Raw genomic sequence first — 57,192 nt, 5'->3', positions numbered from 1 at the left:
TGTGCATCACCTGCGACACGTTCGCACGCGGGCGACGTTTGTCGATGATGGCCATGTCGGTGTCGTTGAGCAGTTTGGCGATAGCGCGAGCGCGCACTACGCCACCGATGTCCGGCGAAACCACAATCGGGTTTTCCAGACCAATCTGCAGCATATCTTCCAGCAGAATCGGGCTACCGAACACGTTATCCACCGGGACATCAAAGAAGCCCTGGATCTGTTCAGCGTGCAGGTCAACCGTCAGTACACGGTCCACGCCGACGCTGGAGAGGAAATCAGCCACAACTTTGGCGGTAATTGGCACGCGGGCAGAACGCACGCGGCGGTCCTGACGGGCATAGCCAAAGTAAGGGATTACAGCAGTAATACGACCAGCAGAAGCCCGACGCAGTGCGTCGACCATCACAACCAGCTCCATCAAGTTATCATTGGTGGGGGCACAGGTGGACTGGATGATGAAAATATCACCACCGCGTACATTTTCATTAATCTGTACACTTACTTCGCCATCGCTGAAACGGCCGACAGCGGCGTCTCCGAGGCTGGTGTAAAGGCGGTTGGCAATACGTTGTGCTAGTTCCGGGGTGGCGTTACCAGCAAATAGCTTCATATCAGGCACGAGAAGAACCTCAGGCTTGGCGTCCAGAGAATGAACCGCTCAAAAATAACCGGCGAATACGTTTGAGCCTGTTCATACGGGTGTGTTAATGCGTCACGTGCAGTGTCTGGAACAGGGTGACACTGTCACGTTTACGCTTAGAGCCAGGAAAGGGTACGCTGTAACGGCGAGAGATTAAGCCCACGCGCCACAAATCCGCACATCCATTTCGGGGCAAGCTCCAGCACCTGACGAGCAGCGGACTCGGTGTCAAATTCAGCAAACACGCAAGCGCCGGTCCCAGTCAGGCGCGACGGCGCGTATTCTAGCAGCCAGGAAAGCAGCGCATCAACCTCACGAAAACGTTTTCTTGCTACCGCTTCACAATCATTGTGAAAAGGACGCTGCAACAGTTCATCTAATGTGCGTATTGGTGAATCGCGCGTCAGTTCAGGATCGCGAAACAGATCCGGGGTGGCGATGCTGACGCTAGGATGGGCCACCAGATACCATTTTTCCGCCGGAAACGCGGGTTGCAATTGCTCGCCGACCCCTTCGGCAAATGCCGCGTGGCCGCGCACAAATACCGGCACATCGGCACCGAGGCGCACGCCAAGATTAGCCAGCTCATCCACGCTAAGCTGGGTGCGCCACAGATGGTTCAGCGCCACCAGAACCGTCGCCGCATCAGACGATCCACCGCCCAGACCACCGCCCATCGGCAGGCGCTTCTCCAGCTCGATCCGGGCACCGGCTTGCGGCGGCAGCGTGCCTTTGTCCGCCGCTGCGGCGCGCAGCGCCAGCGCCGCCCGCACGATCAGGTTGTCTTCATCGGCCACGCCGTCGAGCGGCGTCAGCAGGGTGATACTGCCGCTGTTATCCGGGGTAATCTCCAGGGTGTCGCCAACATCGAGAAACTGAAACAGCGTCTGCAAATTGTGGTAGCCGTCTGCACGACGGCCGGTAATGTAGAGAAACAGGTTGAGCTTTGCCGGCGCGGGCCAGGTGGTGATCATTGTGTGGTCCAGCTATCCATGCGCAGTTTGATGCGCTGACCGCCTTCGGTCAGTTCGAGGTTGGCCGGCAGCGGCGGGTTCACCTTGTTGTCGTAATCGCTGATATTCACCTTCCACTGCTGGCCGTTGCGGCTGTAGGTCAGGCTTTGCAGCTGATAGTTATTGTTCAGCTGGTAGTCGCTGGCGTCGCCTGGCAGACCCATCATCCACTGACGCAGGTTCGCCAGCGGAATATCCATGCCGGTGAGCGGGGAAATCATCCTCTCCGCATCGTTGCTGACGTAGCGTTTGCCTTTGTTATCGACAATCTGCACCACGGAACCCTGCGCGTCGAGCTGCAGTTCTGTGCTGCCGAGCGGGTTAGTCAGCAGCAGACGGTAGCGGTCTGCAGCAGTTTGCTGCCAGTTGAAGCGGGCATAAACTTTTTGCTTATCCGACAGATAGGCAAAAGCACCGCGCGTCTGGTACTGGGTAATTTTTGCTACCGCCTGCTGATGTTGCTGCCACTGCGGCGATGTCGTGCTGGGACCGGGACCTTGCTGGGGTTTATTGATGCTACAGGCAGCCAGCAACACGCTGGCAAGGGGCAAAAGGCGCAACAGCTGGCGCGGGGGCAAATGCATCACGTGGTCGTCTCCTCAGACACGTTTTTACGTCGTAACCGGTAACGCTAACCATCCGTCTCTGTGCCGTCAATGGCGATGTCAGGATAATTGCGCACGATCAGTTTAATCTTATTACAGTCATAGGCTTTGTATGGCTTTTCTTGATCTGTTGCATCTTGTAGAATACGCAACATAAAACCTGACAATTATTGGGACTTCCCAACTCGAATCACCATGACGCTGCTTGCTCTCGGAATCAACCACAAAACCGCTCCTGTTGCGCTGCGCGAACGCGTTTCGTTCACGCCAGACACGCTGGACCAGGCGCTGAACAGCTTGCTGTCTCAGCCGATGGTGCAGAGCGGGGTGGTGCTTTCTACCTGTAACCGGACGGAACTCTACCTCAGCGTAGAGCAGCAGACCGATCTGCAGGAGCGGCTGGTGCGCTGGTTGTGCGAGTATCACGACTTACGTGAAGAGGACGTGCGCAACAGCCTGTACTGGCATCAGGACAACGCGGCGGTCAGCCACCTGATGCGCGTGGCCAGCGGACTCGATTCGCTGGTGCTGGGCGAGCCACAGATTCTCGGTCAGGTCAAAAAAGCCCATGCTGACTCCTCGCGCGACCATGCGCTGAGCAGCGAGCTGGAACGCATGTTCCAGAAAACCTTCTCGGTGGCCAAGCGCGTGCGCACGGAAACCGAAATCGGCGCCAGCGCGGTCTCGGTCGCCTTTGCTGCCTGCTCCTTAGCCCGTCAGATCTTCGAATCACTCAGCAGCGTTAACGTGCTGCTGGTCGGTGCCGGTGAAACCATCGAACTGGTGGCGCGTCACCTGCGCGAACACAGCGTGCGCAAACTGATGATCGCCAACCGCACGCGCGAACGCGCACAGCTGCTGGCAGACGAAGTGGGCGCCGAAGTGATTGGTCTCGCCGATATTGAAACCCGTCTGGCCGATGCCGATATCATTATCTCCTCAACCGCCAGTCCGCTGCCGATTATTGGCAAAGGCATGGTGGAACGGGCGCTGAAGGCGCGCCGCAATCAGCCCATGCTGCTGGTCGATATCGCCGTGCCGCACGATGTTGAGCCGGAAGTGGGCAAGCTGGCTAACGCCTATCTGTACAGCGTGGATGATCTGCAGGCGATCATCGAGCAGAACATGGCGCAGCGCAAAGCGGCGGCGGTGCAGGCGGAAAGCATTGTGGTGCAGGAGAGCGGCGAATTCATGGCTTGGCTGCGCGCGCAAAGCGCCGGTGAGACCATCCGCGAATACCGCGCGCAGGCCGACGACGTGCGTGCCGAGCTGCAGGATCGCGCGCTGGCTGCGTTGCGTCAGGGTGCTGATGCCGAAAAAGTCTTGCAGGAGCTGGCACACAAGCTCACCAACCGTTTAATTCATGCACCAACCAAATCACTGCAGCAGGCCGCGCGCGACGGCGACAGCGAACGCCTGCAGATCTTACGTGACAGCCTCGATTTAGAGTAATCTGGTCTGTCACGACCTATCATTGGGATACCCTCTATTAGATGAAGAGCTCGATTGTTGCCAAGCTGGAAGCGCTGCAGGAACGCCATGAAGAAGTTGAAGCGTTACTGGGCGATGCCGGCGTGATTGGCGATCAGGACCGTTTCCGCGCGTTATCACGTGAATATGCCCAGCTGAGCGACGTCACCCGTTGTTTCCGCGAATGGCAGCAGGTGCAGGAAGATGTCGAAACGGCTGAAATGCTGCTCGACGATGCGGAAATGCGCGACATGGCGCAGGAAGAGTTGAAACTGTCGCGCGACAAGCGCGAGGTGCTGGAACAGCAGCTTCAGGTGCTGCTGTTACCGAAAGATCCCGATGATGAACGTCCGTGCTTTATCGAAGTGCGCGCCGGCACCGGTGGCGACGAAGCGGCGATTTTCGCCGGCGATCTGTTCCGTATGTACAGCCGCTATGCCGAAGCGCGTCGCTGGCAGGTGGAAATCATGAGCGCCAACGATGGCGAGCATGGCGGCTACAAAGAAGTGATTGCGCGTATCACCGGTGACGGTGCCTACGGTCGCATGAAGTTTGAATCCGGCGGCCATCGCGTGCAGCGCGTGCCGGAAACCGAATCGCAGGGGCGCATTCACACCTCTGCCTGTACCGTGGCGGTGATGCCGAAACTGCCGGAAGCCGAACTGCCGGATATCAATCCGGGCGATCTGAAAATCGATACCTTCCGCTCTTCCGGCGCGGGCGGTCAGCACGTTAACACCACCGATTCGGCGATCCGTATCACCCACCTGCCAACCGGCATCGTGGTGGAGTGTCAGGATGAGCGCTCGCAGCACAAAAACAAAGCCAAAGCGCTGGCGGTGCTGGGTGCACGCATTCACGCGGCGGAAATGGCGAAGCGCCAGGCGGCGGAAGCCTCGACGCGGCGTAACCTGCTGGGCAGCGGCGACAGTTCCGACCGAATCCGTACCTATAACTTCCCGCAGGGACGCGTGACCGATCACCGCATCAACCTGACACTCTACCGCCTCGACGAAACCATGGAAGGCAAGCTGGATACGCTGATCGAGCCGATTGTGCAGGAGTATCAGGCTGACCAGCTGGCCGCACTGGCCGGGCAGGAGTGATGAACTTCTGGCGCTGGCTGCAGCAGGCGCAGGCTGCGTTGTGCGGAGGCGATAGCCCGAAGCGCGACGCGGAGATTCTGCTGGGTTTTGTCACCGGCAAGTCGCGCAGCGGGCTGATAGCGTTTGACGACAGCCCTCTCAATGATGCTCAACTGGCACAGCTGGAGACGTTACTGGCACGCCGCGTGCGCGGTGAGCCGATTGCGCATCTGGTGGGCGAACGCGAGTTCTGGTCGCTGCCGCTGCGCGTCAGTGATGCCACGCTGATTCCGCGTCCGGATACCGAAGTGCTGGTGGAGCAGGCGCTGCTGCGGCTGCCCGCGACGCCGTCCGCGGTGCTCGATCTCGGTACCGGCACCGGCGCCATTGCGCTGGCGCTGGCCAGCGAGCGGCCCGATTGTCAGATTACCGGCTGCGATCGCATCGCAGCTGCGGTTGCGCTGGCGCAGGACAACGCCCAGCGTCTGCACCTCACCAATGCCGGATTTGTGCTCAGCCACTGGTTCGACGATCTGCCCGCCCAACGTTTCGATCTGATTGTCAGCAATCCGCCTTACATTGATGCCGCCGATGAACATCTGCAGCAGGGCGACGTGCGTTTTGAGCCGCTCAGCGCGCTGGTGGCGGAGGAGGCCGGGCTGGCCGATTTACGATTAATCATTGAACGCGCGCCGCACTGGTTGCAGCCGCAGGGTTGGCTGCTGCTGGAACACGGCTGGCAGCAGGGCGAAGCCGTACGCACGCTGCTGACCCGTAACGGTTTCCTGGCGGTCACCACCGTTGAGGATTACGGCGGCAATCCGCGCGTCACGCTTGGACAACTTACTTAAGGAAGCACTATGGCCAGCTGGTATCCGCTGATTAAAAATTTACATCTGCTGACAGTCGCGATCACCATCACGCTGTTTCTGCTGCGTTTTTACTGGCTGACCACCGGATCTGCACTGCTGCAGCGCCGCTGGGTGCGCATTGCGCCGCACATCAACGATACATTCCTGCTGCTCAGCGGTGCACTGCTGGTGCTGATTACCCACTTTTATCCGTTTACCCCACAAGGAAGCTGGCTGACGGAGAAGCTGTTAGCGGTTATCATCTACATCGCCTTAGGTTCCGTGGCATTGAGTCGTCGCCCGCGCAGCATGGCGACCCGCTGGGTCGCCTGTTTAGTCGCCGTGGTCGCATTATTGCTGGTGATTAAACTGGCGATGACCAAAATGCCGTTATTGGGGATAGTATGACCTCGCCAGTGCAACTTGATTACAGTGAAACACAGTTAAGTGAAGCGGTGATTGGCGCGACCTGCGCCATACGCAATGATTTTTCCGCGCCTTCCGTCCAGCAGCAGCTGGCTGACTTGGTTGAAGAGGCGCTGCGCTATGTCAGTAGCGAACAGAATGCGGATCTGCAGCTGGAGAAGCTGCTCGATCTGTTTTACCAGCAGTGGGGCTTTGGCGGTGCCAGCGGCGTCTACAATCTGTTAGACGCGCTGTGGATCGATAAAGTGCTGAAGAGCCGGCAGGGTACGGCGGTATCGCTCGGCGTGATTCTGCTGCACATTGCGGATGAGCTTGAACTGCCGCTGATGCCGGTGATTTTCCCGACGCAGCTTATTCTGCGTGCCGACTGGCTCGACGGTGAAATGTGGCTGATCAATCCGTTTAACGGTGAGACGCTCGACACCCATACGCTGGAAGTGTGGCTGAAGGGCAACATCAGCCCGACGGCAAAGCTCTACTCTGACGACCTCGACGAAGCGAAAACCGTCAGCGTGATGCGCAAAATGCTCGACACGCTGAAAGCGGCGCTGATGGATGAGAAGCAGATGGAGCTGGCGCTCAACGTCAGCCAGGTGCTGTTGCAAATCGACCCGGACGATCCCTATGAGATTCGCGACCGCGGTTTGATTTACGCCCGGCTGGAGTGCGAGCATATCGCACTGACCGATTTGACCTATTTCGTTGAACAGTGTCCTGAAGACCCGGTCAACGAGATGATCAAAGTGCAGATCCACGCAATTGAACAGAACAGGTGACGCTGCACTAAGCGTCCCTCGACATTTAAGGAAAGGGCATGACACAGAAAGTAGTGAGTATCGGCGATATCAAGGTCGCAAACGATCTGCCATTTGTTCTCTTCGGCGGCATGAACGTGCTGGAATCCCAGGATCTCGCCATGCGCATCTGCGAACATTACGTGAAGGTAACCGACAAGCTCGGCATTCCGTATGTGTTCAAAGCCTCTTTTGACAAAGCTAACCGCTCTTCCATCAAGTCTTACCGTGGTCCCGGCCTCGACGAAGGCATGAAAATTTTCCAGGCGCTGAAGCAGGCGTTCGGCGTGAAAATTATCACTGACGTACATGAAAGCTGGCAGGCGCAGCCGGTTGCCGACGTGGTGGATGTGATTCAGCTGCCGGCCTTCCTGGCGCGTCAGACCGACCTAGTGGAAGCGATGGCGAAAACCGGTGCCGTGATCAACGTAAAGAAGCCGCAGTTCGTTAGCCCGGGCCAGATGGGCAATATCGTCGATAAGTTTGCCGAAGGCGGCAACGACAAGGTGATTCTGTGCGATCGCGGCAGCAACTTCGGGTATGACAACCTGGTGGTTGATATGCTCGGTTTCAACGTGATGAAGAAAGTCACTAACAACAGCCCGGTGATTTTTGACGTCACCCATGCGCTGCAGACGCGCGATCCGTTTGGCGCGGCTTCGGGTGGTCGTCGTGCGCAGGTTGCAGAACTGGCGCGTGCGGGCATGACGGTAGGCATCGCCGGTCTGTTCATCGAAGCGCACCCGGAGCCGAACAGCGCCAAATGCGACGGCCCGTCCGCGCTGCCGCTCGATAAGCTGGAACCGTTCCTGGCGCAGATGAAAGCCATCGACGATCTGGTTAAAAGTTTCCCGGAGCTGGACACCAGTAACTGATTGTTATCAATCAGCAAAATGACGTTGCAACCCTCCCCGTCATTAAGCCGTTAAGATATCTTTATCCAGGTGCGCATGAATGCGCACCCTACATTGCAGGGTCGCCATTTATGACGACCGATTCACCTGGTGAGCATGAATGCGCACCCTGCGTTGTAGGGTCGCCATTTATGGCGACCGTATCAGCCTTATACTCACTTCAACGTCACAGCATAATCGTCAGCAGATAACCGGCAAACAGGGCCAGATGTGCTGCGCCGTTGAGCACGTTGGTGCGGCCAGTGGAGAACGAGATGTGGCACAGAATCAGCACCGCGCTCATCACCACCATATGCGGCGGCTCAAGGCCGAAAATCAATTGCTGACCGGTCAGAGTGGCGATAATGGTCACCGTCGGCACCGTCAATGAAATGGTGGCCAGCACCGAACCGAAAAACAGGTTCATCGCGCGCTGCACCTGATTCATCAGCACCGCCTTGATTGCGCCCAGACCTTCCGGCGACAGAATCAGCAGCGCGACGAGGAAGCCGGTGAACTGCTCCGGCGCGTTCATTTCAGTGAGCAGCATTTCCAGCGAGTTGGCGTTCATCTTGGTCACGCTAATCACCGCAATCAGATGCACAATCAGCCACGCGGTGTGCCACAGCGAGCTGTGCGCGGAAGGTTTGCCGTGGTGCGGCGGGTCGCCATCATCGCTCTCGTCTTCATGCTCGTAAACAAACAAGCTCTGGTGGGTTTTGGTCTGAATCAGCAGGAACACGCCGTACATCGCCGCAGAGATCGCCGCAATGATCAGCGCCTGCGCGATGGTGAAATTGCCGCCGGGCAGGGCATTAGGAAACACCAGCACCAGAATCGCCAGCGGGAAAATGGCGATCATGTACTGCTTCACGCCGGCTAGGTTAACGTACTGGGTGGCAAATTTACGCCCGCCAAGCAGCAGGGCACAGCCCACCAGTCCGGCGGTAACAATCATGATGATGGAGTAGAGCGTATCGCGCATCAGTGCGGGCGCCGCATCGCCGGTCGCCATCAGCGCCGAAATCAGGCTCACTTCCAGAATTACTACTGACAGGCTGAGGATCTGCGAGCCGTAAGGTTCACCTAACCGGTGCGCCAGAACGTCGGCGTGACGTACTACGCTGAAGGCGCTGCTTAAAATCGCCACCAGCGCCAGCAGATTTATGCCGATCACCGGCAGAAGCGCTGTCTGGCCGCCAAAAAAGCTCAGCACCGCCAGCGCCAGAATCGGGAAAATCAGCGAATACTCGCTGTGTCGGGTCTTCTCATGTCCAGCCATGCGCCATCCTCTTCGGCAAAAAGAACAAAAACAGGCAATTGCTGCCTGATAAATATAGTGACTCATCTGATGAAGCGCAGTGTAACTTTTCACCACTGCTCACGCAGATTTTTTACGCGTTTTTACTTTTTGTCATTTTTATCTGAACGAAGCAAAAATAGCGTTAATCAGCAAATTAACCATTTTTATCAGCAGGTTAATGTTGCGTTTTTCTCATCTATCCTGCGCGAAAGGAGGAAGAAGAGAACTGAATCATCTGGCCTTATCCTCGCTATCAGCTTTTTTTGCTGGCAAAAGTATGAAATAGCAGGTTTGCGTTTTTGCCGTTCTCTTCCAGGCTTATAAAGGGAACCTGAAACAGGAGGAACTATGCCTTATTCATCGAACCGGGAACTGCCGGCAAGCGTGCGCCACGCTTGCCTGTCGTCCCGATCAAAGCCCGGTCTGGATCTTCGGCTACGGTTCCCTGATGTGGAACCCGGTCTTTGAAGCGGAAGAGGTGGCGACCGGACGGCTTGAGGGCTGGCACCGTGCTTTTTGCCTGCGGCTGACCGCCGGACGCGGCACCGTTGCCGCACCGGGACGGATGCTGGCGCTGAAAGAGGGCGGTTCTACCAGTGGTCTGGCGTTTCGCCTGCCGGAAGCGCGCCTGCATGAAGAGCTTGAGCTGCTGTGGAAACGGGAAATGATCACCGGCTGCTATCTGCCCACTTAGGTGTGAATTGACGCTGGAGGATGGCCGTACGGTTACGGCGCTGGTGTTTATCATGGATCCGCGTCATCCGCTGTATGAACCCGACTCCTGCCGCAGCACCATTGCTCCACTGATCGCTCAGGCCAGCGGCCCGCTCGGCAGCAACGCGCAGTATCTGTTCTCGCTGGAACAGGAGATGGGCAAACGCGGCATGCAGGAAGAGGCGTTAACGCGCCTTGCGGCCGAAGTGCGCGCGGCTAACCTCAATTACCCGGATTAATCAGCCAGGTGCCCGGCTGGTTAATCGTCAGCATCTGGCTGCGCACCTGGCTGCCTTGATGCACTTCAATACGATAGCTGCCTGCCGCTAGGTTCAGCGAGGCGAAACCGCTGCTGGTGGGTTTCACATCCTTCGCTTCACCGTTCAGCACGATATTTTCCCCTGCCTGCAACTGCAGGTAAACCGTCGCCATGGTTGGCGCGCTGTTGGCGGGCGTGCTGCCCGCTGAGGGCGTCGTCGCCGGGGCGCTGCTGGCCGCCACCGGCGGTGCGTCGCTCGGGCGATTGGCTTTCCAGACCACGACCACCACGGCAAGCAACGCCACGGCAGCCGCGGCGAGCAGGGCGGGCGACAGACGGCGCACATTGCGTGGCGTCACCGGTTCAATCGACTTAAGCGCATTTTGATAAAGCACCCATGCGGCATCGCTCACCTGGTTACCGCGATACAGTCCAGCGCGCATGGTAAGCGGTGGATTGTCGAGAGAAAAATGCGCCGACAGCGGCAGTTTCACCAGGTTATTTAAGAAGGGTAGCAGATCAAAAATATTATCGGCTGGCTGATGAATAACCTGCTGACTTTGCGCGGTAATCGGCCCGATACGCGCCGCGACCTGATCGAGATAACGCTGGTTCTGCACATAGCTGGTGAGCCACAAACCGGAGAGCAGCACCAGCGTGCCGGTGAGCGCGCCGTAACCGATCCAGTGCAGCAGCCGGTTACGATACTCCCAGTGACTGTTGCTGCCGGCGAGGTCGCTTTCGCGGAACACTAGGTCGCTCAACAGGTCGGGAATAAAGAAGCTCTGGCCTTTGGTACCCGGAATTGGATTGCTGCGGTTAACGCTATCGCACGCGGCAAGGCTCGACTCGCCGGTGTGTGGCAGCTGTAGCTTGCGGTTGAGTTCTCCCATGATGCGGTCAAACGGCAGGCCTTCCTAGGTACCGCTGGTGAAGAACAGGCCGCGCGCCGACCAGGCAATCTCATCCTGATGGCGGGAAAACACAACGTCGAGATATTCGTTGAGTAACGGGCGCAGCGAACTGAATTCCTACGGGAACAGGAAGCTGTCAGCGCGCTGGGTGAGATAGCGCTCACCGGCCATCACGTCGGCCAGCTGCTGCTGCAGACGCTGCTCCAGCTGCTGAAAGCGCTCGCTAAAGCTGCGATGCCAGTCATCTTTATGCGGCTTGCCCGGTTCCCACGGGAAGGTGAAGCCCCAGATGGCATCGCGCTGCGGCTTACTCAGGTTGCCGTAAAAGCTCATAAACCCTTTCAGCAGGTCGGTTTTGGTGACCATCACATACACCGGGAAGTGAATGCCGGTTTGCTGATGCAGCTCGACCATCCGGCTGCGCAGTGCGCTGGCCTAGGCGTGACGTGCCTCGGCGGAATCGGTCAGCAGGTCGGCCACGCTGATGGTCATGATCACGCCGTTGAGCGGCTGGCGCGTGCGGTAGCGCTTAAGCAGTTTTATGAAGTTATGCCACTCGGCGCCGTCGCGCGCGCTGGCTCTCCTGCAGTGCGTAACGGTCCGCGGTGTCGATTAAGACTGCGCTGTCGGTGAACCACTAGTCGCAGTTACGCGTGCCGCCAACGCCGCGTACCGCCTCTTTGCCGAGACTGTCAGTTAACGGAAACTCCAGACCGGCGTTCAGCAGCGCGGTGGTTTTACCGGCGCCGGGCGCGCCTATCATCACGTACCACGGCAGCTGATACAGATAGTGACTCTGAAAACGCGCCAGCCAGCTTTTCTGATGCCGGTCGACCAAACTGGGTGCGTTTCAGCCGCAGCGCCGCTTCGCTGAAGCGCTGGGTCAGCAGCGTTTCGGTCGCCTGGCGATCGGACGCTTCTTCGTGGCTCATCTCCTGCAGGCGATTGAGCAGCTTGCTGTTAAACCAGCCGCGCCAGATGGCGGGAATAAACTGGAACAGCACCCAGCAGAAATAGAGCAGACTGACCGCCAGCTGGCGCGGGAATACCGGCTCCAGTGGACGAGTATCGCCCCAGCTCCACAGCGGACCGAGCATCCACAGCACGCAGCTCAGCGCCGTGACGCCAATCAGGCCCCACAGCAGGCGATGGGTTAACAAATGTTGGAGTGATGCGCGCATCACTGGCCTCCCTGATGATTGCCGAGGGTTTCCGGTGCCGCAAACAGGGTGATCTCCACCGGGCGATTATCGGTATATACCGATACCAGCACAGTGCCTTTTACCGTCTTCATCGCGCTGGCAACGTGCGCCAGCAGCGCGCGGCCAACCTGGTTCACCACCGTACCGTCCGGCGCAAACAGCTTGTCCGCAGGAATGATCACTTTGCTGCCAAAGGCACCGTCGCTCACTTCCAGCTGGCCTGCAGCAATCACGTCGTTAGACGCTGATGCAGATCGAGCAGCGCCTGCGGTGAGGTCGGCCGGCGCCCCGGCATGATTTGCGGCAGCGGGGTTTGATAGATGGCGCGCAGCAGCGGTTCGGCCGCATTGCCCAGCCGCCAGTTGAGTCCGCTGTAGATAAGACAGGTAATCAGCGTAGCCAGCGTGACGCAGGCCCACAGCGGCACCATCGGTCGCGTCAGGGTGCTGACCAGCGGATGCACTTCCACCAGCGGCGCGCGCGGTGGTGGTGCCCGGGCGGGTTTCCGCAATCAGCTGCGACAGCCGTTTACGGATGCCTTCACACTGTGCGCGTCCGCTGTCGCTGTCGCGATAGCGCCCTTCGTAGCCCAGCAGCAGGCAGTAGTGAATCACTTCCAGCAGCCATAAATGCTGCTGCGGGCTTTGCGACACGCGCGACAGCAGCTGGAACACTTTTTCGCCGCCCCAGCTTTCGTTATGGAAGGTCACCAGCATGCCGTTGCCGGACCAGACGCCGCGCGTGCCCCATGGGGTTTGCGCCGCCGCTTCGTCCAGCACGCTACACAGGCAGTAGCGTGCGCCGATGATCATCTCAAACGGCAAACCCGCCTGCTTTCAGCGTTGCTCGAACTGGCGGATCTCTTCAATCAGCAGCTGACGCAGGCCGGCGGGATCGTCGTGCGTCGCCGCCTGCCGTATACGCACCACGGCATTCAGAATCGGGGCTGCGGCATTGAGCAAAAGGTTATCGTTGCCCGCGACAATGCCATCGCGGGCAAGGGAGTCCTGAGTCATTAAATCTCGATTATCCTGGCAATAACGGAACGGTTAGCCCGCAAAGCAGCGGTGTGCTGCGGGCAATATGCGCCGGATTGCATCATCAGTCTAAGATCCAGGTCGCGGTATCATTAGTGCGGCATGCTTTACTGGCGCCACCCACGGCCACGCAGACCTGTTTGTACTACGGGGACGCGGCCGGTCGCTGCGCAGCGTGGCCGTCATAGCGGCTGTTCTCCACGCCGGCTTTGGGGGGCACGTAGCCAATCAACTGGCCGCTGGGTTCTTCTGCAATCGCCAGCCAGTTGTGCTCGACGCGACCCAGCACCTCGAAGGTTTGAGCGTTATCCAGATAACGGACCACTTTGCCGCCGTAATCCGGCAGGGTCATCACAGAGGCGGCATACAGCGCGCGAAAACTCTCATTCACCAGGGTAAATTCACCGGGTGCTGCCACTGCATGACGATGAACCAGTTTTACGCCGTTCACTTCGCTGGTGACCAGGGTGTCATCCGTCACGGGCGGTGGAGGCGCTTTACATCCCGCCAGCGTTAAAGCCGCCAGCAGCGTTAGCAAGAGACTCTTATTCACCATGGTCCTCAAATTTTCATCAATATCGCTGCAGAGTCGTATCCGGCACGCACCCAGCGGGCGGGCAGATTATGCAGTGAGAAGACCACTAAAAAACAGTCAAATTACAGAAAGATAGTGCTGACTTCAGTCTACCTAAGACTTTTGAGAATTCAAACCATTGCACCGCGGCAAATCCCGTGCTACCGGGCGAAAAAGCGCCTTAACGGCACGCCGCGATCGTTCTGGCTGGGACGATAGATAAGCTGCATTAATTTATTTGCGTAAGCAAGCGCGGCTGGCGTGCGGCGCGACATTTGCCCCCTGAGGGTGCTAAGGGGAATTGATAAATAAGATTTATCTATTTTTCAGAGAAAAAAAATTGCGCGGCGAAACAATTTTATGATTTTCGGAATTTCCGGGCGCAGCCGCGTCTGTAGCCCAGCCAGTCCGGCACGGCTTTTGCTTGGCTCTGCCACTTAACCAGTATCGAGCAGCAAAGGTCGCGGAACCGTTCGCTGATGATTTGCCCGCGGTAGGTTAGCGCAGGTCCTGATTTCACTTATGGCTAAATAAACCCATCTTTTTCTCGCTTAATCCGCGCTTTAGACCCGAAGGGTTTTGGCATTCTATGCTCAGAATTCCTGCCAGCTGAGGTATGTCGTGGCTGAAGAGAGCAACGAGGACAAAACAGAATCGCCCACCCCCCACCGACTTGAGAAAGCACGGCAGGAGGGGCAGATTCCGCGTTCGCGCGAGCTGACTTCGGTACTGATGCTGCTGGCCGGGCTGCTGATCATCTGGCTGGGCGGCCACAATATGGCGCAACGGCTGGCCAGCATGGTGGCCACCGACTTCCGCTTTGACCACGGCATGGTCAACGACGATAAAATTATCGTCTCGCACATCGGCAACCTGGTGATGCAGGCGGTGATCGCGCTGCTGCCGCTGATGGCCGACGTGCCGAAGGCAGACGTTATCGTGACTAACCCGACGCACTACTCGGTGGCGCTGCAGTATGAGGAAGGCAAGATGAGCGCGCCGAAGTGATTGCCAAAGGCGCTGGTGACATTGCCCTGCGCATTCGGTAAATCGCTAAAGAGCACCGCGTACCGATTCTGGAAGCGCCGCCGCTGGCGCGTGCGCTCTATCGTCATACTGAAATTGGCCAGTTTATTCCCGGCGCGCTCTATGCCGCCGTGGCAGAAGTGCTGGCGTGGGTCTGGCAGCTGCGACGCTGGAAGCGCGAAGGCGGCCTGATTCCAAACAAACCAAAACATCTGCCGGTCCCGGCAGAGATGGACTTTGCAGGAGAGAACACCAACCATGGCTAATCTGGCCGAAAAGCTGCGTTTACCGGGCAATTTTAAAGACACGCAATGGCAGGTGCTGGCTGGTCCGGTGCTGATCATGCTGATCCTGTCAATGATGGTATTGCCGCTGCCGGCGTTCATCCTTGACCTGCTGTTTACCTTCAACATTGCGCTGTCCATCATGGTGCTGCTAGTGGCGATGTTCACCCAGCGCACGCTGGAATTCGCTGCCTTCCCGACCATTTTGCTGTTCTCAACGCTGCTGCGTCTGGCGCTGAACGTCGCCTCAACGCGTATCATCCTGCTGGAAGGGCATACGGGTGCTGATGCTGCCGGGCGCGTGGTTGAAGCCTTTGGTCACTTCCTCGTAGGCGGTAATTTCGCCATTGGTATTCGTGGTATTCATCATCCTCGTGATCATCAACTTTATGGTCATCACCAAAGGTGCCGGACGTATCGCCGAAGTGGGCGCGCGTTTCGTGCTGGATGGTATGCCCGGCAAGCAGATGGCGATCGATGCCGATTTGAACGCCGGCCTGATTGGTGAAGACGAAGCCAAACGCCGGCGCACCGAGGTTACCTAGGAAGCGGACTTCTACGGCTCGATGGACGGTGCCAGTAAGTTTGTGCGCGGCGACGCTATCGCCGGCATCCTGATCATGGTGATCAACGTTATCGGCGGCCTGCTGGTGGGCATGGAAGTGGGCTATTGCCTGATTCCGATGGTCGATCATCTGCAAAACGGCGAGCTGCTCGGGCGTATCCGCCGTATCCGTAAAAAGGTGGCGCAGGAGGTCGGCTTCCTGCCGCCGGTGGTGCACATTCGTGACAACATGGAGCTGCCGCCGGCGCGCTATTGCATCCTGATGAAGGGCGTGGAGATTGGCAGCGGCGATGCTTATCCGGGACGCTGGATGGCGATCAACCCGGGCACGGCGGCGGGCACGCTGCCGGGTGAAGCGACGGTTGACCCGGCGTTTGGCCTCGTGGCCATCTGGATCGATAGCGCGCTGAAAGAGCAGGCACAAATTCAGGGCTACACCGTGATGGAAGCCAGTACCGTGGTGGCTACCCACCTTAATCACCTGATCGGCCAGTACGCCAGCGAGCTGTTTGGGTGTCAGGAAGCGCAGCAGCTGCTGGACCGCGTCACCCAGGAGATGCCAAAGCTGACGGAAGATCTGGTGCCAGGCGTGATCACCCTGACCACGCTGCATAAAGTGCTGCAAAATCTGCTGACCGAGCGCGTCTCGATCCGCGACATGCGCACCATTATCGAAACGCTGGCCGAACATGCGCCGGTGCAGAACGATCCGCAGGAACTGACCAGTGTGGTGCGCGTAGCGCTGGGCCGCGCGATTACCCAGCAGTGGTTCCCGGGTAACGGCGAAGTGCAGGTGATTGGACTGGATGCCACGCTGGAGCGTCTGCTGCTGCAGGCACTGCAGGGCGGTGGCGGTCTGGAACCGGGTCTTGCCGATCGGCTGCTGATGCAGGCGCAGGCCGCGCTGCAGCAGCAAGAGATGACCGGTGCGCCGCCGGTGCTGCTGGTTAACCATCCGCAGCGGGCGCTGCTGGTGGTGCTGTCCAATATGGAGCTGACCGATAACCGGCAGATCCGCATGACTGCTACCATAGGCGCCAAATAATGCGCGGCGCGGCGCTCTCATGGCTGCTGGCGGCGCTCAAAGTGCCCTCGGCGGCTCCAGGGACCTATTTCGGTGGTGAACTGGCGCTATACGCTGAGCCGACCGGTGCCATCAGGTCTGGTGGTGCGGCTGTGCGCCAGCCAGCGCTGCGTGGAGCTGGACGGCGCCAGCGGCAGCACGCGCGGCCTCGCCAACGTGGCAGCCGATGAAACGCTGCATCTGGCTTTCGGATTTCAGGGGCAGGGCGCGTTGCTGCCCGGCCTGCGGGTGGTGAGCAGTGAAGTGATGGTCAATTATCAATAGCCAGTAAAAAACCCGCCGCAGCGGGTTTTTTTAGGCTTACATTCGCTCGACGGTTTTGATGCCCAGCGTATCCAGCCCCTGCTTCAGGGTTTTCGCCGTCAGCGCAGCCAGCTGCAGACGGCTGTTGCGTACGTTTTCCTCTTCCGCGGAGAGGATCGGGCAGTGCTCATAGAAGCCCGAGAACAGACCGGCCAGATCGTACAGATAAGCACACATCACGTGCGGCGTGCCGTCGCGCGCGACTTGGGTGATGGTCTCTTCAAACTGCAGCAGACGGGTCGCCAGCAGCGCTTCGCGCTCGTCAGTCAGGATGATATCGCCGCGCAGGCTGTCTGCCTCAATGCCCGCTTTACGGAATACCGAGAGCACACGCGTGTAGGCATACTGCATGTACGGCGCGGTGTTGCCTTCAAACGCTAGCATGTTGTCCCAGTCGAAGATGTAATCGGTGGTGCGGCTTTTCGACAGGTCGGCGTATTTCACCGCGCCGATACCGACCACTTCCACTAGCTCTTTCAGCTCTGCCGCGCTCATCTCCGGATTCTTCTCGCTCACCAGCGCATGGGCGCGCTCAACGGCTTCATCCAGCAGATCGGAGAGTTTGATGGTGCCACCGCTGCGCGTCTTGAACGGACGGCCATCTTTGCCCAGCATCATGCCGAACGCATGGTGCTCCAGCGGCACCGACTCCGGCACGTAGCCCGCTTTGCGCACGATGGTCCACGCCTGCTGCAGATGCTGATGCTGGCGGGAATCGATGTAGTACAGCACGCGATCGGCATGCAGCGTTTCATAGCGATATTTGGCGCAGGCGATATCGGTGGTGGTGTAGAGATAGCCGCCATCCTTCTTCTGGATGATCACGCCCATCGGTTCACCTTCCTTGTTTTTAAACTCATCAAGGAAGACCACGGTGGCGCCTTCGCTGGTGACCGCCAGCCCTTTTTCGCGCAGATCGGCTATGATGCCCGGCAGCATGTCGTTATACAAACTTTCACCCATCACATCCTTACGCGTCAGGGTGACGTTAAGGCGGTCATACACCTGCTGGTTCTGACTCATGGTGATATCCACCAGCTTCTTCCACATGGCGCGGCAATATTCGTCGCCACCCTGCAGTTTCACCACGTAACCCCGTGCGCGCTCGGCAAAGGCTTCGTCTTCGTCATAGGTGCGTTTCGCTTCGCGGTAGAAAGCTTCCAGGTCGGCCAGCGCGATATCTTCATGATGCTCGTTCTGCTGCTTCTCCAGATAGGCGATCAGCATGCCAAACTGTGTGCCCCAGTCACCGACGTGGTTAGCGCGGATGACGTGATGACCTAGGAACTCTTGGGTGCGCACCACGGCATCACCGATGATGGTGGATCGCACGTGACCGACATGCATCTCTTTCGCCACGTTGGGCGCCGAGTAGTCGATCACGATAGTCTGAGGTGTCACCTCGCTGACGCCCAGGCGTGGCAGCTGCAGCGCCTGCGCGGCCTGCTGTGCCAGCCACTGGCGGTCGAGGAAGATGTTGATAAAGCCGGGACCGGCGATGTCGACTTTGCTGGCGATGCCAGCCAGATCCAGATGCTGAACTACCTGTTCAGCCAGCTGGCGCGGCACCTGACCGAGCTTTTTCGCCACGGCCATGATACCGTTCGCTTGGTAATCGCCGAACTGCACTTTTGCAGACTGACGAACCTGCGGTTCGCAATCGGCCGGTGCGCCTGCCGCCACCATCGCCTGACTGACTTTATCGGAAAGAAGAGCCTGAATATTCACCGCGTTACCTTTATATGCTGAAAAGGCCCGCCAGCTGAGGGCGAGCCGATGTCGTCATCCCGCGTGCGTGTCGGGACGGAAAAAATAAGAGGGAAAGTATACGTGAAATGTTGGGGTGCGTCAGCAATCGGTTATGGCTGCCGGTGGACGCAGGCCCGCGCGCCGGTTAACGGCGGCGCGGGTGGCTACGGGGGTTTTTAACGCTTTTGTCTTCACGCACCTTCCAGTGGCGGGAAATTGCAAATCCCATCAAAGCTATCAGGACCGCGACAACAATGAGCATAGACATAGGGCCATTCCTTGTAGTTGTGAAACCCAAATTTATAAGAAAGGGTCAGCTACTGCAATTGATTGGCGGGTAAATAATAGTTATCTCATTGTGTTAATTATTATTAATAATAACAGTTTGTTAGGGCACTTTTATAAAGTAACGTGTGGACCTGATTACGCGATTAATCCGAAATAGAGGGGCGATTTATGCGGTTTTTGGCGTGAAATCGGATGAATCCGAGCATTTTGTCAATCGAAAGCTGCGGCAGCCCTGTTTTTTTATCGATTAAAAGATCTGAACTGAGTTTGAGGTATTTAACGTATGAATCTGGATTTTCCTTCAGAACTGAGTGTCTTAAAACAAGACCTGTCCCGATTTGAACCGGCTTTGCAACAATTTGCGGCACGCCTCGGCCTTGACCTCACGCAGCATGAGGCGGACAACGTGGCGGTGCGCTGTCACCAGTTCGCCACGGCAGAGCGCTGGAAAGCCGGGTTACTGCAAATCGGCGATCAGTTTTCCGAAGCAATGATCAACGGACGGCCGATCTGCCTGTTTAAGCTGCATCAGCCGTTGCGGATCGCGGGCTGGCAGGTGGATGTGATCGAGCTGCCATGGCCCGGTGAGAAGCTGTATCGCCATGAAGGCTGGGAGCATGTTGAAATTGTGTTGCGCGGCGAGCCGGAAACGCTGGGCATGCGTGCGATGGCGCTGCTGGCAGACGAGGCGCTGACGCAGCCGGGCATCGCGTTTAAAACCAGCACGCCGCAGGGCGAAAATGAACGTCTGCCCAATCCGACGTTAGCGGTGACGGACGGGCAAATTACCATTAAGTTTCATCCGTGGCGGCTGGAGGAGATCGTTGCCAGCGAACAGGCCTAGCGCCGCGCTGCCACCGCCTGCTGCAGGGTGGCGTGAGTGCAGCCAAAGTTGAAGCGCACGAAGCGATCGTCGCCGAAATCACGGCCCGGCGAGAAACCGAGACCGTGTTTTTCGAAATAAAGCGTCGGACTGGCGACATCCAGCTGGCTGGCGTCAATCCAGCCGAGATAGCTCGCCTCTGGCGCGAACATGCTGAGTTCCGGCAGCGCGTTCACCTGCTGCACCAGCCAGTCACGATTGGCGCGCAGGTAAGCCAGCTGGTCCGCCAGCCACGCATCACCGCCGCGCCATGCGGCTTCCGCCGCCACCAGCCCCAGAATATCCACACCCGGTACGATGCCTTCGCGCACCTGCTTAAAGCGTTTCCGCAGCTCGGGATGAGGGATAATGGCCATTGACGCACCCAGCCCGGCGATGTTGAAGGTTTTAGACGGCGAAATCAGGGTAATGCTGCGCTGGGCGGCGTCTTCGCTCAGCGAGGCAAACGGAATGTGCTGTACGCCGGGCGTTAACAACAGGTCACAATGGATTTAATCGGAGCACACCAGCAAATCGTGGCGTTGGGCAAAGGCCAGCTGCGCCTCCAGCTCATCACGGCGGTAGACGGTGCCGCCCGGATTCTGCGGATTGCACAGCATGAGCAGGCGCTCGTTGCCCTGCATCTGGCTCTCATCAAGCTGCATAACCCAGCGATCCTGCTGCAATTGCAATGGCAGATTGACCTGAGCGCGCTGCGCCAGCCGCGCCGCCGCGCGAAACGGCGGATAAATCGGCGTCGGTGCCACGGTGCTTTGCGACGACTCGGTAAATGCCCGGACCGATAAATTCAGTCCGCTCACCACGCCCGGCAGCAACACAATCCATTCCGGTTCAATCTGCCAGCCATAGCGCTGCGCTAAGCGGGAAATAGTGATATCAATCAAACCGTGCGGCGTAGCGCCGTAGCCGAAAACGCCGTGATCGGCACGCTGTTTAATGGCCTCAATGATGCACGGCGGCGAGCGAAAATCGGTGTCGGCAACCCACAAAGGCAGCACATCGCGATCACCATATTTGTGCCATTTCAAACTATCGCTGTGACGACGGTCTATCCCTTGATCAAAATCGAATGCCATAGTGCGCTTTCCACGTAAACTGTCTGAATGAGCAGACTAACTGATGCACTCCTCCCGAGCCAGCAGTCATGAAAAGGAGCAAGGTATGACGAAACTGGAAATTTGTTGCTATGGCATCGACTGCGCAATGACTGCGCAGGCGTCCGGTGCCGATCGCGTGGAGCTGTGCAGTGCTCCGCGTGAAGGCGGACTGACACCTTCGGCGGGTATGCTGGAAGCCGCACAACGTGAACTGACCATTCCGGTCCACCCGATCGTGCGGCCGCGCGGCGGCGATTTTTGTTACACTGCACGCGAATTTGAGGTGATGAAATCGGACGTGGCGCGCATTCGCGAGTTGGGTTTTCTTGGCCTGGTGATTGGCATGCTGGACGAAGATGCGCACGTCGACACGGTACGCATGCAGCAGATTATGGCGTTGTGCGACGGCATGGCGGTGACCTTCCATCGCGCCTTTGATTTGTGTCACAGCCCGAAGCGTTCGCTGGAGGTGCTGACTGATTTAGGGATCGCCCGCATTCTGACTTCCGGTCAGCAGCAGAGCGCTGAAACCGGAATTGCATTATTACGGGAACTAAATGAATACAGCACCGGGCCAATCATTATGGCAGGGGCAGGCGTGCGCCTCAGCAATCTGCAAAAGTTCCTCGACAGCGGATTGCAGGAAGTTCACAGCTCCGCCAGCCGCGCCGTCGCGTCACCGATGCGCTACCGTAAAGCCGGTGTCTCGATGTGTTCTGAAGCGGAAACCGATGAATTCAGCCGCTCCTGTGTCGATGGCGATGTCGTCGAAGCCATGAAGAGCATGATGCAGATGAGCGTTGACCGGGTCGCCTGACCCGTACCAATTTTGCCGCGCAGCACGCCGAAAACCTGACGTGATGTTTGCAAGCACCAAACCCCAGTTCCTTGCTGGGGTTATTTTTTATCAATTATATCTTTATATGATATAGAAAGCTTACTAAAAACTTTTAGTAATGAAATGCTCTTATGGTTTCCTGATGATTAAATATAAAATTGTCGGGTCTTTCATTTGCCAAATGAATGGCAAATATTCACTCGAGGTGTAAAATTTAACCCGTTATCTTTTAAGGCTAGATGTGGTTTGTGGTTTGTTATTTTTGGTTTTTACTGAGTCGGAAAGTTTAAATCACGTAAAAGTATTTTGTAGACAAGTTAAGCTCTTTCACTCGATGAATTGTTAATACAAGGTTTGATTTGGAGGTTGACGAACGAGTATTTCCATGTTTTGAAATCTCCTATACGCGCTCAAACTAATTAAGGCTTAGTCCGCTCAAAATTTTTTCAATAAATTTAAAGGGTTGCATTTATTTTCTGTCTGCAATAATATGACAATGGTGGCATCTGGTATTTTTTATAATGATAGCACTTGATACATTACTGTGCAGTTGGACTAACATAATGAATGGATTCAATAATTCAATATTGGAAGTAGTGTATCGTAAAAACTGATTTATTAGACCAACGGTCATGCCCGGTGCTAACTCCAGATCATCAGGTTTAACCTTTTTATTATTACTCTTACCTTTTAATTCGTTGGACATAACTTTACTAACAAAAGGTAAACTTTTTTGAAAAAAGGAAATGTCAAACAGGCGCATTTTACCCCGAACCAATACTATTCTTCCGAGTATTTGGCCTTCTACACCTGTATTGATTAAATCCAGTTCAGAAAGTTTATCTAGAAGGTTTATTGGTAAAGCCCAAGAAGCGTCGAAGGACTTTTCTTGAGTTTGGTTTATGGCATCTTCGACAGAAAGCTTACCATTCGCAATAGGGATGCCTACACTGCCAGACTTGGTAGCCTTTTCACCTTCAGAAGAAATTCTTTTTATTGAAGTTATGGCGTCTGGAGCGTAAAGCTGCGTAATGAGCGTGCTTGCTCTGTGAGCATCTACATATAGGAAGTCATACAGTATATAGGAAGTCATACAGTGAATCGGTGCTTTGTGATCTTTGCTCCACGTTCGTGTTCCTCTTTCATTTTTGCCTTTTTATCAGCAATTTCCTTATGTTTAACATCAATTTCGTCAAAAAAAGATCGCAACGCTTCGATCTTATCTGTGTGAGTTTCAGCCGCTTTTTTTGCAAAAATTTATTGAACATGATGTTCTCCTAGCATAGGAACATAAGCAGTATTATGTCACCATGTATACTACAAATCAAACAAACTTAACTTGCATAGCTCCGCTAAATGCTTGGAATCGGAGATCCTGTTCTCTTACATGAAGTTAGGTACCATAGCGCTATCACCTATAAATTAACTGTATATTTATCAGGTATTCTGACAGACAATAATCGTAAGTAACGCAACTTTCAATGACTTGAATCACATTAAAATTCAATTCAGCTCGCAGTTAACTTTTGTTCATTTCTGTTATATCTGTAAGTTATGAATATATACCTCAAGAATACTTGCTGTGGTTTTTTTGTCTGCCGCTTCGCCATGAATAGTGCATTGGTGAAAAAGATGCTTTGATTACTCTATGGCTTAACGCGCGGATAACGCTGATGAAATCCCTCCCTTATGCTGTTGTGATTCTGCTGTTCCCCGTTGCCGGCGCGGCGCTGGCCGCCAGCAGCACCTGCCCGCCGCTGAGTAAAAACATCACCAGCAGTAACAATTGGATTATGCTGGGCGGCGATGCCAAAGGCGCGGTGCGCCAGGTGGTGGCCGGGGAGTTTGGTAAAGACGTCAACTCGCAGAAGCGCGTGCTCGGGCAGTTTGACCAGTGCGGCGATCTGATGGTGGCTGACATCACCTATGACAAAAGCGGAGGCAACGTGGTGCTGAGCATGGAGCAGCATATCGCGCGCGTGCAGCGCGGCTGGGTGGCTGACTATGCTTATCTGGTTAAAGTGACCCGCGCGGGCAAAGAGGAGGTGGTGGATAACCGGCAGGGCACCATCAGCTGGCAGATGGGGCAACACGGCAACATCATCAGCGCCTCGGACAAATTTACCAGCATGGGGAAAAAGGGCTTTACCGATACCACTTACCGCTACGATAAACACTTCCGGCTGGAAAAAAGTATCGCGCGCGGCAGCGATGCGCTGACCAACGGCGAGAATACCTAGCGCTGGAATCCGCAGGGGCTGGTGGTGGCATCCACCAGCGCGCGCAGCAAAGATACCTACAGCTACGATAATCAGTGGCGCGAACTGCGGCTACACGGCACCTCGACCACGCCAGTCAGCACTTTACGATCGGTGGATGAGTGCCAGCTATGGGACGAGGTGGGCAATTGCACGCTGAGCTATTTGCATGTTGCATGAGACCGAAGTGTTTGCCAAAGGCACCATCGAGCGGCATCTGAGTTCGGCCTACAAATATCAGTACTGGGATCGTCCGGCGACGGACAATTGATGCGCCGTCGCGTATGCTGTTCTGTGCACAACCCGGGAGCCCATCATGACACTGATTATTTCATTCCTCTTCGCCATTACCCTGCTTACGCTGACGCCCGGCTTTGATACCGCGCTAGTGCTGCGATCGGCGGCTGCGCAGGGCTGGCAGCGTGCCTCGGCGACGGCGTTGGGCGTGACCCTCGGCTGTCTGGTATGGGGCGTGGCGGTCGGGCTGGACTTAGGCGCGCTGCTGCTGGCTTCGGAAATGGCTTATAATCTGCTGAAAGGCATCGGTGCCGCATACCTGCTGTATCTCGGCGTCAGACTGCTGCTCAACCCGCGCATCATGGTGGCCAGCGGGCAGGAGGGGCAAAAGCGGGAGGAGCGCTATCTGACCTGCTTCGCGCGTGGCCTGACCGGTAACCTGCTCAATCCAAAAGTCGGGGTCTTTTACGTCACTTTTCTGCCGCAGTTTATCCCGGCCGGCGGATCGGTGCCGCGGTGGTGCACGCTGATGGCGCTCACCCACATGGTGATTGGCTTAGTGTGGAACGCGGTATTGATTAGCGGCAGCCAGTACTTTGCCGGTCATCTGCGCCGTCCGGCAGTGTTAAAAGTGATGGATCGCCTGACCGGCTGCGTGTTTATTGGTTTCGCCGCGAAGCTGGCGCTGTCGCGGCGTTAAGCGTTACGGTTTGCGCGCCACCAGCACGGCACGCAGCGGGGCGGGATAGCCTTCAATCGTTTTGCTGCTGTCGTGCGGATCGAGGAACTCTGCCAGCGATTCACTGGTCATCCAGTCGGTGCGACGCTGCTCTTCCACCGAGGTGATGGCGTAATCGGCGATGCGCACATCGACAAAACCGCACTTCTCCAGCCAGTTTTTCAGCGCCGCCGCAGACGGAATGAAGTAAACGTTGCGCATCTGCGCGTAGCGTTCACCCGGCACCAGCACCGCGTTTTCATCGCCTTCAATCACCAGCGTCTCCAGCACCAGTTCACCGTCGCTGACCAGTTGATTTTTCAGCTGCAGCAGATGGTCGAGCGGCGAACGCCGGTGATAGAGCACGCCCATGGAGAACACGGTGTCGAACGCCTGCAGCGCCGGCAGCTGCTCAATGCCCAGCGGCAGCAGATGCGCACGGCGATCGTCACCCAGCAGCTTACGCACCGCTTCGAACTGGCACAGGAACAGCTGCATTGGATCGATACCGACCACCAGCTGCGCGCCGGCACCAATCATGCGCCACATGTGATAACCGCTGCCGCAGCCCACATCCAGCACGGTTCGACCGGCCAGCGAAGAGATATGCGGCAGCACGCGATCCCACTTCCAGTCGGAGCGCCATTCGGTGTCGATGTCGCAGCCGTAGAGCGAAAACGGCCCTTTGCGCCACGGCATCCGGTTACGCAGCAGCTTTTCGATGCCGGCGCGCTGGCGATCGGTTAACGCGTCATGCTGCGCGCTGACGCTGTGCAGCAGATCGAGCTGCTGCGGCACCAGCAGCGGCAGATTGTCGACCGACTTCTCCCAGTTGCGAAAATGTCCGTGCAGGTTTTCACGCTGCCAGGCGGCGACCTGCGCCGGCAACACTTCCAGCCAGCTGGCGAGCGGGCCGGTGGCGATTTGCTGATAAAAACGGCCAAAATCAATCATTTCAACGCCACCAGTGAGCCAAAGTTAAAGCACTGAAACCACAGTTCGGCGTGGGCAAATCCGGCGCTTTTCAGGCGGGCTTTATGCGTTTCCACGCTGTCCGTCAGCATCACGTTCTCCAGCATGCTGCGCTTCTGGCTGATCTCCAGCTCGCTGTAGCTGTTGGCGCGCTTAAAGTCGTGGTGCATGTTGAACAGCAGTTCGCCGACGTCGGCATCTTCAAAGCTAAACTTTTCCGACAGCACCAGCGCACCGCCCGGATTGAGGCCGGTAGCGATTTTCTGCAGCAGCGTCCGGCGCGCGTCCGGCTCGAGGAACTGCAGGGTAAAGTTGAGCACCACCAGTGAGGCGTTTTCGATGTGGATATCACGGATATCCGCTTCCAGCACCTGCACCGGCGTAGCGGCGCGAAAGGCGTCGATGTGACGGCGGCAGCGTTCCACCATCGCCGGCGAATTATCGACGGCAATAATCTGGCAACCCGGTGCCTGAATATTGCGGCGAACCGCCAGCGTGGCCGCGCCCAGCGAGCAGCCGAGATCGTAAACCTGGCTGTTGGGCTGCACAAAGCGTTCTGCCAGCATGCCAATCATCGAAATGATGTTGGAGTAACCCGGCACCGAGCGCTGAATCATATCGGGAAAGACTTCAGCCACGCGCTCGTCAAAGGTCCAGTCACCCAGTTTATCTATGGGCGCGGAGAATAGCGTATCGCGGTCAGACATAATGAATTATCCGGAGAGAAAACGGAAAGGGCGCTATTCTGGCAGAAACTGCCGCAGGCTGCACCCGTTTCCCTGCGTTTAGAACAGGCTGGATTGCTGTGGCCAGGCGGGCAGCGGGCGCAGCGTCGGCTCCAGCTGTTGCTGCTGCGGCCACAGCGCCTGTAGCAGCGGAAACACCGCTCCCATATCCGGCTGTGTGGATGAACAGCAGCGGGTCGCTGTCGTGCTGCCAGTCCGCCAGTTTTTGCTGCCAGACATCAAACAGCGGCAGGCTCTCCTCAACGCTGTCGCTGCCGATAAAGCGCACCATCGGCTGTCCGGCAGTGCGCACCGCGTGCGTCGGCACGCGCGGCTTTTGCGCGCGCGCATGCACGGCGGCCGGGCTGAGCGAGGCAGACGCGTGCACCGGACGGCTGTCGAGAATCACCCGATTAACCCCGCGCTGATGCAGACCGCGATTCAGCGCGCGCTCGGCCTCGCCTTTAGCAAAGAAGGCCGCATGGCGCACTTCAACGCCATAGTGAAAGCTGCGCGGCAGGCGATCGAGAAACGCCCATAAATCTGTCAGCTGAGTCGGTGAAAAGGCGGCGGGCAGCTGCAGCCAGTACTGGCCGATGCGCTGGTTGAGCGGATCCAGCAGGCGCAGACATTCATTCACCAGCTCATCGCAGTTCTTCAGCGCCGCTTTGTGGCTGATGGTGTCAGGAAATTTAAAGCAGAAGCGAAAGGCGTCGTCAGTCATGTCATACCAGCGCTGCACCACTTCCGGTTTGGGCAGCGCATAAAGCGTGGTGTTGCCTTCGACGCAGCCAAACAGCCGGGCGTAATCCGCCAGGGTTTCGATACCCAATACTCTCCAGTTGGCGTGCTGCCACTGCGGTAATCCAATACGAAGTGTCAAAACTGCTCCTGCCTGCTGTGGCGCGGAAAATGCGCCGTACGTTACCCGGTTTTGCCAGGGGCTGGAACCGTTCGCGCGGCAAACGCTGACGGTTTGTCCGCTTTGCGCGGGATCTGCTTATCCTGCCTGCCATTTTCCATTATAATAGCCGCCTTTTTTGCGGCACCATCTCATAAGGTTACGCGGCCTGATGCTGTCTGGCAGCAGCGGCGAAGTTAAAAGGATACGTTATGCGTACAGAATATTGCGGACAGCTCAATCTGTCTCATGTGGGTCAGCAAGTTACTCTCTGCGGCTGGGTCAATCGCCGTCGCGATCTCGGCAGCCTGATTTTTATCGATATGCGCGACCGCGAAGGCATCGCGCAGGTGTTTTTCGATGCCGATCATCAGCAGGCTTTCCAGCTGGCGTCTGAACTGCGTAATGAATTCTGTATCCAGATCACCGGTACCGTGTGTGCGCGTGAAGAGAAAAACCGCAACAGCGACATGGCCACCGGTGACATTGAAGTGTTTGCCCATGAGCTGAACATCATCAACCGCGCAGAACCGATGCCGCTGGACTCCAACCAGACCAACAGCGAAGAAGCGCGTCTGACCTATCGCTACCTCGACCTGCGTCGTCCGGAAATGGCGCAGCGTCTGAAAAACCGTGCCAGAATTACCAGCTTCGTGCGCCGCTTTATGGACGGTGAAGGCTTCCTCGACATCGAAACACCAATGCTGACCAAAGCGACGCCGGAAGGCGCGCGTGACTACCTGGTGCCGAGCCGGGTGCACAAAGGTAAATTCTACGCGCTGCCGCAGTCACCGCAGCTGTTCAAGCAGCTGCTAATGATATCTGGTTTTGACCGCTACTATCAAATCGTCAAATGCTTCCGTGATGAAGACCTGCGCGCAGACCGTCAGCCGGAGTTCACCCAGATCGACGTGGAAACCTCGTTCATGAGCGCGGAGCAGGTGCGCAGCGTGATGGAGCGGATGATCCGTGAGCTGTGGCTGGACATCAAAGGCATCGACCTCGGTGACTTCCCGCAGATGACCTTCGCCGAAGCGATGAACCGTTACGGCTCTGATAAGCCAGACCTGCGTAACCCGATGGAGTTGGTGGACGTTGCTGACCTGCTGAAAAGCGTTGAATTCCAGGTGTTCGCCGGCCCGGCAAACGACCCGAAAGGTCGCGTCGCGGCGCTGCGTGTGCCGGGCGGTGCCGCCCTGACGCGTAAGCAAATCGACGAATACGGCAGCTTTGTCGGCATTTACGGTGCTAAAGGTCTGGCGTGGATGAAGATCAATGCGCGCGCCAGCGGTTTCGACGGCGTGCAGAGCCCGGTGGTCAAATTCCTGACGCCGGACATCGTTGAGGCTATTCTGCAGCGTACCGACGCGCAGGACGGCGACCTGATCTTCTTCAGCGCCGACCGTGCCAAAGTGGTGGCGGATGCGCTGGGTGCACTGCGCCTGAAAGTGGGCCGTGATCTGCAAATCACCAATGATAAAGCCTGGGCCCCGCTGTGGGTTGTCGACTTCCCAATGTTCGAAGAGGACGACGAGGGCGGCCTGGCGGCGATGCACCATCCGTTCACCTCGCCAAAAGCGCTGACGGCGGAACAGCTGGCGGCCGATCCTACGCAGGCGGTAGCTAACGCCTACGATATGGTGATCAACGGTTATGAAGTGGGCGGCGGTTCGGTGCGTATCCACAGCGGCAATATGCAGCAGACGGTGTTTAGCATTCTGGGCATCAGCGAAGAAGAGCAGCGTGAGAAGTTTGGCTTCCTGCTGGATGCGCTGAAGTTCGGTACCCCGCCGCACGCAGGTCTGGCATTCGGTCTTGACCGTCTGACCATGCTGCTGACCGACACCGACAATATCCGCGATGTGATTGCGTTCCCGAAAACCACCGCGGCGGCCTGTCTGATGACCGAAGCGCCAAGCGAAGCCAACCCGGCGGCGTTGGCGGACCTCGGTATCCAGATCGCGCCGAAGAAAGTCAACCCAGAGACGAAATAATGGGCTATAAACACCCGGTATCGGTGCTGGTGGTGATTTTTGCGCAAGATACCGGCCGGGTGTTAATGCTGCAGCGGCGTGATGACCCCAGCTTCTGGCAGTCGGTTACCGGCAGCCTGGAGCCGGGCGAAACGCCGGCGCAAACGGCGCAGCGCGAAGTGGCTGAAGAGCTGGCGATTGATATAGCCGCAGAGGGGCTGGTGCTGGAAGATTGCCACAAACAGATTGAGTTTGAGATCTTTCCGCACTACCGCCATCGCTATGTGCCGGGCATCACGCATAACCGGGAACACTGGTTCCGGCTGGCGCTGCCCGCCGAACGCCAGCCACTGCTGAGCGAGCACCTCGCCGCACAGTGGCTGACACCGGCCGCCGCCGCTGCGCTAACCCGCTCGTGGAGTAATCGTCAGGCAATCGACGAATTTATCTGAATGCCCGCCACCGCGCGTTTTTCCGGTGGCGGCTCAGTTACATTGACAACCTTAACTCAGCACAGTGGCTTAACCATGCGCTGCATAAGCTGAACAGCCGGGCGTAATCGGCGCAGCCAGGTCGGCTGCCGCCAGCGCGCAGCAACCGCAGCGTACTGATGTACGTGAGGATTGCGAGCACTGCCGGAAGGCGAGATCGCAAGTAAGATAGCCCGTGCAATACACAAGAGAGATGAGAGATGGCAGGACATAGTAAATGGGCAAACACTAAGCACCGCAAAGCGGCTCAGGATGCCAAGCGCGGTAAAATCTTCACCAAAATTATTCGCGAGCTGGTGACAGCGGCCAAGCTGGGCGGTGGCGATGCGGGCTCCAACCCGCGTCTGCGCGCGGCGATGGACAAAGCACTGTCCAACAACATGACGCGTGACACCATGAACCGTGCCATTGCGCGTGGCGTCGGCGGTGAAGATGACAGCAACATGGAAACCATCATCTATGAAGGTTACGGTCCGGGCGGCTCTGCGGTCATGGTGGAGTGTCTGAGTGATAACCGTAACCGTACCGTGGGCGAAGTGCGTCACGCCTTCAGCAAAACCGGCGGTAACCTCGGCACCGACGGTTCGGTATCTTACCTGTTCAGCAAGAAAGGTGTGATCTCCTTCGCGCCAGGCCAGGACGAAGATGCCGTGATGGAAGCGGCGCTGGAAGCGGGTGCAGAAGACGTAGTGAGCTATGACGATGGCGCGATTGACGTCTTTACCGCGTGGGAAGAACTGGGCAGCGTGCGCGATGCACTGGAAGCCACCGGTCTGAAAGCCGACAGTGCTGAAGTATCGATGATTCCATCAACCAAAGCGGAACTGGATGCCGAGACGGCACCTAAACTGCTGCGTCTGATCGACATGCTGGAAGATTGTGATGATGTGCAGGAAGTTTACCATAACGGTGAAATTTCTGATGAGGTAGCGGAAACGTTGTAATGGCGTTACGCAAACCCCTGCAATACGGAGACGCGCTATGGCGATAATTCTCGGGATTGACCCCGGCTCGCGCGTCACCGGCTACGGTGTCATCCGCCAGACCGGCCGCCAGCTCAGCTATCTGGGCAGCGGCTGCATCCGCACTAACGTCACCGATCTGCCTTCCCGCCTCAAACTGATTTACGCTGGCGTCAGCGAAATCATCACCCAGTTCGCGCCGGATTACTTCGCCATTGAGCAGGTGTTTATGGCGAAAAACGCGGATTCGGCGCTGAAGCTGGGGCAGGCGCGTGGCGCGGCAATTGTCGCAGCAGTCAATCTTGATCTGCCGGTGTTTGAGTATGCCGCCCGTCAGGTGAAGCAGACGGTAACCGGCATCGGTAGCGCGGAAAAAAGCCAGGTGCAGCACATGGTACGCACGCTGCTCAAACTGCTGGCCAATCCACAGGCGGATGCCGCCGATGCGCTGGCCATCGCCATCACCCATTGCTACGTCAGCCAGAATGCGGCGCGCATGAGCGACAGCAAACTGGTGCTGACGCGCGGACGTTTGCGATCCGGTTAGCAAAAGCGTGGCCATTCAATAGGCTGGATATGCATCCAGCCTTTTTTATGATATACATAGCCGACATTTTACCTCCAGCAGGCGCGCAGTTTAGCGCGGTGTGGCAGGGGGCCGATGATTCAGACGCTTACACATACACTAAGGAATTGCTCAGGTGATTGGTCGTTTACGAGGCATTATTCTGGAAAAACAGCCGCCGCTGGTGCTGATTGAGGCGCACTGTGTGGGTTACGAAGTGCACCTGCCAATGACCTGCTTTTACGAGCTGCCTGACATCAATCAGGAAGCGATTATCTTCACCCAGTTTGTGGTGCGGGAAGATGCGCAGCTACTGTTCGGGTTTAACAGTAAGCAGGAGCGGGCGCTGTTCCGTGAGCTGATCAAAGTCAACGGCGTCGGGCCCAAGCTGGCGCTGGCGATTCTTTCCGGCATGTCGGCGCAGCAGTTTGTCACGGCGGTGGAGCGCGAAGAGATCGCCTCGCTGGTGAAGCTGCCGGGCGTGGGCAAGAAAACCGCTGAGCGTCTGGTGGTTGAGATGAAAGATCGCTTCAAAGGCATGCACGGCGACCTGTTTGGCGGCGACTCGGCGTTTACCCTGACCACGCCGTCGGCACAGCAGGATAACAACGACGCCGAGGCTGAAGCAGTTGCGGCGCTGGTAGCGCTGGGTTATAAACCGCAGGAAGCCAGCCGTATGGTCAGCAAGGTTGGCAAACCTGATGCGGATTGTGAAACCCTGATTCGCGAAGCACTGCGCGCTGCTATTTGAGGTAATGCATGATTGAAGCCGACCGCCTGGTCTCGGGCAGTTCTTCCACTGAGGAAGAGAGCCTCGACCGCGCTATTCGCCCCAAACTGCTGACGGAATATGTCGGGCAGCCGCAGGTGCGCGAGCAGATGGGGATTTTCATCCAGGCCGCCAAACTGCGCGGCGATGCGCTGGACCACCTCCTGATCTTTGGTCCGCCGGGGCTGGGCAAAACCACGCTGGCCAACATCGTGGCTAATGAGATGGGCGTCAATCTGCGCACCACGTCCGGTCCGGTGCTGGAAAAGGCCGGTGACCTAGCGGCGATGCTCACCAACCTTGAACCGCTCGACGTCTTGTTTATCGATGAAATTCATCGCCTGTCGCCGGTAGTGGAAGAGGTGCTGTATCCGGCGATGGAAGATTATCAGCTGGATATCATGATCGGCGACGGACCCGCGGCGCGCTCGATCAAACTGGATTTGCCGCCGTTCACTCTGATTGGCGCTACTACCCGTGCGGGCTCGCTTACCTCACCGCTGCGCGATCGCTTTGGGATTGTGCAGCGCCTGGAGTTCTACAATGTGCCGGATTTGCAGCACATTGTTGGCCGTAGCGCCGCCTGCTTGGGGCTGACGCTGAGCGAAGAGGGCGCGCTGGAAGTGGCGCGCCGTGCGCGCGGTACGCCGCGTATCGCCAACCGCCTGCTGCGCCGTGTACGTGACTTCGCCGAAGTGCGCGCCAGCGGTAATATGAGCGGCGAAGTGGCCGCCAGCGCGCTGGATATGCTCAATGTGGACAATCAGGGCTTCGACTATATGGACCGCAAGCTGCTGCTGGCGATCATCGACAAGTTCATGGGCGGTCCGGTAGGGCTGGATAACTTGGCAGCGGCGATTGGTGAGGAGCGTGAAACCATCGAGGACGTTATCGAACCGTTCCTAATCCAGCAGGGCTTAATTCAGCGCACGCCGCGCGGCCGGATGGCCACGCAGCACGCCTACAAGCATTTCGGCATCAGCCGCGAAGAGTAACCGGCGTCACGCCGCCGGTTTTTTTGCCATGCTGATAATGAACAGTACCGCAGCACACAGCACCACCGACGGACCGGCCGGGGTATCGTAGCTGGCGGAGAAGGTCAGGCCACCGGTGACGGCAATAATACCGATGAGCACCGCAAAGCCGGCCATCTGTTCTGGCGAACGCGAGAAGCGTCGCGCCGTGGCGGCCGGGATGATCAGCAGTGAAGTAATGATCAGCGCGCCAACAAATTTCATCGTCACACCAATGGTCAGCGCAGTTACCAGCATCAGGCAGGTACGCTGAATGTTTACGCCGTCAACCTGCGCCAGCTCCGGACTGATGGTCATCGACAGCAGCGAACGCCACTGCCACGCCATCACCACCAGCACGATTGCCACGCCGCCCGCCATCAGCGACAAATCATCCGGGGTGATCGCCAGCAAATCGCCAAACAGATAGACCATCAAATCAACGCGCACGCCCTGCATCAGACTGACCACCACCAGACCCAGCGACAGCGCGCTGTGCGCCATAATCCCTAACAGCGTATCGATGGCCAGATGCGGGCGTCGCTCCAGCCAGACCAGCCCGAGCGCCAGACAGACGGTGAGCAGAATCACGGCATAATAGGGGTTTACGTTGAGCAGCAGACCAAACGCCACGCCGAGCAGAGAGGCGTGGGCGAGGGTATCGCCAAAATAGGACATGCGACGCCAGACGACAAAAGAGCCGAGCGGACCGGCCGCCAGGGCTAGCAATACGCCGCCCAGCCAGCCGGGTAATAACAGTTCAATCATGACGGGCCGTTTCCTTTGCGCAGAACAATGCGTCCCTGTAAATCGTGACGGTGATTATGGTGATGGCGGTAGATCGCCAGCTGCTGTGCGCCGCGCGGGCCAAACATGGCGATAAATTCCGGATGCTGCGAGACCGCTTCCGGCGTGCCGGAACAGCAGATGTGATGGTTGAGGCACAGCACTTTGTCGGTCTTTGCCATCACCAGATGCAAGTCGTGCGACACCATCAGTACGCCGCAGTTGAGCTCGCGTCGCAGTTGATCGATCAAATCGTAGAGCGCCACCTGACCATTAACATCCACGCCCTGCGTGGGTTCGTCCAGCACCAGCAGCTGCGGCTGGTTGACCAGGGCGCGCGCCAGCAGCACGCGCTGCGTTTCGCCGCCAGAAAGTTTTTGCAGCGGTGACTGCAGCAAATGGCCGGCCTGAACCCGCTTCAGCGCCGGCAGAATATCATCACGGCGACTGCCGCGCGTCAGACGCATAAAGCGCTCAACGCTGATCGGCAGCGTCGGATCGATGTGCAGCTTTTGCGGCACATAGCCAATACGCAGCCCTGGCGCGCGGCGGACGCTGCCGCTGTCTGGCGCGAGCAGGCCGAGTACCGTGCGCACCAGCGTGGACTTGCCGGCTCCGTTGGGACCCAGCAAGGTGAGAATTTTGCCCGGCTGCAGCGACAGGCTGATGCCTGCCAGCACCGCGCGCTGGCCAAACTTCACCGAAATGTTTTCGAGTGTAACAAGTGACGACATGATATTTACGGGTTGCATTGAATTTAGAATGTTATAATATCACATTTCATCACCTAGTCACGATGGAATGACGCATTATGTTACACAATAAAAAACGCTTGGCTTTTACCCTTTCTGCGGCGGCGTTAAGCCTCGCCACCACGTTTTCCGCGCAGTCTGCGGTGGTGGCTTCAATCAAGCCTCTCGGATTTATCGCAGCCGCCATTGCCGATGGCATTACGCCGGTTGAAGTATTGCTGCCGGACGGTGCCTCAGAGCACGATTATGCCCTACGGCCATCCGATGTAAAACGTATTAAAAACGCTGACTTAGTGGTATGGACCGGTTCGGAGATGGAAGCCTTTCTGACGAAGTCCGCCGGGGAGTTACCGGCCAGTAAAAACCTCGAAATTGCCGCCTTGCCTGGCGTAAAACCACTATTGATTAGCGGCGGTGAAGATGAGGACGAACATGAGCACGGTCACGACCATGACTCAGACAATTCTGACAACCAGGACCCGTCTCATACTCATCATCACCACGGCGAGTTTAATATGCACCTGTGGATGTCGCCGGAGATTGCGAAACAATCTGCTGTTGCAATCCACGGAAAATTATTGGAACTTATGCCGCAAAGCAAAGGCAAACTTGACGCCAACCTGCAGCAGTTTGAGGCACAATTGGCGGACACAGACAAACGGATTGGCGCACAACTCGCGCCGGTACGGAACAAGGGTTATTTCGTTTTTCACGACGCTTACAGCTACTTTGAGAAACATTACGGTTTATCACCATTAGGTCATTTTACCGTCAATCCTGAGATCCAGCCGGGCGCCCAGCGTTTACATCAAATACGAACACAGTTGGTTGAGCAGAAAGCAGTCTGCGTTTTTGCTGAACCACAATTCAGGCCGGCGGTCATCGATGCCGTGTCTCGCGGAACCAGCGTGCGTAAAGGCACCCTCGACCCGTTAGGCATGGGAATCAGCTTAACCAAAGACAGCTATGTAAAATTCCTCTCACAGCTGTCAAGCCAGTATGCTAGCTGCCTGAATGGAGCATAGAGGAATAGGTAAAAGTGCAGCAGATAGCCCGCTCTGTCGCCCTCGCATTTAATAATTTGCCGCGCCCCCACCGCGTTATGCTGGGGTCACTCACCGTTGTTACACTGGCCGTCGCTGTCTGGCGGCCTTACGTCTATCATCCCCGCGATGTTGCGCCCATTGTGAAATACATCACGCTGGACAAAAACGAGCTGCGCACGCTGCTGCCGGAAGCCAGTGAACCGATCGATCAAACCACGGCGGAACCGGAAGACGAGATCCCGTCGGATGACATCGATAAAGACGTACCGGTCAATCCCGATCAGCATGACTACACCGTCTCCTCAGGCGATACGCTGAGCAGCGCGCTCAATCAGTACGGTATCGATCTCGGTGACATCAATGCGCTGGTCAGCAGCGACAAGAGTTTGCGTAATCTGCGCGTGGGGCAGCAGCTGAGCTGGACGCTGGATGCCGATGGCGCGCTGCAGGACTTTACCTGGGAGATCGATCGGCGTGAAACCCGCACCTATGCGCGTCAGCCGAACGGCAGCTTTAAGATGCAGCAGGAGATGCAGAAGGGTGAATGGCAGAACAGCGTCTTGAAAGGCGAAGTGCGCGGCAGTTTCGCCGCCAGCGCCCAGCGCGCCGGCCTGACCAGCGCCGAAACCAGCAGCGTCATTAAAGCCATGCAGTGGCAGATGGATTTCCGCAAACTGCGCGCCGGCGATGACTTCAGCGTACTGATGTCGCGCGAGATACTGGACGGCAAGAGCGCGCAGAGCCAGCTGCTTGGCGTGCGCCTGCGCACCGGCGGTAAAGATTACTACGCGTTCCGCGCGGAAGACGGCAAGTTCTACGACCGCAACGGCTCCGGTCTTGCGCGGGGTTTCATGCGCTTCCCGACCGTGAAACAGTACCGCGTCTCGTCAAACTTCAATCCGCGCCGTCTGAATCCGGTGACCGGGCGCATCGCGCCGCACAAAGGCGTCGATTTTGCGCTGCCGATTGGTACGCCTGTGCTGGCCGTCGGCGATGGCGAAGTGGTGATCGCGAAAAACGGTGGAGCCGCCGGTAACTACGTCGCGATCCGTCACGGTCGCCAGTACATGACCCGCTACATGCATCTGAGCAAAGCGCTGGTGAAACCGGGACAGAAAGTGAAGCGTGGCGATCGCATCGCGCTTTCCGGTAACACCGGCTGCTCTACCGGACCGCATCTGCATTATGAAGTGTGGATCAACAACCAGGCGGTGAACCCGCTGACGGCGAAGCTGCCGCGCATGGAAGGGCTGATCGGTAAAGATCGCAGCACCTATCTGGCGCAGGTGAAGAGTTATCTTCCACAGCTGACGCTGAAATAACGTTAATTTCCGGGCAAACACGCAAAAACCGATGGATTCTTCGTCGGTTTTTTGCTATCTGGCCGGTGAATATTGCAAAATTACCTGCCGTCACTATTATTGAGCCGTCATTGTCAGAGGCGAGTGCATGGAAACCCGAAAAAAAAATAACAGTGAGTTTATTCCCGTTTTTCAACGTTCTTTTTTAAAGCCCAAATACTGGGGCAGCTGGCTGGCGATTGGTGCGCTGGCCGGTATGGCGATGCTGCCGGCAAAGATGCGCGATCCGGTGCTGGGCGGGCTGGGTAAGTTTGCCGGCAAGCTGGCGAAAAGTGCGCGCCGCCGTGCGCTGATCAATCTCTACTATTGCCTGCCGGAGCTCAGCGAAGCGCAGCGCGAAGAGATTGCTGATAGTATGTTTGCCACCGCGCCGCAGGCGATGGTGATGATGGCCGAGCTGGGGATGCGTAATCCTGAACGCGTGCGCGAGCGCGTTGAATGGCACGGCCGCGAGATCATCACGGCGCTGCAGGAGAATCATGAGAACGTGATTTTCCTCGTGCCGCATGGCTGGGGCGTGGATATTCCGGCGATGCTGCTGGCCTCGGAAGGTCAGATGATGGCGGCAATGTTCCACAATCAAAGCGATCCGCTGATGGATTATATCTGGAACACCGTCCGTCGCCGTTTCGGTGGCCGCATGCACGCGCGCAACGACGGCATCAAACCGTTTATCGCCTCGGTGCGTCAGGGCTATTACGGCTACTATCTGCCGGACCAGGACCATGGTGCTGAGCACAGCGAGTTTGTCGATTTCTTTGCCACCTACAAAGCGACGTTGTCGGCGGTCGGGCGTCTGATGAAAGTATGCCTTGCGCGCGTAGTGCCGCTGTTCCCGGTATATAACAGCGCGACGCACAAACTGGAGATTTATGTACGCCCGCCGATGGACGATTTGCTGGATGCCGATGACACCACGCTGGCGCGGCGCATGAACGAAGAGGTGGAAATCTTCGTGCGCCCGCATCCGGAGCAGTACACGTGGATTCTCAAGCTGCTGAAGACGCGTAAAGAAGGGGATATTGAGCCTTACGCGCGTAAGGATTTGTACCCGCGCAAATAGCCGACGCGCGCTGAACCGTGCCGCCCGGCACGGTTCGTCATCACTCATTCTACGGTTGTCAGGCGACTGCGCCGCTTGCGCTCGCGCAGGAACAGCGTCACCAGGCCAAACCACAACACGCCTGCAACGAAGTTGATCGCGCTGAACCACGGCGTACCGCCGCTGAAATAACCGCTTTTCGCCACTTCAATGCCCGCCGCCAGCGTCAGAATGCTGATCATCCCCAGCATGGCGGCGATGCTGCCTTTACCTTCGCTGCTGGAATACAGCGTCAACCGGTACAGCCCGGCGTTGACCATCCCGGCACCAAACGCATACAGGCTAAGACCGGCGGTGAGCAGCTGGTAACTGTGGCTGTTGAGCAGGTTCGCCACCAGCGCGATGCTCAGGCCGAGCAGAATCGGCCAAGCGGCAAATTTTACCGGTTGCTCGATGGCCATGCGTCCCGCCAGTTTGCCCAGCGTCAGGTTACCGGCGATCATCGCCAGAAACACCGGTAATTGCAGCAACGCATACTGCAGGCGAGATAAGCCCTCTTCATGCATCAGAATCACCGGCGACAGCGCCACCTAGGTAAGAATCGGGATGAACACCAGGCCGATAGCGAAGGAGCCGTACATCACCTGCTTATCACGCGCCAGCCGTCTGTAGCCGCGCACCAGGTTCGGTAACGCAATTGAGTGGCTGCGATCGCCCGCGGTTTCCGGCATGATGCGCCACAGCACCACAAACGCCAGCAGGCTGCAAACCGCAAACAGCCAGAACATGCTGCGCCATTCGCCCACCGTTAGCCAGGCGGCGCCGGCCAGCGGACCGGCTAGAGGTGCCAGCGCCACGTTAGCCATCAAGCGCCATCATGCGCACAGCTAACGCCTCGTCAAACGCCTCCTGCACTGCGGCATAGCTCACTGCGCCAATGAAGCACAGGCTGATGCCCTGGATAAAGCGCAGCGTAACGAACTGCTCGATGTTGCTCACCCAGGTGGTGAGAACACAGGCGGCGGCAAAGAACAGAATGCCGAACAGCAACACCGGACGCCGGCCATATTTATCCGACAGCGGACCAAGCAGCCACTGCAGCACCACGCCGCCCATCAGATAGGCAGTGAGTGAGGTGGATACCCATTCCGGCCCGACGTCAAACTTGGCGGTGACCAGCAGCATGCCGGGCTGAATCATGTCATGGGCGATGTAGGTCGCGAACTCAAACAGCACCAGCGCGAGCGGAAACAGCAGCACGCGCCCGGTGAGTTGACTGATGGGTTGATAGCGGGCCATCTGGCCTCCTTGTCAGTGAAAAATAAAACGCGACTGCCAGGCAGTCGCGTTTGTCCATGTTGTTACAGCCGCTGTCAGGAGGTGCGTAAAACTCAGTCTACGCGCAGGACACGGCTGGTGTTGGTGGTGCCGGTGGTCGCCATCACGTCGCCCTGGGTGACAATCACCAGGTCGCCGGAGACGAGGAACCGTTTGTCGCGCAGCAGATTGACCGCATCGTGCGCGGCGGCGACACCATCGTTGTTGCTGTCAAAGAACACGGGCGTCACGCCACGGTACAGCGCGGTCAGGTTCAGGGTACGTTCATGACGTGACATTGCGAAGATCGGCAGACCCGAAGTGATGCGCGACGTCATCAGTGCGGTACGGCCAGATTCGGTCATGGTAATGATGGCCGACACGCCCTGCAAATGGTTAGCGGCGTACATCGCCGACATGGCAATCGCTTCTTCGATATTGTCGAACTGCACGTCCAGGCGGTGTTTGGAAACGTTCACGCTTGGAATTTTTTCCGCGCCGAGACACACTTTCGCCATCGCTGACACGGTTTCCGCCGGATACTGACCGGCCGCCGTTTCCGCCGACAGCATCACCGCATCGGTGCCGTCCAGCACTGCGTTTGCCACATCCATCACTTCCGCGCGGGTCGGCATCGGATTGGTGATCATCGACTCCATCATCTGGGTGGCAGTAATGATGGTGCGGTTCAGCTGACGCGCACGACGAATCAATGCTTTCTGAATGCCCACCAGCTCCGGATCGCCAATTTCCACGCCGAGATCGCCACGCGCCACCATCACCACGTCGGAGGCGAGGATGATGTCGTCCATCGCTTCCTGCGTTGCCACCGCTTCGGCGCGCTCCACTTTTGCCACCAGTTTAGCGTCGCAGCCGGCATCGCGTGCCAGACGGCGCGCATAGTTCATGTCTTCGCCGTTACGCGGGAACGAGACCGCCAGATAGTCGACGCCAATTTTCGCCGCGGTAATGATATCCAGCTTATCTTTTTCTGTCAGCGCTTCGGCCGACAACCCGCCGCCAAGCTTGTTGATGCCTTTATTGTTGGAGAGCGGGCCGCCGACGGTCACTTCGGTGAAGACTTTCACACCCTGAACTTCCAGAACCTTCAGCTGCACACGACCGTCGTCCAGCAGCAGAATATCGCTTGGAACCACATCTTCCGGCAGGCCTTTATAGTCGATACCGACTTTCTCTTTGTCGCCTTCGCCTTTGCTCAGGTTAGCATCCAGCAGGAAGCGGTCATCGACATTGAGGAAAACTTTGCCTTCTTTGAAGGTTGATACGCGAATTTTAGGGCCTTGCAGATCGCCAAGAATGGCGACGTGACGACCGAGTTTGGCCGCAATTTGCCGCACTTTATCGGCGCGCAGTTGATGATCTTCCGGGGTGCCATGGGAGAAATTGAGTCGCACAACGTTAGCGCCCGCCGCGATGATTTTTTCGAGGTTGTTGTCGCGATCGGTGGCGGGGCCGAGGGTTGTAACGATCTTGGTTCTTCTGAGACGTCTGGACATGAAGGACTCCGTTGACAAAGTATCGTGTCGATCACAAGTGACACGCAATGGTCACTCATTCTATATGATCGAGGGGCTGTGATTCGACTCACATTGTAAATGTGATGTTAATTATTTTGCTGTGCACGTGGTTCCGGCGCCGGCTTTTCGAGGCGCGATGCTTTCGGCGCCTCTTTTACCCGCTTCAGATTCTCACGGAAAGCCGTACCGCGCTCCAGGGGAAAACCGGTTGCCAGCACGTCAACCACGGTGAGCTGCGCCAGGCGGGAAACCATCGGCAGATAGATGTCGGTATCTTCCGGTACATCCAGCGTCAGCGCCAGCGTGGCTTCCTCTGCCAGCGGCGATCCGGGCGAGGTGATAGCCAGCACGGTGGAAGCGTTTACACGCGCCAGGCGAGCCAGTTCTATCATATTTTTGGTGCGGCCAGTATGCGATATCAGAACAAACACGTCATTTGGTCCACTATTTATGCAACTCATGCGCTGGATCACAATATCCTCGGACCAGCTGACGGGCAGATTAAAACGCAGAAATTTATTGGTGGCATCATGCGCCACCACCGCCGAGGCGCCAAGACCAAAGAAGGCCACTTTATGCGCCTGAGCCACCACCTGCATATCCAGTTGCTGACGCACGCGGCTGAGTCCCGCCAGCGCGGAATCGAAAATCTTGTGACTGTAGCGTTCTACGCTGTCATTTTCTTCGACATCGCGACTGACCCAGCTCGGTCCTTTGGCCAGACTCTATGCCAGCTGCAGCTTGAAATCGGGAAAGCCGCGCGTGCCCATGCGGTGACAGAAGCGGTTGACCGTCGGTTCGCTGACCTGCGCCGCCTGTGCCAGCGTGGCAATGCTCGAGTGCATCGCCTGCTGCGGCGCGGCGAGAATCTGTTCTGCCACTTTGCGTTCTGATTTGCTCAGCGCGGCAAGCTGCGCCTGTATCTGTTCCAGCATGTTGTTAACCCGATGACCATCAATCACTTTTTTGCGTTCACCCGTACGTGAAATCGCTGCCAATTATGCGGAATATACCGTGTAATAGCCTGACGTACGCAGCGGCGGACAAATGTAACCGCGCTTTTTTTGTCATACTTTAATCGCTGCCGGGTTTTCGCCCGACAAACATCGAAACAGAAAAAGGCGCGTTAGCGCACTTCGCAACACGTTAAATGCGACCCGGCGTGCAGGATAATCACCTGTAACCGACCGCAGCCGGGTTGTCCTGGCGCGGTGAAAAAAGTACATTGTGCTGTAAGAAAATTACAATAAGGACCCGGCAGGATGAGGACGCTCAGGACAGGTATATCCTGCAACGAGGAGAGGAAAATGGCGGTAACACAAACAGCCCAGGCATGCGATCTGGTGATTTTCGGTGCCAAAGGCGATCTTGCACGCCGGAAACTGTTGCCTTCACTGTATCAGCTGGAGAAAGCCGGTCAGATTCACGATACAACACGCATTATTGGCGTGGGTCGCGCGGAGTGGGACAAAGAGGCCTACACCAAAGTGGTGCGTGAAGCGCTGGAAACCTTCATGAAGGAGAAGATTGACGAAGCGCTGTGGGACAAACTCAGCGGCCGTCTCGACTTCTGCAACCTCGACGTTAACGACACCTCGCACTTCTCGAAACTGGGCAAGATGCTGGATCAGAAAAACCGCGTCACCATCAACTACTTTGCCATGCCGCCGAGCACCTTTGGCGCCATTTGTGAAGGCCTCGGCGCCGCTAAACTCAACGCCAAACCGGCGCGCGTGGTGATGGAGAAGCCGCTCGGCACCTCGCTGGAGACCTCGCAGGAGATCAACGACAGCGTCGGTAAATTCTTCGATGAAAGCCAGGTGTTCCGTATCGACCATTATCTTGGTAAAGAGACGGTGCTAAACCTGCTGGCGCTGCGTTTTGCCAACTCGATTTTCGTCAATAACTGGGACAACCGCACCATCGACCACGTGCAGATCACCGTGGCGGAAGAGGTGGGTATTGAAGGCCGCTGGGGTTACTTCGACAAAGCCGGCCAGATGCGCGACATGATCCAGAACCACCTGCTGCAGATCCTGACCATGATCGCGATGTCGCCGCCGTCCGATCTCAGTGCTGACTCGATTCGTGATGAGAAGGTGAAAGTGCTGCGCTCGCTGCGCCGCATCGACCAGACCAACGTGCGCGAGAAAACCGTACGCGGTCAGTACACTGCCGGTTTTGTACAGGGCAAAAAAGTGCCAGGCTACCTGGAAGAAGAGGGCGCCAATAAGCAGAGCAGCACCGAAACCTTCGTCGCCATCCGCGTGGATATTGATAACTGGCGCTGGGCGGGCGTGCCTTTCTACCTGCGCACCGGTAAGCGTCTGCCGACCAAGTGCTCAGAAGTGGTGGTGTACTTCAAAAACCCGGAGATGAACCTGTTTAAGGACTCTTACGCCGAACTGCCGCAGAACAAGCTGACGATTCGTCTGCAGCCGGACGAAGGCGTGGATATTGAGATCCTCAACAAGGTGCCGGGTCTCGATCACAAGCATAAGCTGCAGACCACCAAGCTGGATCTGAGCTACTCCGAAACCTTCAATCAGTCGCATCTGGCGGATGCCTACGAGCGTCTGCTGCTGGAAACCATGCGCGGCATTCAGGCACTGTTTGTGCGCCGCGATGAAGTTGAAGCGGCGTGGACCTATGTCGATTCGATCATCGAAGCGTGGAATGCGGATGGCGACGCCTCCAAACCGTATCAGGCCGGCACTTGGGGCCCGGTCGCCTCGGTAGCGATGATCACCCGCGACGGCCGTTCGTGGAACGAGTTTGAATAACCGGTCCTGCATCGCTGACTGAGAGGTTCATGACTACGCCCCTGCGCTGTTCGCTAGGGGCGTTTTGTTTTTAGCCGGTCAGACGGGTGTTTGACGGTCGCCATAAATGGCGACCCTTATATCCCGATCATTCTCCTCCGGGTATGATGATCCCCGACTGATCATCGGGAAGTTGCTGGTGAGATGGGGGCGACCCCTGGGCATAAAGCCTGCTTTGTGGATTCATCCCCGGCAACTTAACTCCCGCCTTCAAGACCGGACGGTATCCTGTGCCCCGAGCACGCATCCATAAGGATGGTCATGGCGGTTTCCCTGTGCTGTTAAGGAGAATCTATACAAACCCGTATGCCTGTCGGCATTGATATTGCCTCCGGAAAGTTTGATGTGGCCGTCTGGAAAGGCGACACGTCTTACAAAACCAAAGTCTTTCCCAACACCCCTAAGGGCTTTATCGCCCTGAAAAAATGGCTGGAGCCGTTCGGCTGCTGCCATATCTGCATGGAGGCTACCGGCGCGTACAGTGAGCCGCTGGCCACCTTCCTGCACGACGAAGGCTATGATGTCAGCGTGGAAAATCCTGCGCGCATCAGGCGCTTCGGGCAGGCCGAGCTGAGCCGGAATAAGACGGATAAAGACGATGCGCGCATGATAGCGCGCTACTGTAAACTGCACGGCCCATCGCTGTGGCAGCCGGCGCCGCTGAATGAACGCAGGCTGAAAGCGCTGGTGAAGCGCCTGACGAATCTTCAGGAAATGCGGCAGATGGAAGAGAACCGGCTGGAGGTATCGGATGCGGTGGTGCAGCCCTCAATCCGCGTGGTCATTGCGGCGCTGGATGCGCAGATAGACGAAACGAAGCGGGCAATAAACGACCATATTGACAATGACCCGGGCCTTAAAAAGAACAGGGAACTGCTGGAGTCCATCCCGGGCGTGCTGGGCAGCACGATGCTGGCGTATATGGGGGACATGTCGAGGTTCAGCAGCAGCAAGGCTCTTGTGGCGTGGGTGGGGCTGAATCCGATGCGGCAGGAGTCCGGTGAGTGGAAGGGCAAAAGCAGGATATCGAAGATGGGCAACAGCGCGATGCGCAAGGCCCTGTACATGCCAGCGATAGTGGCGATGAAGTGGAATCCGGCGGTAAGTTTGCTGAAGAAGCTGCTGCAGCTGGCTTATGGTGTGCTGAAGTCGGGTCGTCCGTTCGATGCCGAAATATGTCTTGCCAGGTAACCGGCAAGACGGTATCTACAGACAGGTGCGGAATTTTGCGCATCATGCACTTTCAAAAAAATGAACCGCGGTTTCAAAAATTGATGATATCCAATAGACGTCCGTCCGGCCGATCTTGTATGGTAGGGCTCTATTTCTGACAGCGTGACCGCGCGTCGGGCTGTCTCTCCTGAGGAAACGTAATGAAGAACTGGAAAACGAGTGCGGAACAGATTCTGACCACCGGCCCGGTTGTGCCGGTGATTGTCGTTAACAAGCTGGAACATGCGGTGCCGATGGCCAAAGCGCTGGTCGCAGGTGGCGTGCGCGTGCTGGAAGTGACGCTGCGCACGCCGGTGGCGATGGATGCGCTGCGGGCGATGATCAAAGAAGTCCCGGACGCGATTGTGGGTGCCGGCACGGTGATCAATACCTAGCAGCTGAAAGAAGTGACCGACGCCGGTGCGCAGTTTGTCATTAGCCCGGGGCTCACTGAGCCACTGCTCAAGGCGGCGGTGGAAGGCCCGGTGCTGCTGATTCCAGGCATCAGTACCGTGTCGGAACTGATGGTCGGCATGGATTATGGTTTGCGCGAGTTCAAGTTCTTCCCGGCAGAGGCTAACGGTGGCGTCAAAGCGCTGGCGGCGATTGGTGGTCCATTCCCGCAGGTGCGTTTCTGCCCGACCGGCGGCATTTCACCGGCCAACTATCGTGACTATCTGGCGCTGAAAAGCGTGCTGTGTATTGGCGGTTCGTGGCTGGTGCCAAACGATGCGCTGGAGAGCGGCGACTGGGATCGCATTACGCAGCTGGCGCGTGAGGCTGTGGCAGGCGCGGCTTCACCCCGCTGATCGGTAATACCGCTGCCGCGCAACTGCTACGCGGCAGCGGTCAATTTTTGCGGGTGGTGATGGCGACGCTTCACCACCCGGGCAATCAGCCCTGAACCTGCACGGCCACGGCGCTGGCAATGGCGCGGGCCACGGCATCATCGGTGCTGTCACCGGTCGCCAGCGCGACACCCAGACGACGCTGCCCCGCAATTTCCGGCTTACCAAACAGACGCAGCTGCAGACCCGCCCCAAGTGCCGCTTCCACATTCACAAACTGCACGTTGTGGCTATCAAGCTGTGGCAGGATCACCGCCGAGGCGGCCGGACCATACTGGCGAATGCCGCCAATCGGCAGGCCGAGGAAGGCGCGTACGTGCAGCGCGAACTCAGAGAGATCCTGCGAAATCAGCGTCACCATACCGGTATCGTGCGGACGCGGAGAGACTTCGCTGAACACTACCTCGTCGCCGCACACAAACAGCTCCACGCCAAACAGTCCGTAACCGCCGAGCGCTTTCACCACGTTAGCGGCGATGTCCTGCGCGCGCTGCAGGGCCAGCTCGCTCATGTGCTGTGGCTGCCAGGATTCCCGGTAATCACCGTCTTCCTGACGATGGCCAATTGGCGCGCAGAAGTGGATGCCGTCAACCGCGCTGATGGTCAGCAGGGTGATTTCAAAATCGAACTTCACGACGCCCTCGACGATCACCCGGCCCGCGCCCGCGCGTCCGCCTTGCTGCGCGTAATCCCAGGCGTGATCCAGCTGGCTGGCTTCGCGAATGAAGCTCTGGCCTTTACCGGAGGAGCTCATTACGGGTTTCACGATGCAGGGGAAACCGATCTCGTGCGCGGCCGCGACGAAACGCTCTTTGCTGTCCGCAAACTGATAGGTTGAAGTTGGTAACGCCAGCTCTTCCGCCGCCAGACGGCGAATGCCTTCGCGGTTCATGGTCAGACGTGCAGCACGGGCCGTCGGCACCACTTTTTGCCCCTGTGCTTCCAGCTCCAGCAGTTTTTCGGTGGCGATGGCTTCGATTTCCGGCACCACAAAGTGGGGCTGCTCCTGCGCAATCAGCGCCGCCAGTGCGTCACCGTCCAGCATGTTGATGACGTGGCTGCGATGCGCAACGTGCATCGCGGGTGCATCGGCATAGCGATCGACGGCGATCACTTCCACCCCGAGACGCTGACACTCCAGCGCCACCTCTTTGCCCAATTCACCTGAACCTAACAGCATGACACGCGTTGCGGCAGGACGCAGCGCGGTTCCGAAAGTCGTCATAATTTCACCTTAGCAGTTAAAATGCGCGCACAGTATAAACGAAAACGTTTGCGTACTCACGCATTGCGCACGTCCGGCTTTGCCATACTTTGCCGGCTCTGACGTTAACTGACACAGCGTGCGGCACGCATAGTGAGCGGAAACTTAAACAGGAGTCAAACGATGAGTAACTGGCTGTAGCAAATTCAATCGGTTCTGGCAAAGAAGGGCGGTGACGGCAAATCAGGCGGCCTGAGCGATATGCTGGCGCCCGGCGCGCTGGGTGGCCTAGCGGGTTTACTGGTTGCCAGCAAATCGTCGCGCAAGCTGTTAACCAAATACGGCGGTACCGCGCTGCTGGTCGGTGGCGGGGCGGCGGCAGGCGCGGTGCTGTGGAATAAATACAAGTAGCGCGTGCGGGAAACCCATCAGGATGAGCCTGCGTTTGGCCAGCTGCAGACGCCGCTCGACCAGCGCGCGGAGCGACTGGTAACCGCGCTGGTGTTTGCCGCGAAAAGCGATGGGCACATTGACGATCGCGAGCACACGGCCATCGAGCAGAATATCCATCAGGCCGGTTACGGTGCGCAGGCGGAAGCGCTGATTCAGCAGGCAATGAATCGTCCGCTCGATCCGCAGTGGCTGGCCGCCGACGTGAAAAACGAAGAGGAAGCGCTGGAGCTCTATTTCCTCAGCTGCGCGGCGATCGATGTCGATCATTTCATGGAGCGCAGTTACCTTTCCGCGCTCGGCGATGCGCTGAAAATCCCGCAGGACGTGCACGACGGTATTCAGCGCGATATCGCGGCGGAAAAAGCGGCCTGAGTCACGCCGGAGGCGGCTGCGGCGGCCTCCGGTTACACTTCGCGTGCGTTTCCGGCTTGGCTTCCTCTGCCAGAAGTGCCACGCTTGCAGGATGTCGTCTTTCAGGGAGAAACTCTGTAATGAATCAGCCGCAAGCGAAAAAAGTCCCCCACCACATGACGTTACACGGCGAAACGCGCACCGATAACTATTTCTGGCTGCGTGATGATGACCGGCAAAACCCCGACGTACTGGCTTATCTGGAGGCGGAAAACCGCTACGGTAAAGCGATGATGGCTTCTCAGGATGCGCTGCAGGATCGGGTGCTGAAGGAGATCATTGACCGGCTGCCGGCGCAGGACCACTCAGTGCCGTATGTGAAAAACGGCTATCGCTATCAAAGCCGTTACGAAGCCGGCAATGAGTACGCGGCCTATTTCCGCCAGCCGGTGGATGCGCCCGCCGACCAGCCGTGGCAACTGTTGCTGGATGGCAACCGGCGCGCGGCGCACAGTGACTTTTACACCATGGGCACGCTGGATATCAGCCCGGATAACCAGGTGATGGCGCTGGCGGAAGATTTTCTGTCGCGCCGCCAGTACGGCATCCGCTTTCGTAACCTCAACAGCGGCAGCTGGTATCCGGAGGTGCTGCGCGACGCGTCCTCCAGCGTGGCGTGGGCCAACGACTCACGCACCCTCTACTACGTACGCAAGCATCCTAAAACGCTGCTGGCTTATCAGGTGTGGCGTCACGAACTGGGGCATCCGCAGTCGGAAGATCAGCTGGTGTATGAAGAGCAGGATGAGTCTTTCCACCTCAGCGTGCATAAAACCACCTCGGAACACTTCATCCTGATCGCGCTGTTCAGCACTACCACCAGTGAAATTCTGTTGATTGACGCGGAATATCCGGACGCACAGCCGCAGGTGTTTTGTCCGCGGCGGCGCGATCATGAATACAGCATCGATCACTACAATCACCAGTTCTTCATTCGCTCCAACCGCGACGGCAAAAATTTCGGCCTTTACCGCAGCGCGTGGCTGGCTGAAGATCGCTGGCAAACCCTGATCCCGCCGAGCGACCACGTGGTGATGGAAGATTTCCAGCTGTTTCGTAACTGGCTGGTGGTCGAAGAGCGCCAGCGTGGAGTAAATACGCTGCGACAGATTAACTGCGCAAGCGGCGAGAGTTACGGCATTGCCTTTGACGATCCGGCCTATGTCACCTGGCTGGCCTACAACCCCACGCCGGAAAGTGACACGCTGCGCTACGGCTACTCATCGATGACGGCGCCGACTACGCTGTTCGAACTGAACATGGAGACCGGCGAGCGGCGCATCCTCAAGCGAACCCCGGTGCCGGGCTTTGACTCTGCCGACTACAAAAGTGAACACCTATGGATCACGGTGCGCGACGGTACGGAAGTGCCGGTCTCACTGGTTTATCACCGCAAACACTTTCAGCGCGGCGCCAATCCGCTGCTGGCGTACGGCTACGGCGCTTATGGCAGCAGCATGGAGGCCAGTTTTGGCACCAGCCGCATCAGTTTGCTGGAGCGCGGTTTCATCTACGCGATTATCCACGTGCGCGGCGGCGGCGAGCTGGGCCAGCAGTGGTATGACGATGGCCGGCTGCAACATAAAATGAACAGCTTCACCGACTTCATTGATGTTACCGAAGCGCTGGTGGCGAAAGGTTACGGTAACCCGCAGCAGCTGTACGCCATGGGCGGCAGTGCCGGGGGCTTGCTGATGGGCGGTGTGCTGAATATGGCCCCGCAGCTGTTTCACGGCGTGATCGCTCAGGTGCCGTTTGTCGATGTGGTCACGACCATGCTCGATCCGTCGATTCCGCTGACCACCGGTGAATATGATGAGTGGGGCAATCCGGAGCAGGCCGAATTCTATCGCTACATCCGCCAGTACAGCCCGTATGACAACGTGACGGCGCAGGCGTATCCGCACCTGCTGGTGACCACCGGGCTGCACGATTCGCAGGTACAGTACTGGGAGCCGGCGAAGTGGGTGGCAAAGCTGCGTGAGCTGCGCACCAACGATGCGCTGCTGTTACTCTGCACCGATATGGATTCCGGCCACGGCGGCAAATCAGGGCGTTATAAATCCTATGAAAGCGTGGCGCAGGAGTTCACTTTCCTGATCGCCCTGGCGCAGGGCACGCTGCCGCCGCGCAGCGATTACTGAGTGTCCTTAACGTATTTGCGCAGCGTCTGCCGCAGCGGCGCGCGCAAGTCACGCACGTTTTCCAGTACCCAGCGCAGATAGTCCGGATCCTTTCAAGTTTGAGGCTGTGGCGCAGCGCCTGATTACCGTATTTAATGCCCGGCCACAGCTGGCGCGCCAGCGTCATGGTACATATCCATTCGCCCGGCATCGTCGGCAGCATGCGCCGGTCAAAGCTGGCGTTATGCGCCACATAGTGCGGGCTACCGTGATAGCGGCCAATCGCCTCTTCGATGGTCGGCTTGCCCAACCACCATGGCTTCAGTGATGCGGTGCACCGCCATCGCCTGACGACTGATGGGCCGATCCGGGCAGATCAGATCGCTCATGGGATTGACGATCTGGCCGTCAATGAAATCCACCGACGCCACTTCCACCACGCCGCCCTGCAGGCCACAGGTTTCCGTATCGATTACGCGTAACATAAATTATTTCTGCTTAGGTTCGTAGGGCAGGCGGGAGAGGCTGAGCGATGCCTGGCGATATGCCATCAGGCGCTGACGGAACCAGTCGCGCAGCGCTTCCGGCTGCTCGCGCTCCACCATCTCGGCGATCACCGGCATGTTATAGCGCTCTTTAAACGCCACGCCAGCGGCGGCGAGATCGACGTTAACTTTGTCTTTCTCTTCCTGCGACAGCAGGGCAAGGTTTTGGCTCATGCTTTTCTCCTGATAAACAGGGGCAAAAATAATGGTTTCGCCCTGCTGGATCAAGGGAATTGGATCGCACCGCAAGTCTCGACAGCCTAAAAGCAGCGGCGTATCCTGCTGCCACATTTGCGGCGCAGTGCCGCAGTTAAAAGGGAAGACGTTATGATGAAAACTGCATCTAGGCGCGTTATCGCGCTACTGCTGGCGGGCGCGACGCTGGGCTTCAGCCAGCTGGCTCTGGCGCATGCCCACCTGAAAGCCCCGGTGCCGGCGGATAACGCCGTGGTGGAGCGCGCGCAGCAGCAGCCGGTGGCACTGGAGAAAGCCCAGCTGAATCCGCACCAGCACGATCAGCTGATCGTACCGATCGCCCAGCCGCTGGCGTCGGGCCATTATCAGGTCAACTGGCACGTGCTGTCAGTGGACGGCCACAAAACCAAAGGTAGCTACAGCTTCAGCGTGAAGTAATGAGTCTTAGCGCGTTATGAATCGGCCTGCGGGCGCTGCATTTTCTGGCGCTGTTTCTGCTGACCGGCAGTGCATTTTATACAGCGCTGCTGGCGCCGGCGTGCTACCGACCTGTGCTGGCACAACGCTGGCGGCGGCTGATGGGATACAGCGCCGTGCTGAGTTTACTCAAATTGGCAAAGACAAATGGCCGTTCACCCGTGAAGAGGTGATGCTGACCTGCGAGAAAGATGGCGCGCTGTTTGCCATCAACCCCAGCACGCTGCTGCAGTATCCGCTGAATGATAAAGCGCTGGCGCGCGGCAATACCGGGCAGGGCACATTGCAGTCCATCGATACCATCCTTGCCGCCGATAAAGCGCATCCGGGACAAAAAATGAGCCTGCAGCCGATCGTCGATCGCGCCCAGCAGCTGTGCGGTAAATAATCCCTGCATTTTCAGGCGTAGCGCACATTTTTGCCGCTGCGCCTGCCAGCCGTTAGTGCCAGCCCGATCACAGAGTTGGCAGCTTTTGTCGGCGGCGTAGCCCGCTGGCTGGAAAATTACCGATGCTGGTCTACCTTTAAAAGGCAAGGCGTCCTCGCCTGCAAAAATGCCAACTTTTAGCGCACGGCTCTCAACGAGCCATTTCCCTAGACCCGATACAGGAATCGTATTGGGTCTTTTTTTATGTTGTTGTTTCATAAGGTTTAATTCCGACCAGTACGAAAATGTCCTAAATCTGTCCGAAATCCTTATATCCGAATCAAATCATCACTTATGCTTGACCGCGTGAATCCAGATACTTTTTGGTCATGGACATGTTCTTGTAGCCTGGCAGCCTTTGCGCAAATTTTTCCCCCATTCTCCGCTGCGTATAAGCGGCTTGCATTTCATTGGCTCCTGGCTCTTAAACGCTACTTATCGCTCTTGAATGCCAACCATTCTGCCCAGCAATTTTCAGGGTCTATATCCCGATAGCCACGGCTCTCCGCCATCGCCAAAGCAGTTTCACTATCCAGACCGATAGCTATCGCATCGTCTCTGATGCTGTTCACTTCTTCCTCAGTCAGTGGGCTGCCTTTCTCACTCTCCCTGCTAAGTAGAAGCGTTATAAGCGGGGGGAACAAAAATGATGCTCATTTATCCGCATCCTTAAGATAAATCGCGTTAGTGTGCAGATTCTGTTGTTTTCTTAGCTTCATAATTTCGTCGTATATTTATCATCCTGATGAAAAAGTCGTACAGCTCATTACGCGTTTTTTGCTTCATTTCATCAGGCAACGGTTCCTGCAACTTCATCCACTCATCCAGTTCAGGCTTGCAGGTAACATAAGCCTCATCGACGATTTTTTTTGCCGGAATATCGGACTCAATGAAGGGGATAGTGTGGTCATTCAGGCATTTAATTTCTGGCGTTTCAAATGACCTGTCATCCGCCATGACTGTCATGGACAGCAATATTCCTGATAATGAAATCCATTTCACCGCTTATGTTTCCTCATTAAGATAAAAGGGGTCAGTGCCGCGCGGGCACTGCAGCGCGACACTTCTGTAATGCTCCGGGCAAAGCATGGCATGAAAGATTGCATTTAAGTAAGTTTTTTATTGCCTCAAGCTACATTATTTCTGCGCTAAGCGATTGTTGCAATTCATTATTGCTTTCCGGCAAGCGGTGAAACGCGATGCTGCCGGCCGCTATACCATCAACACCCTTGACTTCATCAAAGAACTTGACCGCCTGAGCTGACATTACACGCTGCGGCGGCCAATAAGTGGATCGAGATGCACACCACGACGCTCCGCGACATCACCACCACAGCGAGACGCTGAACGCCATGGGCATCTACTCTTTATCAGGCGAAATGTCAGTCGTGGCCGCAGCAAAATAATTATTTTAAAAGCCTGAGGCTTTAAGACATGAAAATAGTGACTAAATCTATCCATTTAAAAATTTAAACGCGGTGCGATCACCCTTTCGTTACGCCTTTAATTGACCTTTAAATTTTATTAGTGCTTGTGTTTACCCGCCAGACGTGCGTTAATGCGTCTCCGGTCTGATAAGCAGACAGTCCCATAGTTAGTTCGTTTTGTATCTCTCATCTGTGTTAGTGCCTTCCCTGTGCCTTTCTCTTTGAGTTTTATCTCAGGTTCTGATGTGTCGCTGCGGTTCAGCCTCTAATGCCATATGGCTCATTATCAAGGTATAAACATGTCAAATAAAATGCTCGGTACAGTAAAATGGTTCAATGCTGAGAAAGGTTTCGGCTTCATTTCTCCGGAAGACAGCAGCAAAGACGTTTTCGTCCATTTCTCTGCTATTCAGGGAACTGACTTCCGCTCACTCGATGACGGTCAGAAAGTTGAATTCTCTGTAGAAAACGGCTCTAAAGGTCCGTCAGCTGTTAACGTTAAAGGTCTCTGATTATTACAGTAATTAATGCTATGAGATGCCCACAATGTCAGGGCTCTCAATATCGCCAGTCCGTTTTTGACAGGAACAGACAAAATCCACTCGGCGCAAAATGTATTTTTTGTAAGTCGATTATGATTGCCATTGCCTCGTCGTTGTATGTGATGAAAGAAGCGAATTAATTCAGTTGTGTTATTCACGTGGCGAAATAAATCAATAACCACACCTGATGACTAACGCAGCGAGTACCCTATTATTGGTCACCTTCGGGTGACCTTTTTTGTTTATACCGTTAGCCGAGGGCAGGCGATAAGCAAAGCGTTAACCCATAACTAATTTACTTCTTACGCTTGATTCACAGATGCGTGATAAACCCGCCGGGCTGAAGGATAACGCAACTAGAATAGTTATTACCCAATGTGGGGTATGGAGGTGCTTATGTCAGAACGACCCGATGATGTCACTCCGCTGCCTGACGATGCGCAGGTGCCTGGTGAAGAGCCGCTTGATGACGATGATGATACCGGCGAAGACGATGGGCAGAAACCGATCTAGGTGATAAACCTCCTGCGGGAGGTTTTTTCCATCTGATCACGGTTTCTTAATAGAGAGAAATTGCTAATCTCTTCTGCGGTCAGGCCTGCGGCTGACCTACCGGCCCTTTACTCATTGGACCGCCGGGCAACGGTTGTTCTGCGGGAATATTGGGGCGTCCGTCCGGACCAATTGGCCGTTCAGGCTGCTGACAACCAGCCAGAGCAGTCAGGCTGGAGAGGATTAACAGACTGGCAAACAGGCTCTTCATGCGATGATTTCCTGCGAATGGGATGATAATATCCGCCGCACACGCGACGGCGGACCCCGGACGATAACGAATTAAGGTTCTTCGATATGTGCAACATCGACGCGGGTATTCTCGCCCCGGCCATACACTTTGCCGCTTACCCGTACCTGATCCTCAGCGTTATAGGTTTTGCCTTTAAACGTCCCGGCAGCGGCTTTTATGGTTATGGTGCCGGTGCTGTCGCGAAACTGATAATTATCACCACTTAACTTTTTAACGATATAACCTTCCAGCGTGACATAGCCGCCCTGACGAAAATCCCGAATCTGTTCGATATGCGTCTGGCCGGTGTCTTCAGAACCTTTATAACCGGCGTCCTGTTGTTTCTGCGGTGGCGGGGTTTTACCGCCCTCAAAGCCGCCCTGTTCAGCGATAGCGCCCAGACTAAACACCATCAGCAGTGACGCCAGTACCGTTTTCTTAATCATAATCATTCCCTCTTGATTGCAACATTCCACAATGACTTAAGCTTGGCACAGGATCGCGCATCCCGTGAGCCGTTACGCTGAATCGTTATTTAGCACGCTGGCCGGAGTGTCGATCCGATCGCCCAGCGACCAGCGTTTCTGCCCCAGCACGCGCTGCGGCGTGGTGTCCGGTACGTTGAAATAGTAACCGGCGGCGCCGTTATCGTCGGGCTGCGCTTTGGATAGCGTGTCCGGGTGGATGCCCATCTCATTCAGGTCGTTGTAGCTTAATGCGAGGTAGGTAGCTAATGCAGACTGGCTCATGGCTTTCCTCCTGTCTAATCGATACGCATTCAGTTAAGCATCGATTGGTATTTATGCCATCGGCTGCGCTTAATGCAGGCGGTGATGATTTGACGAACGCTAAATGCTGTTCTTGACTGAGTCGTACAGGCATTAAATTGAGGTCGCTACCATGACTGAGCTATTCCATATTATTTCCGTCGGTACCCTTGCCGCCGGACTTTATTTACTCAATTAGCGCATTTAATAAGCGCAATAACATTGCGTGAGTTAAAACGTAAGTGACGTTGTCACATGTGATGCATTGTCATGCTGAGCGTAACGCAGCGGATATTTGCAGCAGCCAGCCACAGCGAAAAATGGTATAACAGGGCGCATTGATTGATGGCCGCTTAACAGGATTTCGCATGGCAGCAAATACACACTATCTTCTTTGGGTGATGATTGGCACGCTCACCATTCTGAGCATTTTTATCAGCGCGATTGTCGGTCAGGCCAAAACGCCGCGCACCGGATTGCTGACCTTTGCTGGTTTGTTTATCTGTTTTATGCTGGCGATCTTTTTAATCACGCGTTAGGCACAAATTGGCCGTAGCAGTAGTGTGATCGTGACCTGCGCCGTTGACCCAGATGGACAGCGTGCCAGATCAACAGTTGATAATGATAGTTAATATCATTTAACTTGTTCGGAATAATCTTAAGCGTTACAGTAGGTGCCGTCTCTTACAGAGCTAACACCTTGATTGAGTGCCGGAGATAAGCGCCGGGGGGGAATTTTCACAGGGCTGCAGGACGCAGCCACTGTTGAAAACCTTACAGCGGCCTGCGCGCCGCCAGCAAAAACAGCATCGGGCGCTCGCGCTCCTCTTCCAGCGCCGGATTCTTCGCTACCTGCTGTACATCCGGACCCCATTCATCCAGCCGCTCAATCACCAGCCCGGCGGCAATCAGCGCATTGCTCCACGTTGCCAGTTTGCGGTGCTGCTTCTTCACGCCAGCGGCAAACCAGTTGCTGATCCGCTCCCCTTCCTGCTGATACTGATTGACTGGCCAGCTGCGCTGCCCGGCTTCATCGATGAACCATTGCTGCTGACGCGGTGCGGTATAAATCGGGTGCTCGCATGAAAACACCAGCACGCCGCCGGGACGTAACGCATGAAAGACCGTGGCAAACAGGGCGTCGATATTGCTGAGATAGTGCAGCGCCAGCGAACTGTACACCACGTCAAAGGTGCTGCTGAGCTGCAGGGTTTCGAGGTCAGTGCGCTGGTAATTGATACCGGGCCGATCGGTCATGGCAGCGGCCTGCGCCAGCATTTTCTCAGACACATCCAGCCCCAGCACTTCACGCGCGCCTTGCTGCTGCGCGTAACGACAAAACCAGCCGTAGCCGCAGCCCAAATCCAGCACGCGCTGGTCACGCAGCTCAGGCAGCATTGCCCGCAGCGCGGGCCACTCGGGCGCGCCGTCCAGTCCGTTGACCGAACGCGGCAGGGTGGCGTAGCCAGCAAAAAAATCGGGGTTATCGTAGATATTCTGACTCATAGAGACTCCTTTCAGTGATGCGCAAAGGAGTGTAAGCGTTTAGCGCGGCATGAAACACCGCTCAGCCGACAAAAAGCAGATGCACCATGCGCGCGAGCGACTCCAGCAGCAGGCTGCCAATAAAAA

General features: G+C 56.9%; 46 protein-coding genes and 15 pseudogenes (1 of these 61 only partly in view). 34 read left to right on the top strand and 27 right to left on the bottom strand.

The genetic code is table 11. The features are described 5' to 3' along the window. The 3 genes from prs to lolB form a co-directional block, all read right to left on the bottom strand. On the bottom strand, positions 1–619 hold the 5' portion of the coding sequence (gene prs, locus AC6I8M_RS07715; RefSeq protein WP_010616315.1) for a ribose-phosphate diphosphokinase. It extends 329 nt beyond the left edge of the window; the window shows 619 of its 948 coding nt (coding positions 1–619); its start codon is at positions 617–619; its stop codon lies beyond the left edge, outside the window. A gap of 137 nt (positions 620–756) precedes the next feature. Next, positions 757–1,614, bottom strand: a complete 858-nt coding sequence (gene ispE / locus AC6I8M_RS07710) for a 4-(cytidine 5'-diphospho)-2-C-methyl-D-erythritol kinase (protein WP_498013750.1) — start codon at positions 1,612–1,614, stop codon at positions 757–759. After that, a complete protein-coding gene (lolB, locus tag AC6I8M_RS07705; RefSeq protein WP_041387114.1) occupies positions 1,611–2,237 on the bottom strand; it encodes a lipoprotein insertase outer membrane protein LolB in 627 nt (208 codons plus the stop codon). Before lolB ends, ispE begins: the two co-directional genes overlap by 4 nt. 216 nt (positions 2,238–2,453) lie before the next feature. Here lolB and hemA point away from each other — a divergent pair, with 216 nt between their 5' ends. From hemA to kdsA, 6 genes are read left to right on the top strand one after another with little or no spacing between them, the layout of a single operon-like run. Next, entirely contained in the window at positions 2,454–3,710 is a 1,257-nt protein-coding gene (gene hemA / locus AC6I8M_RS07700; RefSeq protein WP_010616318.1) for a glutamyl-tRNA reductase, read from the top strand. 41 nt (positions 3,711–3,751) lie between these two features. Continuing rightward, entirely contained in the window at positions 3,752–4,834 is a 1,083-nt protein-coding gene (gene prfA, locus AC6I8M_RS07695; RefSeq protein ID WP_010616319.1) for a peptide chain release factor 1, read from the top strand. Continuing rightward, entirely contained in the window at positions 4,834–5,664 is an 831-nt protein-coding gene (prmC, locus tag AC6I8M_RS07690) for a peptide chain release factor N(5)-glutamine methyltransferase (RefSeq protein ID WP_010616320.1), read from the top strand. The genes prfA and prmC overlap by 1 nt, the downstream gene beginning before the upstream one ends. Positions 5,665–5,673: 9 nt before the next feature. Then, positions 5,674–6,072 carry a SirB2 family protein gene (locus AC6I8M_RS07685; RefSeq protein ID WP_010616321.1) on the top strand — a complete coding sequence of 133 codons (399 nt, stop codon included), beginning with the start codon at positions 5,674–5,676 and terminating at the stop codon, positions 6,070–6,072. Beyond that, a complete protein-coding gene (sirB1, locus tag AC6I8M_RS07680; RefSeq protein ID WP_010616322.1) occupies positions 6,069–6,866 on the top strand; it encodes an invasion regulator SirB1 in 798 nt (265 codons plus the stop codon). The genes AC6I8M_RS07685 and sirB1 overlap by 4 nt, the downstream gene beginning before the upstream one ends. A gap of 38 nt (positions 6,867–6,904) precedes the next feature. Further along, positions 6,905–7,759 (top strand): 3-deoxy-8-phosphooctulonate synthase, encoded by an 855-nt coding sequence (kdsA, locus tag AC6I8M_RS07675; protein WP_010616323.1) that lies wholly within the window; start codon positions 6,905–6,907, stop codon positions 7,757–7,759. A 205-nt stretch (positions 7,760–7,964) separates the two neighbouring features. Here the strand turns inward: kdsA and chaA are convergent, their stop codons facing one another. Then, positions 7,965–9,059, bottom strand: coding sequence for a sodium-potassium/proton antiporter ChaA (gene chaA, locus AC6I8M_RS07670; RefSeq protein WP_010616324.1), 1,095 nt, complete (start codon positions 9,057–9,059; stop codon positions 7,965–7,967). Between the two features lie 409 nt (positions 9,060–9,468). Here chaA and AC6I8M_RS07665 point away from each other — a divergent pair. Then, positions 9,469–10,033 (top strand): annotated as a pseudogene (locus tag AC6I8M_RS07665) (gamma-glutamylcyclotransferase); the annotation flags it as partial. Positions 10,034–10,373: 340 nt separating this feature from the next. Here the strand turns inward: AC6I8M_RS07665 and tssM are convergent. From tssM to AC6I8M_RS07650, 3 pseudogenes are all read right to left on the bottom strand, one after another. Then, a pseudogene (tssM, locus tag AC6I8M_RS07660) lies at positions 10,374–12,148 on the bottom strand (type VI secretion system membrane subunit TssM); the annotation flags it as partial. Then, positions 12,148–13,185, bottom strand: a pseudogene (icmH, locus tag AC6I8M_RS07655) (type IVB secretion system protein IcmH/DotU). The pseudogenes icmH and tssM, both read right to left, overlap by 1 nt. 85 nt (positions 13,186–13,270) lie before the next feature. Continuing rightward, positions 13,271–13,762 (bottom strand): annotated as a pseudogene (locus AC6I8M_RS07650) (SH3 domain-containing protein). Between the two features lie 639 nt (positions 13,763–14,401). Here AC6I8M_RS07650 and AC6I8M_RS07645 point away from each other — a divergent pair. From AC6I8M_RS07645 to AC6I8M_RS07635, 3 pseudogenes are all read left to right on the top strand, one after another. Beyond that, a pseudogene (locus AC6I8M_RS07645) lies at positions 14,402–15,072 on the top strand (EscU/YscU/HrcU family type III secretion system export apparatus switch protein). Further along, positions 15,065–16,700 (top strand): annotated as a pseudogene (locus tag AC6I8M_RS07640) (flagellar biosynthesis protein FlhA). The pseudogenes AC6I8M_RS07645 and AC6I8M_RS07640 overlap by 8 nt, the downstream one beginning before the upstream one ends. A gap of 66 nt (positions 16,701–16,766) precedes the next feature. Continuing rightward, a pseudogene (locus AC6I8M_RS07635) lies at positions 16,767–17,003 on the top strand (flagellar protein FlhE); the annotation flags it as partial. Between the two features lie 36 nt (positions 17,004–17,039). Here AC6I8M_RS07635 and argS read toward each other — a convergent pair. Next, positions 17,040–18,770, bottom strand: coding sequence for an arginine--tRNA ligase (gene argS, locus AC6I8M_RS07630; RefSeq protein ID WP_010616329.1), 1,731 nt, complete (start codon positions 18,768–18,770; stop codon positions 17,040–17,042). Between the two features lie 592 nt (positions 18,771–19,362). Between argS and AC6I8M_RS07625 the strand changes: the two genes are divergently transcribed. Then, positions 19,363–19,923, top strand: a complete 561-nt coding sequence (locus tag AC6I8M_RS07625) for a VOC family protein (protein WP_010616330.1) — start codon at positions 19,363–19,365, stop codon at positions 19,921–19,923. Here the strand turns inward: AC6I8M_RS07625 and AC6I8M_RS07620 are convergent. Further along, positions 19,920–21,038 (bottom strand): annotated as a pseudogene (locus AC6I8M_RS07620) (MalY/PatB family protein). The gene AC6I8M_RS07625 and the pseudogene AC6I8M_RS07620 overlap by 4 nt on opposite strands. Positions 21,039–21,123: 85 nt before the next feature. Between AC6I8M_RS07620 and cutC the strand changes: the two are divergent. After that, entirely contained in the window at positions 21,124–21,876 is a 753-nt protein-coding gene (gene cutC, locus AC6I8M_RS07615) for a copper homeostasis protein CutC (protein ID WP_010616331.1), read from the top strand. A 490-nt stretch (positions 21,877–22,366) separates the two neighbouring features. On the opposite strand, the gene AC6I8M_RS07610 is transcribed toward cutC, so the two are convergent. Continuing rightward, entirely contained in the window at positions 22,367–22,990 is a 624-nt protein-coding gene (locus AC6I8M_RS07610) for a hypothetical protein (protein ID WP_498013749.1), read from the bottom strand. A 580-nt stretch (positions 22,991–23,570) separates the two neighbouring features. Here AC6I8M_RS07610 and AC6I8M_RS07605 point away from each other — a divergent pair. Together AC6I8M_RS07605 and AC6I8M_RS07600 are read left to right on the top strand one after the other, a co-directional pair. Beyond that, positions 23,571–24,426: pseudogene (locus tag AC6I8M_RS07605) on the top strand (hypothetical protein). A gap of 45 nt (positions 24,427–24,471) precedes the next feature. Continuing rightward, a complete protein-coding gene (locus AC6I8M_RS07600; RefSeq protein ID WP_058948701.1) occupies positions 24,472–25,092 on the top strand; it encodes a LysE family translocator in 621 nt (206 codons plus the stop codon). Positions 25,093–25,095: 3 nt separating this feature from the next. Here AC6I8M_RS07600 and cmoB read toward each other — a convergent pair whose 3' ends face one another. From cmoB to AC6I8M_RS07585, 3 genes and pseudogenes are all read right to left on the bottom strand, one after another. Continuing rightward, entirely contained in the window at positions 25,096–26,064 is a 969-nt protein-coding gene (gene cmoB, locus AC6I8M_RS07595) for a tRNA 5-methoxyuridine(34)/uridine 5-oxyacetic acid(34) synthase CmoB (protein ID WP_010616334.1), read from the bottom strand. Continuing rightward, positions 26,061–26,789: a carboxy-S-adenosyl-L-methionine synthase CmoA gene (cmoA, locus tag AC6I8M_RS07590; protein ID WP_010616335.1), complete on the bottom strand. Its 729-nt coding sequence runs from the start codon at positions 26,787–26,789 to the stop codon at positions 26,061–26,063. The genes cmoB and cmoA overlap by 4 nt, the downstream gene beginning before the upstream one ends. Positions 26,790–26,867: 78 nt before the next feature. Continuing rightward, positions 26,868–27,690 (bottom strand): annotated as a pseudogene (locus AC6I8M_RS07585) (DUF72 domain-containing protein). A 230-nt stretch (positions 27,691–27,920) separates the two neighbouring features. On the opposite strand from AC6I8M_RS07585, the gene aspS reads away from it, so the two are divergent. The 6 genes from aspS to ruvB all read left to right on the top strand — a co-directional run bounded on the left by aspS (position 27,921) and on the right by ruvB (position 33,463). Next, positions 27,921–29,702: an aspartate--tRNA ligase gene (aspS, locus tag AC6I8M_RS07580; protein WP_498013748.1), complete on the top strand. Its 1,782-nt coding sequence runs from the start codon at positions 27,921–27,923 to the stop codon at positions 29,700–29,702. After that, entirely contained in the window at positions 29,702–30,133 is a 432-nt protein-coding gene (nudB, locus tag AC6I8M_RS07575) for a dihydroneopterin triphosphate diphosphatase (protein WP_010616338.1), read from the top strand. The genes aspS and nudB overlap by 1 nt, the downstream gene beginning before the upstream one ends. Before the next feature lie 239 nt (positions 30,134–30,372). Continuing rightward, positions 30,373–31,116: a YebC/PmpR family DNA-binding transcriptional regulator gene (locus AC6I8M_RS07570; RefSeq protein ID WP_021509967.1), complete on the top strand. Its 744-nt coding sequence runs from the start codon at positions 30,373–30,375 to the stop codon at positions 31,114–31,116. Positions 31,117–31,153: 37 nt separating this feature from the next. Beyond that, a complete protein-coding gene (ruvC, locus tag AC6I8M_RS07565; protein WP_010616340.1) occupies positions 31,154–31,681 on the top strand; it encodes a crossover junction endodeoxyribonuclease RuvC in 528 nt (175 codons plus the stop codon). Positions 31,682–31,835: 154 nt separating this feature from the next. Further along, the gene (ruvA, locus tag AC6I8M_RS07560) at positions 31,836–32,450 is read left to right on the top strand and encodes a Holliday junction branch migration protein RuvA (protein WP_010616341.1); all 615 of its coding nucleotides are present in this window, start codon (positions 31,836–31,838) and stop codon (positions 32,448–32,450) included. Between the two features lie 8 nt (positions 32,451–32,458). Then, positions 32,459–33,463, top strand: a complete 1,005-nt coding sequence (gene ruvB / locus AC6I8M_RS07555; RefSeq protein WP_498013747.1) for a Holliday junction branch migration DNA helicase RuvB — start codon at positions 32,459–32,461, stop codon at positions 33,461–33,463. A 6-nt stretch (positions 33,464–33,469) separates the two neighbouring features. Here the strand turns inward: ruvB and znuB are convergent, their stop codons facing one another. Together znuB and znuC are read right to left on the bottom strand one after the other, a co-directional pair. Continuing rightward, the gene (znuB, locus tag AC6I8M_RS07550) at positions 33,470–34,249 is read right to left on the bottom strand and encodes a zinc ABC transporter permease subunit ZnuB (protein WP_498013746.1); all 780 of its coding nucleotides are present in this window, start codon (positions 34,247–34,249) and stop codon (positions 33,470–33,472) included. Further along, positions 34,246–35,001, bottom strand: a complete 756-nt coding sequence (gene znuC / locus AC6I8M_RS07545; protein ID WP_010618686.1) for a zinc ABC transporter ATP-binding protein ZnuC — start codon at positions 34,999–35,001, stop codon at positions 34,246–34,248. The genes znuB and znuC overlap by 4 nt, the downstream gene beginning before the upstream one ends. A gap of 77 nt (positions 35,002–35,078) precedes the next feature. Here znuC and znuA point away from each other — a divergent pair, with 77 nt between their 5' ends. The 3 genes from znuA to lpxM all read left to right on the top strand — a co-directional run bounded on the left by znuA (position 35,079) and on the right by lpxM (position 38,489). After that, a complete protein-coding gene (znuA, locus tag AC6I8M_RS07540) occupies positions 35,079–36,044 on the top strand; it encodes a zinc ABC transporter substrate-binding protein ZnuA (RefSeq protein ID WP_010618685.1) in 966 nt (321 codons plus the stop codon). Between the two features lie 14 nt (positions 36,045–36,058). Next, on the top strand, positions 36,059–37,387 hold the full coding sequence (mepM, locus tag AC6I8M_RS07535; protein ID WP_010618684.1) for a murein DD-endopeptidase MepM: 1,329 nt from the start codon (positions 36,059–36,061) through the stop codon (positions 37,385–37,387). 127 nt (positions 37,388–37,514) lie between these two features. Next, positions 37,515–38,489, top strand: coding sequence for a lauroyl-Kdo(2)-lipid IV(A) myristoyltransferase (gene lpxM, locus AC6I8M_RS07530; RefSeq protein ID WP_058948700.1), 975 nt, complete (start codon positions 37,515–37,517; stop codon positions 38,487–38,489). Between the two features lie 44 nt (positions 38,490–38,533). Here the strand turns inward: lpxM and AC6I8M_RS07525 are convergent. From AC6I8M_RS07525 to hexR, 3 genes and pseudogenes are all read right to left on the bottom strand, one after another. Then, positions 38,534–39,767, bottom strand: a pseudogene (locus AC6I8M_RS07525) (MFS transporter). A gap of 92 nt (positions 39,768–39,859) precedes the next feature. Next, positions 39,860–41,302 carry a pyruvate kinase gene (gene pyk / locus AC6I8M_RS07520; protein ID WP_010618682.1) on the bottom strand — a complete coding sequence of 481 codons (1,443 nt, stop codon included), beginning with the start codon at positions 41,300–41,302 and terminating at the stop codon, positions 39,860–39,862. A 107-nt stretch (positions 41,303–41,409) separates the two neighbouring features. Beyond that, positions 41,410–42,258 (bottom strand): annotated as a pseudogene (gene hexR, locus AC6I8M_RS07515) (transcriptional regulator HexR). A 372-nt stretch (positions 42,259–42,630) separates the two neighbouring features. On the opposite strand from hexR, the gene zwf reads away from it, so the two are divergent. The 3 genes and pseudogenes from zwf to AC6I8M_RS07500 all read left to right on the top strand — a co-directional run bounded on the left by zwf (position 42,631) and on the right by AC6I8M_RS07500 (position 46,166). Beyond that, entirely contained in the window at positions 42,631–44,106 is a 1,476-nt protein-coding gene (zwf, locus tag AC6I8M_RS07510; RefSeq protein WP_010618681.1) for a glucose-6-phosphate dehydrogenase, read from the top strand. A gap of 345 nt (positions 44,107–44,451) precedes the next feature. Further along, positions 44,452–45,336 (top strand): IS110 family RNA-guided transposase, encoded by an 885-nt coding sequence (locus AC6I8M_RS07505; protein ID WP_498013404.1) that lies wholly within the window; start codon positions 44,452–44,454, stop codon positions 45,334–45,336. Between the two features lie 182 nt (positions 45,337–45,518). Continuing rightward, a pseudogene (locus tag AC6I8M_RS07500) lies at positions 45,519–46,166 on the top strand (bifunctional 4-hydroxy-2-oxoglutarate aldolase/2-dehydro-3-deoxy-phosphogluconate aldolase). Positions 46,167–46,251: 85 nt separating this feature from the next. Here AC6I8M_RS07500 and purT read toward each other — a convergent pair. Next, the gene (purT, locus tag AC6I8M_RS07495; protein WP_010616352.1) at positions 46,252–47,430 is read right to left on the bottom strand and encodes a formate-dependent phosphoribosylglycinamide formyltransferase; all 1,179 of its coding nucleotides are present in this window, start codon (positions 47,428–47,430) and stop codon (positions 46,252–46,254) included. 183 nt (positions 47,431–47,613) lie between these two features. On the opposite strand from purT, the pseudogene AC6I8M_RS07490 reads away from it, so the two are divergent. Beyond that, positions 47,614–48,234: pseudogene (locus AC6I8M_RS07490) on the top strand (tellurite resistance TerB family protein). A 119-nt stretch (positions 48,235–48,353) separates the two neighbouring features. Beyond that, positions 48,354–50,417, top strand: a complete 2,064-nt coding sequence (locus AC6I8M_RS07485; protein WP_010616355.1) for a prolyl oligopeptidase family serine peptidase — start codon at positions 48,354–48,356, stop codon at positions 50,415–50,417. 91 nt (positions 50,418–50,508) lie between these two features. Here AC6I8M_RS07485 and exoX read toward each other — a convergent pair. Together exoX and AC6I8M_RS07475 are read right to left on the bottom strand one after the other, a co-directional pair. Further along, positions 50,509–50,881: pseudogene (gene exoX, locus AC6I8M_RS07480) on the bottom strand (exodeoxyribonuclease X); the annotation flags it as partial. Positions 50,882–50,884: 3 nt separating this feature from the next. Then, a complete protein-coding gene (locus AC6I8M_RS07475) occupies positions 50,885–51,115 on the bottom strand; it encodes a DNA polymerase III subunit theta (RefSeq protein WP_010616356.1) in 231 nt (76 codons plus the stop codon). A gap of 153 nt (positions 51,116–51,268) precedes the next feature. On the opposite strand from AC6I8M_RS07475, the gene AC6I8M_RS07470 reads away from it, so the two are divergent. Genes AC6I8M_RS07470 through AC6I8M_RS07460 form a run of 3 tightly spaced genes read left to right on the top strand, consistent with a single transcriptional unit; the run spans position 51,269 to position 52,001 of the window. Continuing rightward, complete coding sequence (locus tag AC6I8M_RS07470; RefSeq protein WP_010616357.1) at positions 51,269–51,574, top strand: copper resistance protein CopC; 306 nt, start codon at positions 51,269–51,271, stop codon at positions 51,572–51,574. 20 nt (positions 51,575–51,594) lie between these two features. Further along, positions 51,595–51,786: a hypothetical protein gene (locus AC6I8M_RS07465; RefSeq protein WP_498013801.1), complete on the top strand. Its 192-nt coding sequence runs from the start codon at positions 51,595–51,597 to the stop codon at positions 51,784–51,786. Beyond that, the gene (locus tag AC6I8M_RS07460) at positions 51,702–52,001 is read left to right on the top strand and encodes a YebY family protein (RefSeq protein WP_051588509.1); all 300 of its coding nucleotides are present in this window, start codon (positions 51,702–51,704) and stop codon (positions 51,999–52,001) included. The genes AC6I8M_RS07465 and AC6I8M_RS07460 overlap by 85 nt, the downstream gene beginning before the upstream one ends. 723 nt (positions 52,002–52,724) lie before the next feature. Here AC6I8M_RS07460 and AC6I8M_RS07455 read toward each other — a convergent pair. Beyond that, entirely contained in the window at positions 52,725–53,042 is a 318-nt protein-coding gene (locus tag AC6I8M_RS07455) for a hypothetical protein (protein ID WP_318285052.1), read from the bottom strand. 130 nt (positions 53,043–53,172) lie between these two features. After that, the gene (locus tag AC6I8M_RS07450; RefSeq protein ID WP_318285053.1) at positions 53,173–53,307 is read right to left on the bottom strand and encodes a hypothetical protein; all 135 of its coding nucleotides are present in this window, start codon (positions 53,305–53,307) and stop codon (positions 53,173–53,175) included. A 459-nt stretch (positions 53,308–53,766) separates the two neighbouring features. Between AC6I8M_RS07450 and AC6I8M_RS07445 the strand changes: the two genes are divergently transcribed. Together AC6I8M_RS07445 and ymcF are read left to right on the top strand one after the other, a co-directional pair. Next, the gene (locus tag AC6I8M_RS07445; RefSeq protein ID WP_498013745.1) at positions 53,767–53,979 is read left to right on the top strand and encodes a cold shock domain-containing protein; all 213 of its coding nucleotides are present in this window, start codon (positions 53,767–53,769) and stop codon (positions 53,977–53,979) included. A gap of 20 nt (positions 53,980–53,999) precedes the next feature. Then, a complete protein-coding gene (gene ymcF, locus AC6I8M_RS07440; RefSeq protein WP_223815600.1) occupies positions 54,000–54,149 on the top strand; it encodes a cold shock small protein YmcF in 150 nt (49 codons plus the stop codon). Positions 54,150–54,601: 452 nt separating this feature from the next. Here the strand turns inward: ymcF and AC6I8M_RS07435 are convergent, their stop codons facing one another. From AC6I8M_RS07435 to AC6I8M_RS07425, 3 genes are all read right to left on the bottom strand, one after another. Then, positions 54,602–54,772, bottom strand: coding sequence for a hypothetical protein (locus AC6I8M_RS07435; protein ID WP_022547775.1), 171 nt, complete (start codon positions 54,770–54,772; stop codon positions 54,602–54,604). 71 nt (positions 54,773–54,843) lie between these two features. After that, entirely contained in the window at positions 54,844–55,236 is a 393-nt protein-coding gene (locus AC6I8M_RS07430) for a NirD/YgiW/YdeI family stress tolerance protein (protein ID WP_041387502.1), read from the bottom strand. A gap of 75 nt (positions 55,237–55,311) precedes the next feature. Then, positions 55,312–55,542 (bottom strand): hypothetical protein, encoded by a 231-nt coding sequence (locus AC6I8M_RS07425; RefSeq protein WP_010616366.1) that lies wholly within the window; start codon positions 55,540–55,542, stop codon positions 55,312–55,314. Between the two features lie 386 nt (positions 55,543–55,928). Here AC6I8M_RS07425 and AC6I8M_RS07420 point away from each other — a divergent pair, with 386 nt between their 5' ends. Next, the gene (locus AC6I8M_RS07420; protein ID WP_022547776.1) at positions 55,929–56,099 is read left to right on the top strand and encodes a hypothetical protein; all 171 of its coding nucleotides are present in this window, start codon (positions 55,929–55,931) and stop codon (positions 56,097–56,099) included. A gap of 235 nt (positions 56,100–56,334) precedes the next feature. On the opposite strand, the gene AC6I8M_RS07415 is transcribed toward AC6I8M_RS07420, so the two are convergent. Then, the gene (locus AC6I8M_RS07415; protein WP_498013744.1) at positions 56,335–57,066 is read right to left on the bottom strand and encodes a class I SAM-dependent methyltransferase; all 732 of its coding nucleotides are present in this window, start codon (positions 57,064–57,066) and stop codon (positions 56,335–56,337) included. Positions 57,067–57,192: the final 126 nt, after the last annotated feature.

The organism is Type-A symbiont of Plautia stali, assembly GCF_059731155.1.
This window is presented reverse-complemented; position numbering and strand designations above follow the sequence as displayed.

Excerpts from the sequence above, each read along its gene's own strand:
- ispE (WP_498013750.1), bottom strand. The coding sequence starts at position 1,614 with ATGATCACCACCTGGCCCGCGCCGGCAAAGCTCAACCTGTTTCTCTAC.
- lolB (WP_041387114.1), bottom strand. The coding sequence starts at position 2,237 with ATGCATTTGCCCCCGCGCCAGCTGTTGCGCCTTTTGCCCCTTGCCAGC.
- hemA (WP_010616318.1), top strand. The coding sequence starts at position 2,454 with ATGACGCTGCTTGCTCTCGGAATCAACCACAAAACCGCTCCTGTTGCG.
- prfA (WP_010616319.1), top strand. The coding sequence starts at position 3,752 with ATGAAGAGCTCGATTGTTGCCAAGCTGGAAGCGCTGCAGGAACGCCAT.
- prmC (WP_010616320.1), top strand. The coding sequence starts at position 4,834 with ATGAACTTCTGGCGCTGGCTGCAGCAGGCGCAGGCTGCGTTGTGCGGA.
- AC6I8M_RS07685 (WP_010616321.1), top strand. The coding sequence starts at position 5,674 with ATGGCCAGCTGGTATCCGCTGATTAAAAATTTACATCTGCTGACAGTC.
- sirB1 (WP_010616322.1), top strand. The coding sequence starts at position 6,069 with ATGACCTCGCCAGTGCAACTTGATTACAGTGAAACACAGTTAAGTGAA.
- kdsA (WP_010616323.1), top strand. The coding sequence starts at position 6,905 with ATGACACAGAAAGTAGTGAGTATCGGCGATATCAAGGTCGCAAACGAT.
- chaA (WP_010616324.1), bottom strand. The coding sequence starts at position 9,059 with ATGGCTGGACATGAGAAGACCCGACACAGCGAGTATTCGCTGATTTTC.
- AC6I8M_RS07625 (WP_010616330.1), top strand. The coding sequence starts at position 19,363 with ATGAATCTGGATTTTCCTTCAGAACTGAGTGTCTTAAAACAAGACCTG.
- cutC (WP_010616331.1), top strand. The coding sequence starts at position 21,124 with ATGACGAAACTGGAAATTTGTTGCTATGGCATCGACTGCGCAATGACT.
- AC6I8M_RS07610 (WP_498013749.1), bottom strand. The coding sequence starts at position 22,990 with ATGACTTCCTATATACTGTATGACTTCCTATATGTAGATGCTCACAGA.
- AC6I8M_RS07600 (WP_058948701.1), top strand. The coding sequence starts at position 24,472 with ATGACACTGATTATTTCATTCCTCTTCGCCATTACCCTGCTTACGCTG.
- cmoB (WP_010616334.1), bottom strand. The coding sequence starts at position 26,064 with ATGATTGATTTTGGCCGTTTTTATCAGCAAATCGCCACCGGCCCGCTC.
- cmoA (WP_010616335.1), bottom strand. The coding sequence starts at position 26,789 with ATGTCTGACCGCGATACGCTATTCTCCGCGCCCATAGATAAACTGGGT.
- aspS (WP_498013748.1), top strand. The coding sequence starts at position 27,921 with ATGCGTACAGAATATTGCGGACAGCTCAATCTGTCTCATGTGGGTCAG.
- nudB (WP_010616338.1), top strand. The coding sequence starts at position 29,702 with ATGGGCTATAAACACCCGGTATCGGTGCTGGTGGTGATTTTTGCGCAA.
- AC6I8M_RS07570 (WP_021509967.1), top strand. The coding sequence starts at position 30,373 with ATGGCAGGACATAGTAAATGGGCAAACACTAAGCACCGCAAAGCGGCT.
- ruvC (WP_010616340.1), top strand. The coding sequence starts at position 31,154 with ATGGCGATAATTCTCGGGATTGACCCCGGCTCGCGCGTCACCGGCTAC.
- ruvB (WP_498013747.1), top strand. The coding sequence starts at position 32,459 with ATGATTGAAGCCGACCGCCTGGTCTCGGGCAGTTCTTCCACTGAGGAA.
- znuB (WP_498013746.1), bottom strand. The coding sequence starts at position 34,249 with ATGATTGAACTGTTATTACCCGGCTGGCTGGGCGGCGTATTGCTAGCC.
- znuC (WP_010618686.1), bottom strand. The coding sequence starts at position 35,001 with ATGTCGTCACTTGTTACACTCGAAAACATTTCGGTGAAGTTTGGCCAG.
- znuA (WP_010618685.1), top strand. The coding sequence starts at position 35,079 with ATGTTACACAATAAAAAACGCTTGGCTTTTACCCTTTCTGCGGCGGCG.
- lpxM (WP_058948700.1), top strand. The coding sequence starts at position 37,515 with ATGGAAACCCGAAAAAAAAATAACAGTGAGTTTATTCCCGTTTTTCAA.
- pyk (WP_010618682.1), bottom strand. The coding sequence starts at position 41,302 with ATGTCCAGACGTCTCAGAAGAACCAAGATCGTTACAACCCTCGGCCCC.
- zwf (WP_010618681.1), top strand. The coding sequence starts at position 42,631 with ATGGCGGTAACACAAACAGCCCAGGCATGCGATCTGGTGATTTTCGGT.
- AC6I8M_RS07505 (WP_498013404.1), top strand. The coding sequence starts at position 44,452 with ATGCCTGTCGGCATTGATATTGCCTCCGGAAAGTTTGATGTGGCCGTC.
- purT (WP_010616352.1), bottom strand. The coding sequence starts at position 47,430 with ATGACGACTTTCGGAACCGCGCTGCGTCCTGCCGCAACGCGTGTCATG.
- AC6I8M_RS07485 (WP_010616355.1), top strand. The coding sequence starts at position 48,354 with ATGAATCAGCCGCAAGCGAAAAAAGTCCCCCACCACATGACGTTACAC.
- AC6I8M_RS07475 (WP_010616356.1), bottom strand. The coding sequence starts at position 51,115 with ATGAGCCAAAACCTTGCCCTGCTGTCGCAGGAAGAGAAAGACAAAGTT.
- AC6I8M_RS07470 (WP_010616357.1), top strand. The coding sequence starts at position 51,269 with ATGATGAAAACTGCATCTAGGCGCGTTATCGCGCTACTGCTGGCGGGC.
- AC6I8M_RS07450 (WP_318285053.1), bottom strand. The coding sequence starts at position 53,307 with ATGTCAGCTCAGGCGGTCAAGTTCTTTGATGAAGTCAAGGGTGTTGAT.
- AC6I8M_RS07445 (WP_498013745.1), top strand. The coding sequence starts at position 53,767 with ATGTCAAATAAAATGCTCGGTACAGTAAAATGGTTCAATGCTGAGAAA.
- ymcF (WP_223815600.1), top strand. The coding sequence starts at position 54,000 with ATGAGATGCCCACAATGTCAGGGCTCTCAATATCGCCAGTCCGTTTTT.
- AC6I8M_RS07435 (WP_022547775.1), bottom strand. The coding sequence starts at position 54,772 with ATGAAGAGCCTGTTTGCCAGTCTGTTAATCCTCTCCAGCCTGACTGCT.
- AC6I8M_RS07425 (WP_010616366.1), bottom strand. The coding sequence starts at position 55,542 with ATGAGCCAGTCTGCATTAGCTACCTACCTCGCATTAAGCTACAACGAC.
- AC6I8M_RS07420 (WP_022547776.1), top strand. The coding sequence starts at position 55,929 with ATGGCAGCAAATACACACTATCTTCTTTGGGTGATGATTGGCACGCTC.
- AC6I8M_RS07415 (WP_498013744.1), bottom strand. The coding sequence starts at position 57,066 with ATGAGTCAGAATATCTACGATAACCCCGATTTTTTTGCTGGCTACGCC.